61 protein-coding genes (2 of these 61 cut by a window edge) are annotated in these 57671 nt (G+C 42.7%); 37 read left to right on the forward strand and 24 right to left on the reverse strand.

Annotated features, from left to right (window positions below):
• From rplF to rplQ, 14 genes are all read left to right on the forward strand, one after another.
• Positions 1-278: the 3' portion of a 50S ribosomal protein L6 gene (gene rplF, locus HB679_RS07395; protein WP_214071326.1), read on the forward strand. It extends 280 nt beyond the left edge of the window; only the last 278 of its 558 coding nucleotides appear in the window; its start codon lies off the left edge, out of view; the stop codon is at positions 276-278.
• Between the two features lie 5 nt (positions 279-283).
• Positions 284-640 carry a 50S ribosomal protein L18 gene (gene rplR / locus HB679_RS07400; RefSeq protein WP_214071327.1) on the forward strand — a complete coding sequence of 119 codons (357 nt, stop codon included), beginning with the start codon at positions 284-286 and terminating at the stop codon, positions 638-640.
• Positions 641-652: 12 nt separating this feature from the next.
• Complete coding sequence (rpsE, locus tag HB679_RS07405) at positions 653-1171, forward strand: 30S ribosomal protein S5 (protein WP_214071328.1); 519 nt, start codon at positions 653-655, stop codon at positions 1169-1171.
• A gap of 4 nt (positions 1172-1175) precedes the next feature.
• A complete protein-coding gene (gene rpmD, locus HB679_RS07410; protein WP_214071329.1) occupies positions 1176-1355 on the forward strand; it encodes a 50S ribosomal protein L30 in 180 nt (59 codons plus the stop codon).
• Between the two features lie 4 nt (positions 1356-1359).
• Positions 1360-1806 carry a 50S ribosomal protein L15 gene (gene rplO, locus HB679_RS07415; protein ID WP_214071330.1) on the forward strand — a complete coding sequence of 149 codons (447 nt, stop codon included), beginning with the start codon at positions 1360-1362 and terminating at the stop codon, positions 1804-1806.
• Positions 1807-1827: 21 nt separating this feature from the next.
• Entirely contained in the window at positions 1828-3168 is a 1341-nt protein-coding gene (secY, locus tag HB679_RS07420; RefSeq protein ID WP_214071331.1) for a preprotein translocase subunit SecY, read from the forward strand.
• A gap of 6 nt (positions 3169-3174) precedes the next feature.
• The gene (map, locus tag HB679_RS07425; RefSeq protein WP_214071332.1) at positions 3175-3963 is read left to right on the forward strand and encodes a type I methionyl aminopeptidase; all 789 of its coding nucleotides are present in this window, start codon (positions 3175-3177) and stop codon (positions 3961-3963) included.
• A gap of 67 nt (positions 3964-4030) precedes the next feature.
• A complete protein-coding gene (gene infA / locus HB679_RS07430; RefSeq protein ID WP_090643449.1) occupies positions 4031-4249 on the forward strand; it encodes a translation initiation factor IF-1 in 219 nt (72 codons plus the stop codon).
• A gap of 11 nt (positions 4250-4260) precedes the next feature.
• Positions 4261-4377 (forward strand): 50S ribosomal protein L36, encoded by a 117-nt coding sequence (gene rpmJ / locus HB679_RS07435; protein WP_082855993.1) that lies wholly within the window; start codon positions 4261-4263, stop codon positions 4375-4377.
• 72 nt (positions 4378-4449) lie between these two features.
• Positions 4450-4827 carry a 30S ribosomal protein S13 gene (rpsM, locus tag HB679_RS07440; protein ID WP_214071333.1) on the forward strand — a complete coding sequence of 126 codons (378 nt, stop codon included), beginning with the start codon at positions 4450-4452 and terminating at the stop codon, positions 4825-4827.
• A 135-nt stretch (positions 4828-4962) separates the two neighbouring features.
• Entirely contained in the window at positions 4963-5352 is a 390-nt protein-coding gene (rpsK, locus tag HB679_RS07445; RefSeq protein WP_214071334.1) for a 30S ribosomal protein S11, read from the forward strand.
• Between the two features lie 73 nt (positions 5353-5425).
• On the forward strand, positions 5426-6034 hold the full coding sequence (rpsD, locus tag HB679_RS07450; protein ID WP_214071335.1) for a 30S ribosomal protein S4: 609 nt from the start codon (positions 5426-5428) through the stop codon (positions 6032-6034).
• A 97-nt stretch (positions 6035-6131) separates the two neighbouring features.
• A complete protein-coding gene (locus HB679_RS07455; RefSeq protein ID WP_214071336.1) occupies positions 6132-7124 on the forward strand; it encodes a DNA-directed RNA polymerase subunit alpha in 993 nt (330 codons plus the stop codon).
• Between the two features lie 194 nt (positions 7125-7318).
• Positions 7319-7945 carry a 50S ribosomal protein L17 gene (gene rplQ / locus HB679_RS07460; RefSeq protein ID WP_214071337.1) on the forward strand — a complete coding sequence of 209 codons (627 nt, stop codon included), beginning with the start codon at positions 7319-7321 and terminating at the stop codon, positions 7943-7945.
• A 158-nt stretch (positions 7946-8103) separates the two neighbouring features.
• Here the strand turns inward: rplQ and HB679_RS07465 are convergent, their stop codons facing one another.
• A complete protein-coding gene (locus tag HB679_RS07465) occupies positions 8104-8655 on the reverse strand; it encodes a transposase (protein WP_214071338.1) in 552 nt (183 codons plus the stop codon).
• Positions 8656-8879: 224 nt separating this feature from the next.
• Here HB679_RS07465 and dnaK point away from each other — a divergent pair, with 224 nt between their 5' ends.
• Complete coding sequence (dnaK, locus tag HB679_RS07470) at positions 8880-10793, forward strand: molecular chaperone DnaK (RefSeq protein ID WP_214071339.1); 1914 nt, start codon at positions 8880-8882, stop codon at positions 10791-10793.
• A 96-nt stretch (positions 10794-10889) separates the two neighbouring features.
• Here dnaK and HB679_RS07475 read toward each other — a convergent pair whose 3' ends face one another.
• The 3 genes from HB679_RS07475 to HB679_RS07485 are packed head-to-tail and all read right to left on the reverse strand — an operon-like array spanning position 10890 to position 13596.
• Positions 10890-11087 carry a type II toxin-antitoxin system HicA family toxin gene (locus HB679_RS07475; protein WP_214071340.1) on the reverse strand — a complete coding sequence of 66 codons (198 nt, stop codon included), beginning with the start codon at positions 11085-11087 and terminating at the stop codon, positions 10890-10892.
• Entirely contained in the window at positions 11084-11314 is a 231-nt protein-coding gene (locus HB679_RS07480; protein WP_214071341.1) for a type II toxin-antitoxin system HicB family antitoxin, read from the reverse strand. Before HB679_RS07480 ends, HB679_RS07475 begins: the two co-directional genes overlap by 4 nt.
• A 23-nt stretch (positions 11315-11337) precedes the next feature.
• On the reverse strand, positions 11338-13596 hold the full coding sequence (locus HB679_RS07485) for a glycoside hydrolase family 31 protein (protein ID WP_214071342.1): 2259 nt from the start codon (positions 13594-13596) through the stop codon (positions 11338-11340).
• A gap of 89 nt (positions 13597-13685) precedes the next feature.
• On the opposite strand from HB679_RS07485, the gene nhaA reads away from it, so the two are divergent.
• On the forward strand, positions 13686-14864 hold the full coding sequence (gene nhaA / locus HB679_RS07490) for a Na+/H+ antiporter NhaA (RefSeq protein WP_214071343.1): 1179 nt from the start codon (positions 13686-13688) through the stop codon (positions 14862-14864).
• Between the two features lie 90 nt (positions 14865-14954).
• On the opposite strand, the gene HB679_RS07495 is transcribed toward nhaA, so the two are convergent.
• The 5 genes from HB679_RS07495 to HB679_RS07515 all read right to left on the reverse strand — a co-directional run bounded on the left by HB679_RS07495 (position 14955) and on the right by HB679_RS07515 (position 19797).
• Complete coding sequence (locus HB679_RS07495; RefSeq protein ID WP_214071344.1) at positions 14955-15461, reverse strand: hypothetical protein; 507 nt, start codon at positions 15459-15461, stop codon at positions 14955-14957.
• Positions 15462-15582: 121 nt separating this feature from the next.
• A complete protein-coding gene (locus HB679_RS07500) occupies positions 15583-16485 on the reverse strand; it encodes a sugar phosphate nucleotidyltransferase (protein WP_214071345.1) in 903 nt (300 codons plus the stop codon).
• 55 nt (positions 16486-16540) lie between these two features.
• Positions 16541-17659 carry a M42 family metallopeptidase gene (locus tag HB679_RS07505; protein ID WP_214071346.1) on the reverse strand — a complete coding sequence of 373 codons (1119 nt, stop codon included), beginning with the start codon at positions 17657-17659 and terminating at the stop codon, positions 16541-16543.
• A 93-nt stretch (positions 17660-17752) separates the two neighbouring features.
• A complete protein-coding gene (locus HB679_RS07510; RefSeq protein WP_214071347.1) occupies positions 17753-18166 on the reverse strand; it encodes a GNAT family N-acetyltransferase in 414 nt (137 codons plus the stop codon).
• 89 nt (positions 18167-18255) lie between these two features.
• Entirely contained in the window at positions 18256-19797 is a 1542-nt protein-coding gene (locus HB679_RS07515; protein ID WP_214071348.1) for an acyl-CoA carboxylase subunit beta, read from the reverse strand.
• Between the two features lie 104 nt (positions 19798-19901).
• Between HB679_RS07515 and HB679_RS07520 the strand changes: the two genes are divergently transcribed.
• Positions 19902-20639 carry a YoaK family protein gene (locus HB679_RS07520; RefSeq protein ID WP_214071349.1) on the forward strand — a complete coding sequence of 246 codons (738 nt, stop codon included), beginning with the start codon at positions 19902-19904 and terminating at the stop codon, positions 20637-20639.
• A 30-nt stretch (positions 20640-20669) separates the two neighbouring features.
• Positions 20670-21332 (forward strand): carbonate dehydratase, encoded by a 663-nt coding sequence (gene can, locus HB679_RS07525; RefSeq protein ID WP_214071350.1) that lies wholly within the window; start codon positions 20670-20672, stop codon positions 21330-21332.
• 128 nt (positions 21333-21460) lie between these two features.
• Here can and pruA read toward each other — a convergent pair whose 3' ends face one another.
• The 7 genes from pruA to HB679_RS07560 all read right to left on the reverse strand — a co-directional run bounded on the left by pruA (position 21461) and on the right by HB679_RS07560 (position 28234).
• Complete coding sequence (gene pruA / locus HB679_RS07530; protein ID WP_214071351.1) at positions 21461-23101, reverse strand: L-glutamate gamma-semialdehyde dehydrogenase; 1641 nt, start codon at positions 23099-23101, stop codon at positions 21461-21463.
• A 604-nt stretch (positions 23102-23705) separates the two neighbouring features.
• A complete protein-coding gene (locus HB679_RS07535; RefSeq protein WP_214071352.1) occupies positions 23706-24125 on the reverse strand; it encodes a hypothetical protein in 420 nt (139 codons plus the stop codon).
• Between the two features lie 90 nt (positions 24126-24215).
• Positions 24216-24437, reverse strand: coding sequence for a YdeI/OmpD-associated family protein (locus HB679_RS07540; RefSeq protein ID WP_214071353.1), 222 nt, complete (start codon positions 24435-24437; stop codon positions 24216-24218).
• Positions 24438-24454: 17 nt separating this feature from the next.
• Positions 24455-24928, reverse strand: a complete 474-nt coding sequence (locus tag HB679_RS07545) for a hypothetical protein (RefSeq protein WP_214071354.1) — start codon at positions 24926-24928, stop codon at positions 24455-24457.
• Between the two features lie 18 nt (positions 24929-24946).
• The gene (locus HB679_RS07550; protein WP_214071355.1) at positions 24947-25426 is read right to left on the reverse strand and encodes a hypothetical protein; all 480 of its coding nucleotides are present in this window, start codon (positions 25424-25426) and stop codon (positions 24947-24949) included.
• Positions 25427-25453: 27 nt separating this feature from the next.
• A complete protein-coding gene (locus HB679_RS07555; protein WP_214071356.1) occupies positions 25454-26377 on the reverse strand; it encodes a DUF5996 family protein in 924 nt (307 codons plus the stop codon).
• 105 nt (positions 26378-26482) lie between these two features.
• Positions 26483-28234, reverse strand: coding sequence for a DUF885 domain-containing protein (locus HB679_RS07560; RefSeq protein ID WP_214071357.1), 1752 nt, complete (start codon positions 28232-28234; stop codon positions 26483-26485).
• 78 nt (positions 28235-28312) lie between these two features.
• Here HB679_RS07560 and HB679_RS07565 point away from each other — a divergent pair, with 78 nt between their 5' ends.
• A complete protein-coding gene (locus HB679_RS07565; RefSeq protein ID WP_255547559.1) occupies positions 28313-28795 on the forward strand; it encodes a DinB family protein in 483 nt (160 codons plus the stop codon).
• 1 nt (position 28796) lies between these two features.
• Here the strand turns inward: HB679_RS07565 and HB679_RS07570 are convergent, their stop codons facing one another.
• Positions 28797-29777 (reverse strand): alpha/beta hydrolase, encoded by a 981-nt coding sequence (locus tag HB679_RS07570; protein ID WP_214071358.1) that lies wholly within the window; start codon positions 29775-29777, stop codon positions 28797-28799.
• Between the two features lie 255 nt (positions 29778-30032).
• On the opposite strand from HB679_RS07570, the gene HB679_RS07575 reads away from it, so the two are divergent.
• On the forward strand, positions 30033-32414 hold the full coding sequence (locus tag HB679_RS07575) for an outer membrane beta-barrel protein (RefSeq protein ID WP_214071359.1): 2382 nt from the start codon (positions 30033-30035) through the stop codon (positions 32412-32414).
• Here HB679_RS07575 and HB679_RS07580 read toward each other — a convergent pair.
• The 4 genes from HB679_RS07580 to HB679_RS07595 form a co-directional block, all read right to left on the reverse strand.
• Positions 32411-32788 carry a DUF1634 domain-containing protein gene (locus tag HB679_RS07580; RefSeq protein ID WP_214071360.1) on the reverse strand — a complete coding sequence of 126 codons (378 nt, stop codon included), beginning with the start codon at positions 32786-32788 and terminating at the stop codon, positions 32411-32413. The two genes, HB679_RS07575 and HB679_RS07580, sit on opposite strands and share 4 nt — an antisense overlap.
• Positions 32788-33624, reverse strand: coding sequence for a sulfite exporter TauE/SafE family protein (locus tag HB679_RS07585; protein ID WP_214071361.1), 837 nt, complete (start codon positions 33622-33624; stop codon positions 32788-32790). Before HB679_RS07585 ends, HB679_RS07580 begins: the two co-directional genes overlap by 1 nt.
• Before the next feature lie 97 nt (positions 33625-33721).
• Complete coding sequence (locus HB679_RS07590) at positions 33722-34060, reverse strand: HepT-like ribonuclease domain-containing protein (protein WP_214071362.1); 339 nt, start codon at positions 34058-34060, stop codon at positions 33722-33724.
• The gene (locus HB679_RS07595) at positions 34029-34352 is read right to left on the reverse strand and encodes a nucleotidyltransferase domain-containing protein (RefSeq protein ID WP_214071363.1); all 324 of its coding nucleotides are present in this window, start codon (positions 34350-34352) and stop codon (positions 34029-34031) included. Before HB679_RS07595 ends, HB679_RS07590 begins: the two co-directional genes overlap by 32 nt.
• Before the next feature lie 231 nt (positions 34353-34583).
• Between HB679_RS07595 and HB679_RS07600 the strand changes: the two genes are divergently transcribed.
• Entirely contained in the window at positions 34584-36413 is a 1830-nt protein-coding gene (locus tag HB679_RS07600; RefSeq protein ID WP_214071364.1) for a UbiD family decarboxylase, read from the forward strand.
• A 102-nt stretch (positions 36414-36515) separates the two neighbouring features.
• Here the strand turns inward: HB679_RS07600 and HB679_RS07605 are convergent, their stop codons facing one another.
• Complete coding sequence (locus HB679_RS07605) at positions 36516-37151, reverse strand: hypothetical protein (protein ID WP_214071365.1); 636 nt, start codon at positions 37149-37151, stop codon at positions 36516-36518.
• Positions 37152-37396: 245 nt separating this feature from the next.
• Here HB679_RS07605 and mraZ point away from each other — a divergent pair, with 245 nt between their 5' ends.
• The 16 genes from mraZ (at position 37397) to HB679_RS07685 (ending at position 55944) form a co-directional block, all read left to right on the forward strand.
• Positions 37397-37861, forward strand: coding sequence for a division/cell wall cluster transcriptional repressor MraZ (mraZ, locus tag HB679_RS07610; RefSeq protein WP_214071366.1), 465 nt, complete (start codon positions 37397-37399; stop codon positions 37859-37861).
• On the forward strand, positions 37854-38756 hold the full coding sequence (gene rsmH / locus HB679_RS07615) for a 16S rRNA (cytosine(1402)-N(4))-methyltransferase RsmH (RefSeq protein WP_214071367.1): 903 nt from the start codon (positions 37854-37856) through the stop codon (positions 38754-38756). Before mraZ ends, rsmH begins: the two co-directional genes overlap by 8 nt.
• 3 nt (positions 38757-38759) lie before the next feature.
• Positions 38760-39164, forward strand: a complete 405-nt coding sequence (locus tag HB679_RS07620; protein ID WP_214071368.1) for an FtsL-like putative cell division protein — start codon at positions 38760-38762, stop codon at positions 39162-39164.
• The gene (locus HB679_RS07625) at positions 39165-41288 is read left to right on the forward strand and encodes a penicillin-binding protein (RefSeq protein ID WP_214071369.1); all 2124 of its coding nucleotides are present in this window, start codon (positions 39165-39167) and stop codon (positions 41286-41288) included.
• The gene (locus HB679_RS07630; protein WP_214071370.1) at positions 41285-42742 is read left to right on the forward strand and encodes a UDP-N-acetylmuramoyl-L-alanyl-D-glutamate--2,6-diaminopimelate ligase; all 1458 of its coding nucleotides are present in this window, start codon (positions 41285-41287) and stop codon (positions 42740-42742) included. Before HB679_RS07625 ends, HB679_RS07630 begins: the two co-directional genes overlap by 4 nt.
• 186 nt (positions 42743-42928) lie before the next feature.
• Positions 42929-44170, forward strand: a complete 1242-nt coding sequence (mraY, locus tag HB679_RS07635) for a phospho-N-acetylmuramoyl-pentapeptide-transferase (protein ID WP_214071371.1) — start codon at positions 42929-42931, stop codon at positions 44168-44170.
• 112 nt (positions 44171-44282) lie between these two features.
• Positions 44283-45626: a UDP-N-acetylmuramoyl-L-alanine--D-glutamate ligase gene (gene murD, locus HB679_RS07640; protein WP_214071372.1), complete on the forward strand. Its 1344-nt coding sequence runs from the start codon at positions 44283-44285 to the stop codon at positions 45624-45626.
• Positions 45627-45829: 203 nt separating this feature from the next.
• Positions 45830-46039: a four helix bundle protein gene (locus HB679_RS20595; protein ID WP_346345147.1), complete on the forward strand. Its 210-nt coding sequence runs from the start codon at positions 45830-45832 to the stop codon at positions 46037-46039.
• Between the two features lie 61 nt (positions 46040-46100).
• The gene (locus tag HB679_RS07650; protein WP_214071373.1) at positions 46101-47264 is read left to right on the forward strand and encodes an FtsW/RodA/SpoVE family cell cycle protein; all 1164 of its coding nucleotides are present in this window, start codon (positions 46101-46103) and stop codon (positions 47262-47264) included.
• 79 nt (positions 47265-47343) lie between these two features.
• The gene (murG, locus tag HB679_RS07655; RefSeq protein WP_214071374.1) at positions 47344-48459 is read left to right on the forward strand and encodes an undecaprenyldiphospho-muramoylpentapeptide beta-N-acetylglucosaminyltransferase; all 1116 of its coding nucleotides are present in this window, start codon (positions 47344-47346) and stop codon (positions 48457-48459) included.
• Positions 48460-48557: 98 nt separating this feature from the next.
• Entirely contained in the window at positions 48558-49913 is a 1356-nt protein-coding gene (gene murC / locus HB679_RS07660; protein ID WP_214071375.1) for a UDP-N-acetylmuramate--L-alanine ligase, read from the forward strand.
• Positions 49906-50760, forward strand: a complete 855-nt coding sequence (locus tag HB679_RS07665; RefSeq protein WP_214071376.1) for a cell division protein FtsQ — start codon at positions 49906-49908, stop codon at positions 50758-50760. Before murC ends, HB679_RS07665 begins: the two co-directional genes overlap by 8 nt.
• A 2-nt stretch (positions 50761-50762) precedes the next feature.
• A complete protein-coding gene (gene ftsA, locus HB679_RS07670) occupies positions 50763-52106 on the forward strand; it encodes a cell division protein FtsA (protein WP_214071377.1) in 1344 nt (447 codons plus the stop codon).
• 239 nt (positions 52107-52345) lie between these two features.
• Positions 52346-53977, forward strand: coding sequence for a cell division protein FtsZ (gene ftsZ / locus HB679_RS07675; RefSeq protein ID WP_214071378.1), 1632 nt, complete (start codon positions 52346-52348; stop codon positions 53975-53977).
• Between the two features lie 203 nt (positions 53978-54180).
• Entirely contained in the window at positions 54181-55422 is a 1242-nt protein-coding gene (locus HB679_RS07680; protein WP_214071379.1) for an aminotransferase class I/II-fold pyridoxal phosphate-dependent enzyme, read from the forward strand.
• 345 nt (positions 55423-55767) lie between these two features.
• Positions 55768-55944 (forward strand): histone H1, encoded by a 177-nt coding sequence (locus HB679_RS07685; protein ID WP_214071380.1) that lies wholly within the window; start codon positions 55768-55770, stop codon positions 55942-55944.
• A gap of 265 nt (positions 55945-56209) precedes the next feature.
• Here HB679_RS07685 and dapA read toward each other — a convergent pair whose 3' ends face one another.
• Positions 56210-57094, reverse strand: a complete 885-nt coding sequence (gene dapA / locus HB679_RS07690) for a 4-hydroxy-tetrahydrodipicolinate synthase (RefSeq protein ID WP_214071381.1) — start codon at positions 57092-57094, stop codon at positions 56210-56212.
• 279 nt (positions 57095-57373) lie between these two features.
• Positions 57374-57671, reverse strand: the final stretch of a protein-coding gene (locus HB679_RS07695) for a DUF5686 and carboxypeptidase regulatory-like domain-containing protein (protein WP_214071382.1). The gene runs 2147 nt beyond the window's last position; the window shows 298 of its 2445 coding nt (coding positions 2148-2445); its start codon lies off the right edge, out of view; the stop codon is at positions 57374-57376.

Genomic DNA, 57671 nt, shown 5'->3' on the forward strand with positions numbered 1-57671 from the left:
GTTACCGCGCAACTAACACAGGTAATACTTTAGATTTAGTGTTGGGTTTCTCTCACCATTATGTATTTGAGTTACCGCAAGAAATAAAAGTTACAACTACTGCTGAAAAGGGTAAAAACCCAACTATTATTCTGGAATCAAACGATAAGCAATTGATTGGTCAGGTAGCAGCGAAAATACGCTCGTTACGTGCACCAGAGCCTTACAAAGGTAAAGGTATCAAGTTTGTTGGCGAAGTATTGAGAAGAAAAGCAGGTAAATCAGCATCTAAAAAATAATCGTCATGGCAGCTAGAGCGAAATTATCAAGAAGAGAAAGAATAAAGATGGGAATCAGGAAGCGCCTTTCAGGCTCTGCAACCCGTCCTCGTTTGTCAGTGTACAGAAGCAATAAAGGTATTTATGCGCAGATCATTGACGATGTAACAGGCAAAACATTAGTATCAGCATCATCTTTATCAAAAGATTTCAGTGCAGATGGTACTAAGTCAGATCAATCAGTAGCAGTGGGCAAATTAGTTGCTCAAAAAGCTGTTGCAGCTGGCATCGTAGATGTGGTTTTTGACCGTAACGGATACTTGTATCACGGTCGTGTTAAATCACTGGCCGAAGGTGCACGTGAAGGTGGGTTAAACTTTTAATCGAAAAGAGAAATGTCAACAATCAACATAAAAAGAGTAAAAACCAGCGAGATCGAATTAAAAGATCGTTTGGTTAGCATACAACGTGTAGCCAAAGTAACCAAAGGTGGCCGTACATTTAGCTTCTCTGCCATTGTGGTAGTAGGTGATGAGCACGGTGTTGTAGGTTATGGTTTAGGTAAAGCGAAGGAGGTTACTGAAGCTATTGCAAAAGGTATTGATGATGCTAAAAAGAACTTGGTAAAAGTTCCGATTATCAACAACACTATACCTCATGAGCAAATAGGTAAATTTTCGGGCGGTTTTGTATTCTTGAAACCAGCAGCAAACGGTACAGGTGTAATAGCCGGTGGTGCAATGCGTGCGGTATTAGAGTCTGCAGGTGTACACAATGTACTTGCAAAATCAAAAGGATCATCAAACCCGCACAACGTGGTTAAAGCAACTGTATCGGCATTATCACAATTACGTGATGCACATACTGTAGCGCAACACCGCGGAGTTAGTTTAGGTAAAGTTTTTAACGGATAATATCATGGCGAAGATCAAAATTACCCAGATTAAGAGCGTGATCGATAGAACCGAGCGCCAAAAAAGAACAGTGCAGGCACTGGGCTTAAAGAAAATTAACCACAGTGTGGAAGTTGAGGCTAACGCAGCTATTATCGGAATGGTTAGAAAAGTTAATCACCTGGTAGCGGTAGAAAATATTTAATATCATGAATTTAAGTAATCTGAAACCTGCAGAAGGTTCAACTAAAAATAGAAAGAGAATTGGTCGTGGTACAGGTTCTGGCCGTGGTGGTACATCTACCCGCGGTCATAAAGGTGCCGGTTCACGTTCAGGTACAAGCAGAAAAATTGGTTTTGAAGGTGGCCAAATGCCGTTACAACGCCGTGTACCTAAAGTGGGCTTTAAAAACCCTAACCGCGTAGAGTACGTTGGTGTAAACCTTGACGTATTGCAAGAATTAACTGAAAAATATACACTTTCAACTATAGACTTTGCTACTTTAATATCGCATGGTTTAGTATCTAAAAACGGCTTGGTGAAAATCCTGGGTCGTGGCGAGTTGAAAGCCAAATTAGAAGTTACAGCACATGCATTTACTGCTACTGCTCAAAAAGCCATCGAAGCTGCTGGCGGTTCTATTGTTAAGCTTTAATATTAAGCTATAAAATTTCAAATGAAGAAGTTTTTCACCACAATATCCAATATCTGGAAAATTGAAGATCTAAGAGTGCGTATTACTAACACACTCTTATTTCTTTTAATATATCGTGTAGGATCTTTCATCCGTTTACCGGGAGTTAGCGACGCTGTTGCATCAAAAGGCAAGGCTGAAGGTCTGGTTGGTTTGTTAAATATGTTTGCAGGAGGTTCTTTTTCAAGGGTCTCTATTTTTGCGTTAGGTGTTATGCCTTATATCTCTGCCTCTATTGTGATGCAGTTATTGGGTATAGCGGTGCCTTACTTCGCTAAAATGCAGAAAGACGGCGAAAGCGGTCGTAATAAAATAAACCAATGGACACGTTATCTGACGATTATTATCACTGCGGCTCAAGCTGCTGCTTACCTGCGGTCGCAAGTATCTGCCGATGAGTTGCTGATAGCTAACCCATTGTTTACCATCATGAACACTTTCGTGTTAACTGCAGGTACTTTATTTGTAATGTGGTTAGGCGAGAAAATTACTGATAAAGGTATTGGTAACGGTATTTCATTAATCATCATGGTGGGTATCATAGCCCAGTTACCAGGTGCTTTTGTGGCCGAGTTTAACAATCGTACGACAGGTAGCGGTGGTTTAATCACATTTATTGTTGAGCTGGTAGCTTTATTAGGTGTGGTAATGTTTACTATCCTGATTGTGCAAGGTACCCGAAAGATTGCCGTGCAATACGCCAAGCGTATTGTTGGTGCAAAACAATATGGTGGCGTACGTCAGTACATCCCGTTAAAGGTAAATGCGGCAGGTGTAATGCCTATTATCTTTGCGCAGGCATTGATGTTCATCCCGGCTACATTAGCTTCGTTTTTCCCGACGGCTGCTTCAAACAGCATTTTGATCGCGTTGTCAAATTATAACTCGTGGTTACACAATTTGCTGTTCGCGTTGTTGATTATCGTGTTCACTTATTTCTATACAGCTATTACGGTTAACCCGAAACAAATGGCTGAGGATATGAAAAAGAACAACGGTTTTATACCGGGTGTTAAACCAGGTGAAGCAACTACAAATTATATTGACGATGTTATCTCAAAAATCACTTTGCCGGGATCTATATTCTTAGCTATTATTGCTATCATACCTGCATTGGCAAACTTAGTTGGTGTTAATACCTTGTTTGCAAGATTCTTTGGTGGTACCTCATTGATCATTCTTGTTGGTGTTGTTTTAGATACTTTACAGCAGATAGAAAGCCACTTGTTAATGCGTCATTACGATGGATTGATGAAAACCGGCAGAATAACTGGGCGTACTTCAATACCTGCTGCTACCGGAACGACGCCGACAGCAATTTAATACAGAATGTCGAAAATTCATTACAAGAGTGCCGAGGAGATAGAGCTGATTAGAGAGAGTTCTTTGCTGGTTGCAAAGACACATGGAGAGATAGCTAAAGTTATTCGTGCCGGCATACAGACTATAGAATTAGACAAACTAGCAGAAACTTTCATACGTGATAACGGCGGGATTCCCGCCTTTTTAAACTACGGAGGTTTTCCATACTCGCTTTGCATCTCATTAAACAACCAGGTGGTTCACGGTTTTCCGGGTAAGCATGTGTTGACAGATGGTGACCTGGTTTCGGTTGATTGCGGCGCAATATTAAACAATTACTATGGCGACTCTGCCTTTACTTTTGCCATTGGCGAGGTAAGCGATGAGGTTAAGAAACTAATGCGTGTAACGCGTGAGTGTTTGGACCTTGGGATTGAGAAAGCCGTTGTAGGTAACCGCATAGGCGATATTGGTTATGCTGTACAAGAGCATGCCGAGAAGCATGGCTTTGGTGTAGTGAAAGAGCTGGTAGGCCATGGGGTAGGTTTAAAACTGCATGAAAAACCAGAAGTACCTAATTACGGTAAACGCGGATCGGGCATCAAATTAGAGGAAGGAATGGTGATAGCCATCGAGCCGATGATTAATGCGGGCCGTGCCGGAGTTAAATTCTGGGATGATGGCTGGACAGTATCAACTGTTGATGGTAAAGCGTCTGCCCATTATGAGCACACAGTAGCTGTAAAAAAGGGTAAAGCAGACATCCTTTCGTCATTTAAATATGTTGACGAAGTTTTAAAAGAAAAAATAAATTAATTAATAATTTTTTATTAATTTTGCGTCCCGGTTTTGGGGCGGATAATCAAGTAATAATCAGTAAAATATGGCAAAACAATCTTCGATTGAGCAAGACGGTACAATTCGGGAAGCGTTATCTAACGCAATGTTCAGAGTTGAACTTGAAAATGGTCATGAGATTATTGCGCACATATCAGGTAAAATGCGGATGCATTATATCAAGATATTACCTGGTGACCGCGTAAAATTGGAGATGAGCCCTTACGATTTGAGTAAAGGCAGAATAACGTACAGATACAAATAACAAATATAGAGATGAAAGTTAGAGCATCCATCAAAAAACGTAGCGTTGATTGCAAGATCATTCGTCGCAACGGGAAACTTTATGTGATCAACAAAAAGAATCCTAAGTTCAAACAACGTCAGGGATAATTAGAAAAGGAATTGTAATGATCCGCACAACGGTGGCCCGCCGTTCGGTCTTACTTAAAACAACTTACAAATATGGCAAGGATTTCAGGTATTGATTTACCAAAGAATAAGAGAGGCGAGATAGGTTTAACCTACATTTACGGCGTTGGCCGTTCTAAAGCCCAGGAAATTTTAACAAAAGCCGGTATTGACTTTAACATTAAAGTTCAAGACTGGAATGACGATCAGCTGGCTGCTATCCGTAACATCATCAACGACGAAGTAAAAGTTGAAGGTGCTTTACGTTCAGAAGTTCAATTAAACATCAAACGTTTAATGGATATTGGTTGCTACCGTGGTACACGTCACCGTAAAGGTTTACCGTTACGTGGTCAACGTACTAAAAACAACTCTCGTACCCGTAAAGGTAAACGTAAGACAGTTGCTAACAAGAAAAAGGCTACTAAATAATAATTGATTAGTAATTAAGGAGCATAGCTTAGGCTGATGCTCTTTAGTTATTAGGAACAAATAAATTAAAAAGATTAATGGGTCCGGGTTATTCGATAACTGAGTAATTCATTAAATCAATAATTAAAACATAAAATGGCTAAAACTAAAAAAGTTACCAAAAAGCGTATTGTAGTTGTTGAACCAGTAGGCGAAGCACACATCAACGCAACTTTTAACAACATCATTATCACCCTAACCAACAAAAGTGGCCAGGCTATTTCATGGTCATCTGCTGGTAAAATGGGTTTTAAAGGTTCAAAAAAGAATACTCCTTACGCTGCAGGTCAAGCTGCCGGCGATTGTGGCAAAGTTGCTTACGATTTAGGTTTACGTAAAGTAGAGGTATTTGTAAAAGGCCCGGGTTCTGGTCGTGAGTCGGCTATCCGTACTTTGCAAACTACCGGTATTGAGGTAACAACCATTAAAGATATCACACCGCTTCCGCACAACGGATGTCGTCCTTCTAAAAGAAGAAGAGTTTAATTTTAATTCACAGATTTTTTAAAGCTAAGATTCAGCAGCTACAGGCTGCTTGATACTTTAAAACACACAAACAATGGCAAGATATACAGGCCCAAAATCAAAAATTGCACGCCGTTTCCGCGAACCAATCTTCGGTCCGGATAAAGCGTTAGACAGAAAAAACTACCCACCAGGACAGCATGGCGCTTCAAAAAGAAGAGGCAAGCAGTCTGAGTACGCGGTACAATTAATGGAGAAACAAAAAGTTAAATACACTTACGGTGTATTAGAGCGTCAGTTCGAGAACTTGTTTCACCGTGCTTCAGCTAAAGAAGGTATCACAGGCGAAAACTTATTGAAGTTTTTAGAGGCTCGTTTAGATAATGCTGTATACCGTTTAGGTATCGCTTCTACACGTTCTGCTGCCCGTCAATTAGTTGGTCACAAACATATCACTGTAAACGGTGAAGTAGTAAACATTGCTTCTTACCAGGTTAAAGCTGGCGACGTTATTGCAGTACGCGAAAAATCAAAAACTTTGGAAGCTATCACTACTTCAGTAGCGGGCCACAGAGTTAATAAATATAGCTGGTTAGAATGGGATGCTGCTACCTTATCAGGTAAGTTCCTTAACTATCCAAATCGTGATGAGATTCCTGAAAACATCAAGGAAAACCTGATCGTCGAGTTATACTCAAAATAATAAAGACATTATTACACAAATATGGTTGGCAGTTGCTGTCAATCATTTTTGTGGTTTAATTCAATCCAATTAAGTAAACAATAAATAAAGGATATAAATGGCAATATTAGCATTTCAGAAACCAGATAAGGTTATCATGCAAAAGTCAACAGACTTTGAGGGCACTTTCGAATTCCGTCCGTTAGAGCCTGGCTTTGGTATAACCATTGGTAATGCGCTACGTCGTATATTACTTTCATCGCTTGAAGGTTATGCAATTACATCTGTACGTTTCTCAGGTGTAAATCATGAGTTTTCAACTATAAAAGGAGTTGTTGAAGACGTTACCGAGATCATCTTGAACTTAAAACAAGTTAGGTTTAAAAAGACAGGTGAGTCTGGCGACAGCGAAAAAGTTTTCGTGATCATCAATGGTCAGGATGCTTTTAAAGCTGGTGATATCACTAAATTCTCAAATAACTTTACAGTATTAAATCCTGATTTGGTTATCTGCAATATGGATTCGTCTGTAACGCTTGAGATTGAGTTCACCATTAATAAAGGTCGTGGTTATGTAGCCAGCGAAGAAAACAAGAACCCTGACGCTAACGTTGGTGTTATTGCTATCGACTCGATCTACACCCCGATTAAAAACGTAAAATACACTATTGAGAACTATCGTGTAGAGCAAAAAACCGATTACGAGAAATTGGTATTGGATATTGCTACTGACGGTTCAATCCATCCTGAAGACGCGCTGAAAGAAGCTGCTAAGATCCTGATCCAGCACTTTATGTTATTTAGCGACGAGAACATGATGTTAGAAGCTCAGGCTAAAGAAGAAACTAAAGAAGTTGACGAGGAAATCCTGCATATGCGCAAGATCCTTAAAACTGAGTTGGTTGATCTTGACCTGTCTGTACGTGCGTTAAACTGCTTGAAAGCAGCTGATATCCGCAGCCTGGCTGATTTGGTATCGTACGACGTAGCTGATATGTTAAAATTCAGAAACTTTGGTAAAAAGTCATTGACTGAGATCCAGGATCTGGTTAAATCAAAAGGTTTATCTTTCGGCATGAACTTGTCGAAGTTTAAATTAGACGAAGAATAATAAACGAGAGTCAAGAATCAGGATACAAGATATCTTGATTCTTGGCTCTTAATTCTTGAATATAATAAAACGAGTATCATAGCGAGGCGATCTTGCTAACTCCAAACACAATTTTTAACGGAGTATTTGCATAATTCCGCGGGCTTGACTGAAAAGCCGCCCAACGGTATGCACGTGCCACAAACAACAAAACAATGAGACACGGTAAAAAACACAACCACTTAGGTCGTACCACCAGCCACCGCAAAGCAATGCTGAGCAACATGGCTACTTCGCTTATCTTACACAAGCGTATTTCTACAACATTGGCTAAAGCAAAAGCTTTACGCGTTTATGTAGAGCCTATCTTAACTAAAGGTAAAGACGATACTACACACTCACGTCGTACTGTATTTAGCTACCTGCAAGACAAAGAAGCAACAACTATCCTGTTCCGCGAAATTGCTGAAAAAATTGCAAATCGTCCGGGCGGTTACACTCGTATTATCAAATTAGAAAATCGTTTAGGCGATAACGCTGAAATGGCAATCATCGAGTTAGTAGATTATAACACTGTTTACGGCGCTGATGCAACACAAACTGCTAAGAAATCAACACGTCGTCGTGGTGGTGCTGGTGCAGCTAAAGCAAAAACTGAAGCACCTGCAGCAAGCGCAGCAGTAACTCCTGCTGATGAAGCAGCAGTTGCAGCACCTGTTGAAGATGCAGTAGTAGTTGAAGAAGCACCGGTAGCAGAAGCTCCAGTTGCTGAAGCACCTGCCGCTGAAGAAGCTCCTGAAGCACCAGCTGCTGACGAAGAAAACGCAGAAAAAGGAGAATAATTAATTCTTTCTTTTACAAATAGAAAAGCCCCGCTCAGTTTGAGTGGGGCTTTTTTGTTGATTTCTAATGTAGAGACGCAATGTTTTGCGTCTCTTGCGTATTGTATCGCAGCATTGCACGGTTTAACCTCTGGGGTAAGACGCAAAATATTGCGTCTCTACATCGACAAATCATCTGTGGCATCGCCGTTCAATAACCACTGTTCGGGATTATTAAAAATGTATTGCTTTGTATTTAGATATTCTTTTTCGCTTTGTATTACCCTGTCGTGATAGCGTGGTTGCCAATTAAATTCAATGTCGTGTTTGGTGGCGTATGTTTTTACCGATGCTTTATACCCGCGTATAACAGACGCCAGATTTTGACGCTGCGCACCGAATTTATTGATTTCCCCAAAATCTTTATCAGGCTTATTAATAAATAAAATACCGTGAATGTGATTCGGCATAATTACAAAATCGTCTAACTCTATAAACGAAAAATGATTCGGAATATCCAACCAATTTTTATAGGCGATATCTCCAATTTTTGTCGAATGTAGAGACGCAATATTTTGCGTCTCCGGATCGCGTTCAGAAATTATATCCCCAAAATAAGGAACGCGATCTTTAGTGCAAATTGTTATATAATACAACCCATGGGATCCATAGTCCCAATTAGATAACCGGGTAGAAGGGATGCGATATTTGTTTAGGTGTTTATCGTCCATAAATGAATTTAGACATTATGCATAAAGACGCAAAATATTGTGTCTCTACATTTAGTTTTTCTGCCACCCTGTCACCACAAATCGACATATTTCTGACGAAATAATACTATTCACCATTAACCTTTTGCCGTTCTGACTTAAAAAGCTGCCAAACCCGAATTGGCACAGGCATTGATAATATGTACCTGTAAACAAAACAATCAATAAAGAAATTCAATAATCATATGTCTAAAATAATCGGAATCGACTTAGGAACAACAAACTCTTGCGTAGCTGTAATGGAAGGTAACGAACCTGTAGTTATAGCAAACAGCGAGGGCAAACGTACTACGCCGTCAGTAGTGGCTTTTATCGACAACGGCGAGCGTAAGGTAGGTGATCCTGCAAAACGTCAGGCTATTACAAATCCTACAAAAACTATTTCTTCTATCAAACGCTTCATGGGTAACCAGTTTAACGAGGTTACTAAAGAAGCAGATCGTATGCCTTATACTGTGGTAAAAGGCGATAACAACACCCCGCGTGTTGAAATTGGCGATCGTAAATATACTCCTCAGGAGATCTCTGCCATGATTCTTCAAAAAATGAAGAAAACTGCCGAAGATTTCTTAGGTACTGAAGTTACTGAAGCGGTTATTACCGTTCCGGCTTACTTTAACGATGCACAGCGCCAGGCTACTAAAGAAGCCGGTGAAATTGCAGGTTTAAAAGTTCGTCGTATCATTAACGAGCCTACTGCTGCTGCCCTTGCTTACGGGCTGGACAAAGCACACAAAGACATGAAAATTGCCGTGTTTGACTGTGGTGGTGGTACGCACGACGTGTCAATCCTTGAGTTGGGTGATGGCGTGTTCGAAGTAAAATCAACCGATGGTGATACACACTTAGGTGGTGACGACTTTGACCAGGTAATTATTGACTGGATGGCAGACGAATTTAAAAGCGACGAAGGTGTTGATTTGCGTAAAGACCCAATGGCTTTACAACGTTTAAAAGAATCTGCAGAGAAAGCTAAAATTGAATTATCAAGCTCTACACAAACAGAGATCAACTTACCATATATTACTGCTGCTGATGGTATGCCTAAACACTTGGTTAAAACTTTAACCCGTGCAAAATTTGAGCAACTGGCAGACAGCTTGATCAAACGTACTATTGAGCCTTGTAAAACTGCCTTGAAAAATGCAGGTTACAGCGTAAGTGATATCGACGAGATCATTTTGGTAGGTGGTTCAACCCGTATCCCTGCTATTCAAGACGCGGTTCAAAAATTCTTTGGTAAAGCGCCTTCAAAAGGTGTTAACCCTGATGAGGTTGTGGCCATTGGTGCTGCTATACAAGGTGGTGTATTAACCGGCGAGGTTAAAGACGTGTTATTGTTAGACGTTACCCCACTTTCATTAGGTATTGAAACCATGGGTGGTGTAATGACTAAATTAATTGAGTCTAACACAACCATCCCAACAAAAAAATCTGAGACTTTCTCTACAGCGTCTGATAACCAGCCATCTGTTGAGATCCACATATTGCAAGGTGAGCGCCCTATGGCACAAGGTAACCGTACCATTGGTCGTTTCCACTTAGATGGCTTGCCACCTGCACCACGTGGTGTACCACAAGTAGAGGTAACTTTTGATATCGATGCTAACGGTATCTTAAACGTATCTGCAAAAGATAAAGCTACCGGTAAAGAGCAAAAAATCCGTATCGAAGCTTCATCTGGCTTAACTGATGCTGAGATCAAGAAAATGAAAGAGGAAGCTGAAGCTAACGCTGATGCTGACAAAGCGGCAAAAGAAGAGGTTGAAAAACTGAACAGTGCTGATGCTTTGATCTTTAGCACCGAAAAACAATTGAAAGAGTTTGGTGATAAATTACCGGCTGACAAAAAAGCACCTATTGAAGAAGGTTTAAACAAATTGAAAGCTGCTTACAGCGCTAAAAACCTTGCTGAAATAGAAACTGCACAAACCGAGCTAAACACTGCCTGGACTGCTGCTTCCGAAGAGATGTATAAAGCATCTGCCGAAGCAGGCCAACAACCGGGTGCTGACGCTGGTGCAGGTCAAGGTCCGCAAGACCACGGTGACACCGTAACTGACGTTGACTTTGAAGAAGTTAAAGACGACAGCAAATAATTGGTCAATATATATTAATGAAAAGCCCTGCTCCGGTTATTGGAGCAGGGCTTTTTTTGTTTTATGCTAATTTTACTGCAAGGTAATTGATACAGATTATTCTATTCCAGCTTGCTTTAAGATGCTTCTGGCTGTGCCAAAAGGTAAATCCTTTTTGGGATGAGGCACTACTGCTCGCTTTTTATTTATAGGATTAAAATAAATGTGATGACTGCCTTTTACACGATCTAATACAAAACCAGCGTTTTCAAGTAATTTGATTATTTCGCCAGAGCTATAACTTTTCTTGTTCATGGAGAAAGCTGCAGGCTATATTCAAGAACATCAATATCGGTAGGAATCTCTTCGCCATGTTCTTTTAAACTTTCAATATAAAGTTCGATAGCTTCTTGCGCATTAACTTTGGCCTCCTCTAAAGTTTCGCCATACGTTATACAACCGGGTAAGGCGGGCACATTAACAGTAAATCCACCCTCTGGTTCGGGCTTTAATAGCACTTTATAGGTTAATGATAATGACATAATTAAAGATACTTTGAAATATTTTAAAAACCAATATTTATCTGGGCGTTGACATTCTCCATCTCAACAACATTAGCACCTTCAAACCCATGCCAAATCACCCGCAACTTTAAATACTTAGATTGATGCGAACCCTCAACCGCGCCAAACACTATTTCTTTTTTCTGCGGATCGAAAGTTATGGTGCGTTTATAATAGGCCCCATCCTGGTAACTATAAGTGGTACCATCATCCTCATAATAAACAAATGAGTTGACCTCATTGCCATTCCAGATATGTACCTGTAAAATACCGTCGCCAATTTCGTTCGTGTTTTGGATGACATTTTGCATAGGCACAATTCCGCCGGCTTTTACAAACACAGGTAGGTCGGTTAACGGCGATGCTACATTGACAATCTGATTGCCTTTAAACTTTTCATCCGAACTTAAACGATACCAATCGCCGGCAGGTAAATAAACCTCAACAGTTTCGGCAGTGCTGACAACTGGTGCCACCAAAATCGAATCGCCAAACAAAAATTGGTTTTGAAACCGGGTGTCGTAAATGTTTTCGTCGGTTGTATAATCAATTGCCAGTGTGCGGGCCAACGGCAAACCTGTTTGAGTAGACTCATAAAAACCCGAATAAATATATGGCAGCAGTTTATAACGTTGCTCGATATCTTTTTTGATGATCTGCTCATAAGCCTCACCCCATTGCCATGGCTCGCGCATGCTCATACCCAATGCGGCATGATTACGAAACATTGGCACGTAAGGGCCTAATGAATTCCAGCGTACCATTAGTTCCGGCGTGGGGTTACCCATAAAACCGCCGATGTCAACGCCAATCATAGACATACCCGCCAACCCCAAACTATTCACCAATCGCTGGCCGAACAGCATGTGCTCATCGGTGGCTGCGTTATCTCCCGTCCAAACGGCCGAATAACGCTGCGTGCCGGCATATGCTGCGCGTGTGAGTATGAATGGTCGCTTGCCTTTTAAGATGCGTTTGGTGCCGTAGTAAGTGCCTCTTGCCATTTGCATGCCGTAGGCGTTGCGCACCTCCGGCATAAAGCGCTCGCCGAATTTTACCAGCCAGGGCATATTTTGTCCCCAGGCTGCAGGTTCGTTCATGTCGTTCCAAAAACCTTCCACTCCGGGATCGGCCAATGCTTCGAACGCGGCGCCCCACCACTCGCGCACTTCTTCATTAAAGAAATCCGGGAAATGACAGCGCCCCGGCCAAACTGAACCGGTATACAACTCGCCGTCGGGGTAGGTGGCAAAATAGCCGCGCTCTACACCTTCTTTATATTCTTTGTAATTCTCATCTATTTTAATCCCCGGATCGATGATCGTGACCAGCCTGAAGTTCATGTCCTTCAACTGATCGATCATGCCTTTTGGGTTAGTAAAAGTTTCTTTGTTCCAGGTAAAGATCTTGTACTCATCCATGTAATCAATGTCGCAATACATCACATCAGCCGGAATATTTCTCTCTCTGAATTTTCTGGCGATATCGAGCACTTCGTCAGCACTCATATAGCTCCAGCGGCATTGCTGGTAGCCAAGACTCCACAACGGTGGCATTTCCATGCGGCCGGTAAGCCAGGTATAATCTTCCAAAATGTTGCGTAAGCCCTGCGCACCGAAGAAATAATAATTCATATCGCCGCCGTCGGCACCAAACCAGCTCATTTGCTCGTCGGTAGTGGCGCCAAAATCGAAATAGCTTTTGTGGGTGTTATCGAAAAATAGACCGTATGTCAGCCCGCTATGCAGACCGATAAAAAAAGGAAAAGTTTTATAAAGCGGATCGGTAGTAATGGTATGCATGGCAGCATCGGTGTTCCAGTTGACATAATTGCAGCCGCGGCGGTTTAAGTCGCCGGCCTTTTCGCCCAGGCCCAGAAATTTCTCATCGGGATATAGTTTTCGGTAATTAATCACCCGCTCGGCCTGCCAGTTAACGCCAAAGCGGTTATCGTCCTCGCTTAAAGGTTGTCCATCTGCAGTAAGAAAATTAAACCTGAGCGGGTGCAGATCGATCACCAGTTTTAAAGCCGATGTAGTAACCTCGACGGTGTCATACAACTTTTCCCAGGTAAAATCTTCCAGCGACTTCTCAATTACCGCGAATGATTCATCAGGCTCTTTGCTGTTTTTTGTAACGCAGATCCTGATTATCGTCGGGCTAAAAACCCACACCCGGGCTTGGGCCTGCGCAGTTTTGATCAATAGTGAATTATCGTGCTCGGTAACGGAATCGGCATTGCCTAATATTTCTATCTGCATATATGGGCAACAGCTTTAACAGTTTTTTAGTTTGTGAAAGTTAAGATAAAAAACGAGCTTGTTTGTATATTTGATAACACCGCATCAAAATGATAAAACGCACTACCGAGGCTTTTTTAGAATTTATTAAATCAGAACAAGCTGGTGGGGTGACACTAATATTTTGTGTGATTGTTTCTTTAATCATAGCCAACACAAGCGCTAATGAAAACTTTGCCCGGTTGTTAGCCTCTACTTTTGGTTATGAGTCGGGCGCTCTCCATCTAAAGTATTCTTTACTTAACTGGATCAATGATGGATTGATGGCCATTTTCTTTTTCCTGATTGGCTTGGAGATCAAAAATGAAATAATAGACGGCCATTTATCCAGTTTTAAAATTGCTGCGGTACCCATATTTGCTGCTGTAGGTGGGGCCATAGTACCCGCTTTAATTTACTTTGCCTTTAATCATGGGCAAACTACCAACGCCGGTTGGGCAATACCAATGGCAACCGATATAGCTTTTGCCCTCGGTGTATTGTCGCTATTGGGCAAACTGGTGCCGGCTTCATTAAAAGTTTTGCTTTCAACCCTTGCAGTAGTCGACGATTTGTTGGCTATTGTTATTATCGCCATATTTTATTCAACAACATTACACTGGCTATATCTTGCTATAGCATTAGGGATATTTTTGCTGTTATTGCTGATGAATAAGCTTGGCGTAAAGCATCTGGCATTTTACCTGATCCCTGGCATTGTGTTATGGTACTTTATACATCATTCGGGTATTCACGCAACCATTGCCGGAGTATTAACCGCATTGGCTATACCCGTCAGCTCAAAAAAAGGACCGATACTTTCTAAATTGGCGCATCAGCTAAATACACCTGTTAATTTTATTATTATGCCTGTATTTGCATTGGCTAATACCAATATACATTTCGAGGCAGGTATGGTAAACGGTGTTTTTGGTATTTTGGGCCTGGGTATAATTTTAGGGTTACTGTTTGGCAAACCATTAGGTGTGATGTTTTTTGCCTGGTTAACGGTGAAGCTAAAAATAGGTTCATTGCCCGATCAGTTATCATGGAAACACATTGCAGGTATGGGTATGCTGGCAGGTATTGGCTTTACCATGTCTATATTCATTTCGCTGCTGTCATTCGGCAGCTCGGTTTATAATACCGAGGCTAAGTTTGCTATTTTAATAGCTTCAATAGCAGCGGGAGTATTGGGATTTGTGTATTTAAGAAGCGTTTTGATAGTAAACAAAAAATCCCGCCATTAAGCAGGGTTTTTAGATATGATTAGACTACGAGTTTTAAACTTCACAAATCTAATGTGTGCCGATTAAAGTTTGCACAATTGAAGGGTTGATTTAACTGTTGTCAATCGCTATTGAAATCTTAGTGATATAACCGCCATTATCATAGCTGATATTTACCTCGGCATCATAAATGGATTTTTTGTGCGAGATCATTATACAGATGAATTTGTCGTATTTGTCTCTGTTTTGATACGATAATGGAAACCGACTTTTTAGTTTGCTTATATTGTCGCCAATTTTGTATTCGTTGCCATTAAGGACGGCAATATATTTCCCCCCTGTTATGGTAGTGGCTTCCCAATCTCTCTCATTAAAGTAGGTTATAAAGCCGTTGTAGTTATAAATATAATTATAGCCGCCTAATTCATCATTACGCTCTTTTTTAACGGTTGCTTTGCCAAAAGCTTTTTGCAAATCGTTTGCTGGCCCTAAAGAGTAAGTTTTGTTGTAAGAATTTATAACATGTATGCTATTAATATCGACGTTATTTAATTGTTTCTGATAAATAGCAGGATTCGCGGTAAATAGAAATAAAAAAAGCACTAATAACGATTTCATAAGGATAAGGTATCTCTGAAGATACAATTTTAACGTTATAAACAAAAAATCCCGCCTCGCGGCAGGATTTGAAATATTGATTAGACTTACGAAGTTTCAAAAACTTCGTAAGTCTGTTGCATTAGTCCCAAAGATTAGCTGGGTAAACACCGTTGGCAATCAATTCTGAAATTGATTTTTGTACGATAGGCTTGTCTTCTTTATAAGTTACGCCAAACCATTTTGAGCCGGTTGGGATAACTTTAAATTTAGCAGTATTGGTCTTGATCAACTTATCGGCAACCAGTGGAATAAAGAATTCTGCTTTTGGATTATCCTGATTAGCCTCAACAAACTCGCGGAACATCGGCTCGCTTTGTGCAAAAACTGCCGGTGTGAAACCCCAGAAATTCATAGATACACGGGTATCTGTTGTTAACGGATGCTCGCCGGTTGTGTCTTTATAGGCTACGCTTCCGTCTTCTTTAAAGTAAACTTCAGTACGTTCATTAACTTCGGTCATATAACCACCGGCGTTGACCTCGCAAACACCGCGGGATACGGAACCGTGATCAGATAAAGTACGGTCGATCTGATAACCAATCAGCGAGTAGTTATCATCAGAAACCTCGGTAGTTAAAAACTTAACCATTTTCTCGAATGAATCGTAACCATAATAGTCATCAGCATTGATAACGCAAAATGGCTCGTTGATTTGGTTGCGTGCAGCTAACACCGCGTGAGCAGTGCCCCATGGTTTAGCGCGCTCAATTTCTTTATCAATACCAAATTGTTTCAAATCGAAGCTTTGATAAACGTAATCGGTTTCTATACGGCCTTTTAATTTCGGCTCAAAAATAGCTTTAAAAGGCTCGGCAAACTCTTCGCGGATGATAAAGCTAACTTTACCAAAACCGGCTTTGATGGCATCATAGATCGAATAATCAATGATGGTTTCATTGTTTGGTCCAAAGCCGTCAATTTGCTTCATGCTGCCGTAACGGCTGGCCATCCCTGCGGCCAATATTAATAATGTTGGTTTCATAATTTTTGTTGGGCTTTGAGGCCCGATATGTCAAACGTTAATAAGGTTATAATGTTTATTTGATGTATTTAAAGTCCTGTCCGTCTTTAATGTTTAATAACGATTCATAGATCAGGCGGATCACGTTGTCACAATCCTCTTTATGAACCATCTCGACAGTAGTGTGCATATAACGCAGACATAAAGATATTAATGCAGATGGCACACCGTCATTTGAATATGCAAACGCATCCGTATCTGTACCGGTAGAGCGTGATGATGCCTGGCGCTGGAACGGGATGCCTTCTTTTTCTGCAGTTTCGATCAATAGTTTGTTCAGGTTGTTTTGTACAGCAGGTGCATATGATACCACCGGACCGCGACCACAAGCCAAATCGCCCTGGGTTATCTTGCTGATCATCGGTGTTTGGGTATCGTGCGTAACGTCAGTAACAATGGCTACATTTGGTTTGATGCGATGTGCAATCATTTCGGCGCCACGCAGGCCAATTTCTTCCTGCACCGCATTTACGATATATAAGCCAAAAGGCAATTTCTTTTTATTTTCTTTAAGCAGACGCGCAACCTCGGCAATCATGAAACCGCCTACGCGGTTGTCTAAAGCACGACCAACGTAGTAGCGGTCGTTCAAGATCATGAACTCATCCTCGTAAGTAATTACGCAACCAACATGGATACCTAATTTCTCAACCTCGTCTTTTGAGGTCGCTCCGCAATCCAAAAAGATGTTTTTTAACGATGGCGCTTCTTCTTTTTCGCCACCTAAACGGGTGTGGATTGCCGGCCAGCCAAATACTGCTTTAACTACGCCGCCATTTTCGGTATGGATGTTAACGCGTTTTGATGGCGCTATCTGGTGATCAGAACCACCATTACGGATAACATAGATCAGGCCATCATTGGTAATGTAATTTACAAACCAGGAGATTTCGTCCGCGTGAGCTTCAATAACCACTTTATATTCGGCTTTTGGGTTGATGATAGCTACAGCAGTGCCATAGTTATCTACATAATGGTCATCAACATAAGGTTTAATATAATCCAGCCATAACTCCTGGCCTTTCCACTCAAAACCGGTAGGCGAGGCGTTGTTAATATATTTTTCGAGAAACTGAAGGGATTTGTCTGTTACTATTGCAACGTGCTCTTTTTTATCTGATTTTTTCTTAGACATAGCGTTGTTCCGGGCCTCTTAAAGCCACCGCTGCAAATATAACAAAGCGTTTGTAAGGTAAAAGAAAAAAGCAGAAAGCTAACCAGATAGCCTTTACATACGGATGATTTTCTCCATGATCTCGTAGCTCAAACCATTTTTGGAGAACAGTTTTCCGGTGCGTTCAAAACCAAACTGCAAATAAAACCCAATAGCCGGCACACGGGCATTGCACCAAATGCGCTGCGCACCCTCGGCAATAGCAAAATTCATGATATAATTAAGCAAAGCTGTACCTACACCGGTACCTTGCGCCTGAGCCACCACCGCAAATTTCCTGAATTGAAAATCAGTACCATCCTGGAATAAGGAGACTACACCCGCTAATTGATTATCCCTGAAAGCTCCAAAATGATAGCCGTCTTTATCCTCGTCCATCTCCATTTGGGATAGCTCAGAATTAGGATATAGTACCTCCCGGCGCAGGCGCCAGGTTAGTTCGGGGCGGATTTGTTCTATTTGAAGCATAAAGTGTAAAGCAAAAGGCAGAAAGCTAAAAGCAGTCTTGGTTTAATGAATTAATATTAGCTTTCAGCTTTGGTCTTTCAGCTTTAAGCTTACAACGGTATATTCCCATGTTTCTTCCTCGGATTATTCACCACTTTATTCTCCAGCATCTTAAAAGCATGGATCAGCTTTAATCGTGTCTCTGACGGTTCAATCACCTCATCAATAAAACCGCGCTCGGCAGCACGGTAAGGGTTGGCAAAAGTGTCAGAATATAATTGTTCCTTCTCTTTCCATTTAGCTTCCGGGTCTTCAGACTGGCTGATCTCTCTCTTAAAAATGATTTCTGCAGCGCCTTTGGCACCCATCACGGCAATCTCGGCAGATGGCCAGGCAAAGTTCATATCGGCGCCAATGTGTTTGGAGTTCATCACGTCATAAGCGCCACCGTAAGCTTTACGGGTAATCACCGTTATGCGCGGAACCGTAGCCTCGCAAAAAGCATAAAGCAGTTTAGCGCCATTGGTAATGATGGCGTTCCATTCCTGGTCGGTGCCCGGTAAAAAGCCCGGTACATCCTCAATAACCAGCAAGGGGATATTAAAACTATCACAAAAACGGACGAAACGTGCGGCTTTGGTTGATGCATGCCTGTCTAACACTCCCGCTAAAAATGCCGGTTGGTTAGCCACAATGCCAATGCTGCGACCGGCTAATCGGGCGAAGCCTACTACAATGTTCTCGGCGAAATCTTTATGTACCTCTAAGAAGGAGTCGGTATCTATTAAATGTGTAATTACCTCACGGGCATCATAGGGTTGCTGCGCACTTTGCGGCAAAATGTCATTTAGTTCGGGGCGCAGCTCGTCTGTAGGCTCATAAGGCAGGGCAGGGGCTTTATCCTCGCAATTCTGCGGCATATAGCTTAGTAGCTTTTTTACATGCTGGATGGCATCTATCTCATTGGCACAGGCAAAATGTGTCACGCCCGATTTACTGGCATGCGTATTGGCCCCGCCCAATTCTTCAGACGTTACTATTTCATGAGTAACGGTCTTCACTACGTTGGGGCCGGTTACAAACATATACGAGGTATGCTCCACCATCAAAATAAAATCGGTAATAGCCGGTGAGTACACTGCACCACCCGCGCAGGGGCCCATAATAGCCGAGATTTGCGGCACAACGCCTGATGCCATGGTGTTACGATAAAAGATATCGGCATAACCACCTAGTGATACTACACCCTCCTGGATGCGTGCACCTCCAGAATCATTCAAACCCACTACCGGCGCACCATTCTTCAGCGCCAGCTCCATGATCTTACAGATCTTTTCGGCATGGGTTTCAGACAATGATCCGCCAAAAATGGTAAAGTCCTGAGAGTAGACATACACCAACCGGCCGTTGATGGTGCCATAGCCGGTAACCACACCATCGCCCAGGTATTTCTCAGTCTGCATGCCAAAATCGGTCGACCGGTGAGTGACCATCATGCCTATTTCCTGGAAAGAGCCCTCATCCATCAAAAAGTGCAAACGCTCGCGCGCTGTCAATTTCCCTTTTTTATGCTGACTTTCAATCCGGGTTTCACCGCCGCCGGCCAAAGCCTTTTCGCGTTTATCTTTGAGCGTTTTTATTTTATTATCCACAGTCGTAGTTCTGGTGTAAGTGATAAAATTAACAAATAATTGCACAATCGGTGTTGCCTGCAGGCAGTCGATATTTTTATAACTTAGCTGCCGCAACAAAAGCTATGTTAAAACGCTCAAAAGCCGATCGCACCTTAAAGCAAAATCTCATGCTGGCTTCGTCAACCGCTATGGTGTCGGGCATGACCAATGTGGTAGGGTTGATGGCTTTCCTGGCTTTCAGTTCAAATATCACGGGTCATGTAGCCAATCTGTCTAAGCATATTGTCGAGCAGAATTTTAACCAGATACTATTGTTCCTGATATGGCTTTTCATGTTTTTCGCAGGGGCATTCCTGTCAAACTTTATCGTCAAATCTCTCGAGGATAAAAGTTATTACCGCGCGCATTCTATACCTGTTATCATTGAAATTGTAGTGTTGCTATTTGTGGCGATATACGGCAATAATTTCTATCGGGAAACCCAGCGCGAGCGCGAGGTGGTTATAGCGGTGTTGTTGTTCTCTATGGGTTTGCAGAACAGCCTGGTGTCTATAATATCCGGTGGATTGATCAAATCATCGCACCTTACCGGGTTGTTTACAGACCTGGGCGGCGAGGTTGCCGAATGGATCCATCCCAAAACAGAGAAAACCGAAGTTGTGCGTAATAAGATATTTATTCGCCTTACGGTGTTGAGTTTTTATATTTTGGGTGGGATTATTGGCGGATACTTCTTTAATTTGTACGAGTTTGCGATTTTCTATTGCGTACCGCTGATCTTATTGACTATACTTTACTACGATGTGTCTGAACTGGCCCTGCATAAGTTGACACGCCGGTTTGTAAGTGATAAAAATTGATCAACCATCTACACCAAAACTAAAATAATAATGCCTACAAAATCATTGCACGATACCCACCACATAACTTACGAGACGCTGTTAGCGGGTAATCAGAAATTTATCGAAAAGTCGCTTGCGCTTGATCCTGAATATTTTGAGAAACTGGCGAACGGCCAAAACCCGCCGGTTTTATGGATAGGCTGCGCGGATAGCCGCGTGCCGGCCAACCAGATCACCAACACTCAACCAGGCGAGATCTTTGTGCACCGTAACATAGCCAACATGGTTATCCATACAGATATGAATATGCTGTCGGTGTTGGATTATGCCGTTAATGTATTGCAGGTTAGGCATGTTATAGTGACTGGCCACTACGGTTGCGGGGGCGTAATTGCCGCCATGAGTAATAAAGAATATGGCCTGATTGATAACTGGCTGCGCCATATCAAAGATGTGTACCGTATCCACGCCGAAGAACTGACAGCTATTGAAGACGAACAAAAACGTGTTGACCGCCTTGTCGAGCTAAACGTGGTCGAGAACGTTTACAATCTTTGTAAAACCTCCATCGTGCAGAATGCCTGGGCCAAGGGGCAATCGCTTTCGGTACATGGCTGGGTATATAGTATTAAAACTGGTATCATCACTGATATGAAGGTAAGTACGCAGGATAACGAGAAGATGGAAAAGGTGTTTAGGTTCCAGCAATAGAGAGGCAGGAATCAAGAGCCAAGAATCAAGATTTTAATTGTTTAATATGAAGAAGCCAGCGATCAATTGATCGCTGGCTTCTTTGCTTTTAGTCTTGATTCTTGATTCTTGTCTCTTGATTCTACAATCTACAATTCCTTCTGCAAGAACGAATACCTGTAATCCTTCGGCGGATCAAAGGTTTCTTTGATGGTTCGTGGAGATACCCAACGCAACAGGTTGATCATTGAACCGGCCTTGTCATTAGTGCCAGATCCACGTGCGCCGCCAAATGGCTGCTGACCAACTACCGCCCCCGTAGGTTTGTCGTTGATGTAGAAGTTACCCGCGGCATTGCGCAGTTCTTTAGTTGCTTTGGCAATGATGTAACGATCCTGGGCAATGATGCTGCCGGTTAGGGCGTAGATCGAGGTATTGTCTACAATCTTCAAGATCTCATCAAACTGGTCGTCTTCATAAACATAAATGGTTAATACCGGGCCAAATAGCTCTGTACACATGGTTACGTAGTATGGGTCGTTTACTTTAATAACCGTTGGCTCAATGAACCAGCCTTTACTCTTATCGTAGTTGCCGCCGGCTACCAGCTCAACTTCTGAGTTAGCTTTCGCCTCGTCAATGTATTTAGCCAGTTTATCGAACGATGCTTCGGTGATTACCGCGTTTACAAAGTTCTCGAAGTCTTCGGTTGGTCCTATCTTAATGGTGCCCAGATCACGGATTACGTTCTCTTTTACCTTAGGCCATAACGAGGCCGGGATGTAAGCTCTTGAAGCAGCCGAACATTTCTGTCCCTGGTATTCAAAAGCGCCACGCACTAAAGCTGTGCTAACCACATCGGCATTCGCGCTGCTGTGAGCAAGTACAAAGTCTTTCCCGCCGGTTTCGCCAACTATGCGTGGGTATGTTTTATATTTATGAATGTTGGTGCCAATAGTTTGCCAGATGGTCTGGAACACCGGGGTTGAGCCGGTAAAGTGGATACCTGCAAAGTCAGGGTGGTTAAAGATCACGTCGCCGGCAACTGGTCCGTCAACATAGATCAGGTTGATCACACCCGGCGGCAAGCCTGCTTCCAGGAATACCTGCATCAATACGTTAGCGGCGTAAATTTGCGGGTAAGCCGGTTTCCAGACTACCACGTTACCCATCATAGCGGCCGATGCCGGCAGGTTGCCCGCAATAGCCGTAAAGTTAAACGGTGTAAGTGCGAACACGAAGCCTTCCAACGGGCGTTGCTCCACGCGGTTCCAAACACCTTTGGGGGTTGGTACAGGTGGCTGCTGCGCGTAGATCTCAGTCATGTAATGCACGTTAAAACGCAGGAAGTCTATCAGCTCACAAGCCGCGTCAATCTCGGCCTGGTAGGCATTCTTTGATTGGCCCAGCATGGTTGCTGCGTTGATCTTAGCACGGTACGGACCTGCAAACAAATCGGCAGCTTTTAAGAATATAGCAGCGCGTTGCTCCCATGGGGTGTTCTCCCATTCGGCTTTGGCAGCCAGGGCAGCGTCTATCGCTTCTTCAACGGTGCTTTTGTCACCCTCGAAGAAGTTAGCCAGTAAGTGTTTATGGTCATGCGGCGGGCGTATCTCCAACCGCTTACCGGCAAACACCTGCTTGTCGCCAATGTACATCGGTATATCAATTTTGTAAGCGCGGGCTTCTTCTAAAGCCTGTTTCAGCGCGGCACGCTCCAAACTGTGCGGGCCGTAGTTTAACACCGGCTCGTTCTGTGGTGCAGGGACGTTAAAAAATCCTTTTAGCATAATGGTATCAGTTATTTGTGTAAAGTTACAATTAATGTGCAAATGTGCAGATATGCGGACGTGCAAATGATGTTTTGATGACGGGAGGTGGAATGTGCAGATGTGCAAATATGCGGATGTGCAAATGATGCATCCTCAAAGTTCCCCTCTTGAGAGGGGGCGCGTAAGGCTATGCGCCGGGAGGGGGTGTGTAAAAGCGTCGACCAAGTGCGATTACCTTCTCACGGGAGGGGCAGAGAGGGGTTTAGCCAAGCGATAGGCCTAATCTCTAAACTCAAATCACTAATCTCTACAATGGCGTTGCCTGCGGCCCGGGCTTTCCGCTCATACTGCGCAGGCCTTAGCCACAGGGCCGGTATCCGCTTCACTCCCTAACGCGGTCTGCGCACTGTTTTGTTTCACGTGTGTATGCAACGGATGAAACAACTGAAACAGTACTTTTAATTAACTATTTGATAATTAGTTAATTGATAAAACAGGTGAAACAGAATGAAACACTATTTATGACTAATAGGTCTTTTTTTGTTTCATGATTCATAATGGGCACGAGTACACTACCGCTCAATCCTGCGCTGCATACTCGCGCCAGCGAGGGGAAAACATTTTAATCATTGCGATTAGACATTAATTCGCTCAGCAAAGCCTCCCACTGCTTAGGCTCTTCCAAATCTTTTTTATTTGCGATTCCCAATATATTACCTGTATCCTTACCTGTAATGATTGCTTGTCCTTCATTTATAGTAATATCGCAATCAGTCTCTTTTACAACTAACGCATCTTTATTCTTGGAAAAAAAAGAAAACCTTATCGCATTGTCCACAAACAAAAGTTCCTTGATTCGGGTTTTATTCCTACGATAAATGCGCCGGGAACAATAAAAATCAAAAGCTGAAACGAGAAATACGATTATATCGATAATCAAGCTATTAAAAATGAATAAGCAGAACATTGCTCCTATCGTCATCACTGAAAGTATCGGTATTATTACCTTTTCATTGTTCTTGGCGTCAAATTTATATGTCATTAGTTTGTGTCTGTGATTTTTTATTGTGGTTTGTGTTCTAGCCTCTGGCCGGTGTTATCACCCTAACAGTTGCACGTAGTAATTGATGCATCACGTCTTCAAAGTCTTCTGCTTATTCCTCAACATAATCATGGCCTTATCGGCTCTTACTTTGCGGGTTTCTTCCTGTTTGGCAGAGCCAACCCAATCGCAATAACCTTGTTTGTAAGATTTGGATAGGCTTTCAAAAAACGCTGTGGCTTCTGCGTCCTGGTCCAGCAGCACCTGTAATTCTACCGGAGTGCCTGCTATGTGTTCTCCTTTTTTAAGCATATTTTATGGTGTTTATGTCAAGCAGTCTTTTCGCGCATCTTTTTGATCTCTTCATCCAAAACATCCAGCTGTTCTCTGTTAAAACCGGTTTTTTCGTCGGCTATCAAGGTCACCCGGTTGTTGAAATAATCATTATAGATCATTAAGCGCATGGTAGAGGTGAAGTTTCTTTTTGCAAACTTTTCATAGGCGTACTCAGCAGTTTTTATCTGCACAGTCATTGTTTTCAATTGGCCAAAAAAGTTGAGATATTCATAGGTGAATATGCCATCGTCTTTGGTTAACATAACCCTTACCGCATTTTTAATACTGAGAACAATCACCGCATTTGACAGTAGGAGATATGCGTAAATAATAGCATTATCCGCATCTTTTACCTGCTTGAGCAACAACCACATTAATAAAGCTATGGTATTGAATAAAATAAGCAAACCCCAGGTAGATGACCGTTTGCCAATTGGTTTAAGCTCAAATGTGTCGACGGATTCCATTGCTGCTATTTTTCTTTGTTATTTCTCGCCCCGTATCTTTTTGATCTCCGACACCAAAGCATCTAACTGTCCTTCGGTAAACCCACGTTTATCCGTTGCCTTAATATCTATTTTATTTTTGAAGTAGTTGTTATACATCAATAAACGCATGGTGCGGCTTGACTTGCTGGTGTAAGTTTTATACTCGTAATAGGCTGTTGGCACATCAATGATCTTGGATTTTTCCTGGCCGAAAAAGTTGACGTAATCGTATTGTAGGGTACCGGTTGCTTTTATCAAAGTTATTTTGACAGCGCTGTCGGCAATGAAAACAAGCAGAACGGTAAATCCTAGCGTTATGATGGCAGTAGCCATCCAGGTAGCATGCCCACTATGACGCAGCGGGACGTAGTGTATTGCCGCTGACATCGCCCAGACAAATAGCATCAGCTTCAAGTTGTCATTCACGGACATAGGCTCGCCATTTGGCGTAATCTCTATAATATTATCAGTTGCCATTCAGGATAAGGTGTTGTGTTTATTCCATTATTTTTCCAACCACGAAAAGTCGCACTCCAAAGCATCCCGGTCCCATTTTCCGGTATTAGCAGCGGCTATGTACGTGCTTTCTAAAAACTCAGTTAATGTTTTCTCAGGGTCAGCCGCATTGTGCACATCTTCATATTTTAAAAAGAACTCGCCCATATCGGTGCTGTAAAACGCCTCGGTGGGTTTGACGGGCTGCTGGCCAAAGTCGGCAGGCGTAGGGTAGCAATAAGCATAAAACGCCGGGTGCGGAAACTGCTCGCTGCCGGGCCAGAAACCCGCGCTGCTTACCTCGTGCGAGTAAGCTTCCTGCATCACTGCGTCAGGCATATTGGGTGCCCCGCCGGGATGTAGCGGCGCTTTTCTGCCCGAAAAACGGGTAACCGCCAAATCAAACGCTCCCCAAAAAAAATGTACCGGGCTGCACTTGCCGCTAAACTTAGCTCTGAAATAGGTGAACACGCCATCAATATGCAGCAAAGCTTTATGGAACAGCTCTATTTGCTGCTTGTCGTAACTTTTATGTATCTCATCCTCTGCAAAAGGGATAGCCGGATCAAGCTCATTAGGTTTGGCGTAAATCTCCACCTCAATATCCAGCAGCGCCATTTTTTCAAACAGCTCTTTATAAAAGCTAGCCACCGTACGCGGATACAGATCAAGCGACTGACTGCCACCGCTGCTGCAAGTAATTAGCAATTGGTGAGCTATAAAATCAAAATCAAGCTGGAAACTCCGGTCGCCATAAGGGATGTTACGTGTGGTCAATCCCCGCGGCGAAACGTATAGCGTTACATGCCATGAATGATTCAACCAGGGCATCGTTTTTAAACGGATCTTGCCAACTATCTGCGTCCACAATTGCACGGTGGCAACGGTGTCTTTGAGTTGGGTATAATCAAGTTTCGGCCAGTTGTTTTTCATGATGTATCAAAAATTGTCATTGCGAGCGAAGCGCGGCAATCGCAAGGAGGACAGTAACGCGTGCGATTGCTTCGTCGTTCCTCCTCGCAATGACAGGGTTGTTATCTAATTCGTCTGTTTCCCCAACATGGCGGTCCTGATCAATCTAACCGGGGCGTTACCATAGCTCAGGAATTTCTCGTTAAATTCTTTCAGGCGGTATTTATCACCCATCTTAATTTTATAGGCATCGCGCAGGTCCATGATTTCTTTATAACCATCAAAATAACTATCCAACTGTACGCTGCTTACGCTCACTCTAACCCATTTGCCTTCGGCTTCTGCCTGTTGTTGGAAAGCTTCGTGCGTTAACAGTTTAATGGCCTGCTCTTTGGTCATGTTGTTAGCGTGCACATCATAATCCAAAAGGGTATTGCAAACCGAACGCAGGTGCCATTTATACCACATCAGCTTCATCTCTGGCGAATCTTCGTAGCCATTGTCCAGCATCATCTGTTCGCCGTAAACTGCCCAGCCTTCAACCATCGCACCGCTGCCAAAAATTGATTTAATTAAACTTGGTGATTTGTTAGCGTAGATCAACTGAACATAATGACCCGGGATAGCTTCATGGATGCACAGAATCTGCAGCGTGTAATTATTGTATTCGCGCAGGTAGCTTTCCGCTTTCTCTGGCGATAGACCTTTAAGGCTGATGATATTAAAATAAGAATTACCGTTTTTGTCATACGGTCCCGGCGGACTCATTGACGCTACTGCGGCATTGCCAAAATAAGCCGGTGATTTTCTAACCTCCAGCGGTTTACTCGGATCGAGTGTTAACAGATCCTTTGCTCTGACAAAGTTAGACAATATTGGTAATTGCTTTTCGATGGTCGATTGCAGATCGGCAGCGGTGGTGTGTTTGGCAGATAGTGTGTCCAACACGTCAGCAATCATATCCAATGAATCTGACGGTATCGCTTTTTTGCCAAAATATTTTGGCCACAGCTGGCGGCTCAGTTTAGCCATGTCGCGGTGGATCTGCTTTTTGCGCTCGTTGGCCATGTTAAACAGTTGCTGGGCACCGTAAACCGTTTGCATTTCGTATTTGAATTTATCTTCGTACAGTTGCTTGCCTAACCTGAAACTGCGTGGCTTGTCGTTTTTAATAGTTTGCAGAAAAGTAATATAAGTTCGTACGCTTTGCGCGGCTAGCTTTGCCCTGTCTGTCATTAATTTCTGTTCGGCAGCTGGGATATTGCTTTTCTTGAGCGAGTCGGCAAAGTCTTTTTCCAGGATGTTTGCACCACCTGTTTGCTGTTGTATGGCCAGCGTAACTAACTCGGGTACCGGGTTTTTAATCTGCTTTTGTGCTTCTTTATAATAAGCCGGTATGTTGGCCATTTTTTGGTAGAAATTACGCAGACGCTTTGGCAGCGGCGCATAATGCTCATTCAATATGGTAGCAAATGCCCCAAAAGGATTATAACGGGTTGGGTTCCACTGGTAATCTTTTAAAACAGAGAGCTGCCAATCTATATATTCCATTTGGTTTTGCATCAGCTGGTAGTCCATACGATTAAGGTCCGTCAGGTCACCTGCCTGATAGCGCGCCAGGGAATCCTTTTGCACCTTGGTAAAGTTTTCCATAGCGTCGCGGCTCTTATCATCAGGCACAACTAACAAGCTGTCGTATTTATGATAACCCACAGTTGTTGCCCAGTCGGGGTTCAGTTTCCAGAGTTCTTCCAGGAAATGATTTTCGTAAAGAGCAAAAGCATCATTGCCTTTGGTACGCATTGGCCCCTGTTGATCTTTTTGACATCCCAGGAAAAACAACGTAGCAAAAATTAAAAGCGATAAATAACGGTTCATTCAGAAAAATATTTGTTGGATAAACTTAGAACATTTAAGCCAAAAAAGCTATTATTTAACAATAAAACAAAGCGTAACATGATGAGTACCGAACATAAAATTATAGTTGATGAGTTAGTTAAACTGTTGCGCGGTGGCAGTGCGCATATTGGTTTAAAAGATGCATTGAAAGGTTTGCCTGCAGATGCACGTGGCGAGAAACCCGAAAAATTGCCTTATAGCATATGGCAACTGGTTGAGCATATACGTATTGCGCAGTGGGATATGGTGCAGTTTAGCTTGAGTGCCGATCATAAATCGCCTAAATGGCCGGATGATTATTGGGTAAAAGAGGCAGGGCCGGCTGACGATGCTACCTGGAAAAAATCATTAAAACAGATTGATGACGATCTGGCGCAATTTATTGAACTGCTTGAAAAAGCTGATATTTATAAAAAGCTACCATACGGCGATGGGCAAACCATTTTACGCGAGGCTTTGCAGATAGCAGACCATACATCGTACCATATCAGCGAGATTATTGTGCTGCGCCGATTACAGGGAAATTATAAATCGAGCTAAATTATTTAAGGCCCTTTACAAAGTCGACAATGGCAGTTACTAACTCCGGCTTCAACGGCAGTTCGGGTTGATTGTAAGTAGCCAGGTTCTTTTCTTTGTCGACAGGTGCATCTCTGAATACGTAGTTCATGCCGCGTAGTACGGTGTAAGTGGCGCTGGATTTAGATCTTTTTAATTTATCGCCGTCAATTACGGGGATCTGCAGATCTGATGTACCCTGGATAATTAAAATAGGTTTTTTGACGTTTCTGATCTCGTCTGTAGGGTCGAATCTTATCCAACTGATCAAATAGTTTTGGATGTTTGGCCTGATATATTGATATAAAGAAATATCAACTTTCTTTTGCACGCTGCCAACCCGTAACGAGTCCATGATTTTATTAAATCCGTCTGATATATAAGCCGCCTGCGATTTCATTTGCTCTTTCAAATATACGTCGGCATGGCGGCCAACGCCATCAATAGAAATGTAGGCGTTGCTGGCATCCTCCGTATCGGCAGCAGCTAGCATACCCACCAGCGCACCTTCAGCATGCCCTAAAACAATAATTTTTGAAAAGCGCTTGTCTTCTTTCAATGAGTTTATTACACCGATGGCGTCATCAACATAATCGTCAAAACGCAGGTTGTCTTCCTTATCGCCACCGGCATGGCTCTGGCCAACCATACGTTTGTCATAACGAAAAGATGCTATTCCCCCTTTTGCCAAATCCCCTGCCAGTAACTTATAAGCATTACTACTGATTCTTAATTTTTCGCTGTTACCGTTGCGGTCAATAGGGCCGGTGCCTGATATTATTAATACAACCGGCACCTTCCCGCTAACACCATCGGGGATTGTCAAAGTACCCGATAAAGAGGCCGACAAAGTTTTTACAGCAAATGGCGTTTCAGTAGATGACGGATTTGCCTGGCCTTGTGCTTGCGCAAAAAGTCCCGAAATAAGAAAAACAGCTAATACAAAACAACAAATCCTGTTCATTTTATGGGGTATGAATGGTAGAAACATTAACGGCGAAAATTAATAAAAATTGGCCGAATAAAAGTCTTATAAACATATAGCCAATAAGTAATAACAACTTTTATCAAAAATATGCGTAAAAAACTCCTGTAATTAGGCTATTAATGAGCATATTTATGGTCTGTTTATTAACTGATATTTTTTACTGATTCTATTTTAATGAGGTTTTTAAAAGGGTGCTTACTACTAGCGTTCTTATTAGGTGCGTATAACCCTATGTATGCACAAAATAATACGTCGGGCATTCACGGCAAGGTTTTTGGCGATAAGCACCTTGCCGCTGAAGCTGCTAACGTAATTTTGCTTGCCGCCGACTCAGCCATCATTAAATCAGCTCCCTGTGATGCCGCCGGCGAATTTAGTTTTAACACCAAACCCGGTAAATATCTGTTACTGATAACCAAAATTGGTTATGATCAATCGCTTACCGGCCCTTACCAGGTAATACAGGGCCAGAACCTGCAAATTGATGATCTTACCCTGACCCTTCATATCCCCGTACTTAAAGAAGTATCTATTACTGCACAACGATCGTACATAGAAGTAAAACCCGATAGGGTTACGTTGAACGTGCAAAATAGCATTATAGCCGATGGCAACTCTGTTTTTGAGATCTTGTCGCAATCGCCCGGTGTACATGCCGATAGCAAGGGTTCCATTAGCCTGATAGGCCACAGCAACGCTTTGGTGATGCTTAATGGGAAACCGATACACTTAACCGGCCAGGATTTGGTTGACTACCTTTCAAGCCTGCCCGGCAATACTGTAAAACAAATCGAATTAATTACCAGCCCATCGGCTAAATATGATGCGGCTGGCGCCGGAGTTATTAATATTATCTCCAGAAAAGGAACCGCCACCGGAACCAATTTCTCTGTATCAGGCAATGCGGGTTATGGTAAGTTTGGCAAAGCGGGCGGCAGTGTTGCATTTAACAGCCAGCACGACAAGTTGAATATTTTTGGTAACTACAGTTACATTTATAACAAAACCGACCACGTTTTTTCAGTCGATCGTATGATCGATTTTAACAACGTAAAGAGCGACTATGACGTAAATTATAATACCAATTACCAGGGCCCCAGGCAGACGTATACACTGGGCGCAGATTTTGCTATCTCAAAGAGACATACTATAGGCGTGTTTTTAAGTGGTACCCTGACAGATAATGAATATACTAAAAACAATCATCTTGCAATAAGTAATAACGGCGTACTTGACTCTACCATCTTAACCAAATCTAATTTGAGTCGTGGAATTCATAATTATGGTTATGATCTGAACTACACCGGCAAGCTCGACACTACCGGTAAGGTATTAACAGCCGATGTAGCATTCGGTAATGTTGGCAGACACTCGTCAGAATATATTAATAATTATTTCTATAACTCGGCTAACGGGGTTTATCGCCCTGATCTTAAATTACAAAACCTGTCGCCTTCAACCGCCAATATTTGGTCGGCAAAGGTTGATTATGTAAATCCGCTATCAAAAACAGCTCGTTTAGAGGCAGGTGCAAAGTACAGCATGGTGCAAACTAATAACCAACTGATTTTTGGCCCGCAAGAAGATGGCATTTATACAAGTGATCCTAATTTTAGCAGCTCTTTTAAATATCGCGAGAATGTGAATTCAGGCTATATAAACTATATTGGGAAAGCCGGCGACTTTGGTATCACCGCAGGTTTGCGTGTTGAACAAACCAACACCATGGGCAATGGTAATTCAATCACTATGGTGAGCAATGTAGCCAAACACTACCTGGATTGGTTTCCGCAGATAGAGCTAAGTTATCGCATTGATCAAAAACAAAGTCTTGATCTGAGCTTTAACAGGGGTGTTGACAGGCCGTCGTTCCAGGCAGTTAATCCGTTCTTATACTACACAGATCTTTATGATTACAACAAAGGTAACCCCATGCTGCTGCCGCAATATAACAATCGTGCAGCGCTGTCATACACTTACGATAAGTATATCACCACGTTGTATACCAGCGTAACTACCAACTTTTTCAACTTTGTAGATTATATCCAGAATGATAGCTCGAAAGTAAGCCAGTCAATCACACAGAATTTTGGTAAGTATTCTGTCTATGGTTTAAAGTTTAATGTCCCGGCGACATTTACCAACTGGTGGGATGCCAATTTTAACCTGGATGCTTCTTATCAGCGCATTCAGGCTTATCCAAAACACGGAACGCTGGACAAAGGCACGCAACTTTTTAGTTTTTTCAGTACCCAGCACTTTAAATTGTCGGAGACTTTATCGGCAGAAGTTGCCGGCGATTATGAATCGCCTACATTTTATGGCATCGGCATGTTTAAATCCGACTATTGGGTTAGGGCCGGAATTGCTAAACGGGTGCTAAATAATAACGGAAGAATAAGCCTGGATGTGTCGGATATATTTGATACCCATCGCGATCAGAGCGTCGTAAATTATCAAAATCTTGACATGAACATTTATAATAAAAGCGAAACCCGCGTATTCAGATTAAGCTTTACTTATCGTTTTGGAAACGTTTCTTTAAAAACTGCCGCCAGGCGCAAAACAGGTAACGAAGATGAGCAAAGGCGCGTCACAAACTCGGGCGACTAACCCCCGTGGCCGCTTAGCATGCTGAAGAAAATAATAGCCAGCACCAGCAGGGTAATGCCGGTGTATAAATAATCGCCCTCGGCCGCAAAGCCAATTGCCGAACACACTACTCTGATAATTGGCGTAGCAATTAATAATATAATACCACACTGAATTATAGCTCGCCCCCGTAACGCTATCACGCTTTTTAGGATCTCGCTTAAGTGGACGAAGGCAGGCACCCCATTAAAATCATGGTAGTTGGCAACGTCATGGCCATGACGGAATAGGTAGATAACTGCACCAAAAATACAAATGCCCACAGACAAGAAAACGCCTGTGCGCAACACCCAGCCAATGGTAGTCTGTATATCGGTATCTTTTAGCTTACTCATTATATTTTGTGCAATATCCCGTTATAGATCATTTGTATAGCTACTATGCTGACGATGACAGCAAAAGTCACCCGCATCCAGTTAGACGAGTTGCTGCCTACCAATATTTTTGACCCGGTAAGTGCGCCGAACAATACACCAATAACCACCGGCATAGATAACCCGGGGTCAATGTATCCGCGCTGTAAATAAACCACGGCGCTTGCTGCCGCCGTAACACCAATCATGAAGTTGCTGGTAGCAGTAGATACCTTAAAAGGGATACGCATAATACCATCCATAGCAACAACTTTTAACGCGCCCGAGCCTATACCCAGCAAGCCGGATATCACGCCGGCAAACAGCATCATGCCAAAACCGCCCGCTACGTTGGTAACGCCATATTCGACCGGGCCATTGGCTGTGGGATAATTGCTGTAGAGTTTCAGCCTTGCAGCCAGGTAACTTTTATGCTGGATGATGACTTCGCTTTTTTTTACGATAGACATTAAAGCCGACGAAATCAATATCACTCCAAATAATATAGCAATATAATGAGTAGGGATATAGATAGCTAGTATTGCACCGAGCATAGCCCCGGCGGTAGTAGCTATCTCCAAAAACATACCCAGGCGCATGTTGGTAATGCCCTCTTTTACATAAGCCGCCGCCGCGCCCGATGAGGTTGCAATAACCGATACCAGCGATGCGCCAATAGCATAATGGATATCAATATGAAGAATGAGTGTAAAAAGAGGAATGATAATAAAGCCGCCGCCCAAACCGGTGAGCGAGCCGAGTAAGCCCGCCAAATACGACCCGATTAATATAATAATAGTAAGCTCAATAACCGACATGCTGCGCTCCGAACGTTTGGCGGCTAAATGTAATAATAACTTCTTTTAAGCCGCTACTTTAATGTTTATCTATGGGCTTGGTGGGGATTGTGAAACACTAATGATCGTTAAGCTTTGATGAAACCTCATCCTTTAAAGGCTGTAGATGCTTTTTAATTATAGCCCAAACCATTTCATCATTAATGCTATCGTAAGAATGTACTAATATATTTCTGAATCCTATTATGCTTGAATGATAACTTATGAGTTCGTTCCCATCTATTTCTTTGATTTTTTTAATTGCCTCGCCAATTATTGCAAGCTGCCTTTCTACGGCGCTTTTAGTTTTGCGGTCAACCTGGTATTGAGAGAATAGATTTATGTCGCCAAGAAATTCATCAATTAGTGAAATTGCAAAGATAATGTCATCGTAATACTTCTTCTTTCGATCCATCATAAAGTAATCGCTTAGTATTATTTATACTCTCTAAAAGATAAGGATTTCTTAAAGAAGAAGATGTCAATAGATCTACTTTTCTATTGCTGTAGAGCTCTAATTCATTCCATAGAGAAAGTAATAGTTCACCCCTAATCAATGGGTCCGGTTCGTTTATTTCAACCAAAACATCCAAATCACTTTTATCTGTAAAATTTCCGTTTACAGCCGAGCCAAAAATGTACAGTTCTTTAACTTTATGCGATTTGCATATCGCAATAAAGTTTTTTGAATATAGATCTGCACGGTTCATTATATTATAAAGTTAGTTAAAATAAATATTTTACAAGCCCTTTCAATTCATTATTGTAAAATATCATACTCAGGCAAATACACTTTTTCTATTTGTACATTTGCTGACGTTTACAACACTTGTCATTTCGACGAGGAACGAGGAGAAATCTATACACTATATAAGTCTGCTAATTTGCACATGTATAGATTTCTCACTACGTTCGAAATGACATAACTAGTCTAATAGTCTATGGGTTACCCAAATTTACAAGCCTGCATTACCGACCTTGAAAAGCACGGTCATTTAATCCGCATAAAGCAAGAAGTTAATCCGAACCTGGAAATGGCAGCCATACACCTGCGTGTTTTTGAGGCTGGCGGACCGGCAATTTTATTCGAAAATGTAAAGGGCAGTAAATTTCCCGCGGTATCCAATCTATTTGGTACGCTTGAACGGTCAAAATTTATTTTCCGGGATTCATTAGAACAGGTAAATACGCTGGTTGATGTCAAAAACAACCCGATCCAAGCCCTCAAACATCCGTTTAAATATGCCAATGTGGCGTTGACTGCGTTGTCGGCATTGCCCATGAAAGTAGGGCGCAGGCAATTTGAAAAATGCGATATCAGTGATTTGCCACAGATTGTGAACTGGCCCAAAGATGGTGGTCCGTTTGTAACCATGCCACAGGTTTATACCGAAGATAGTGACAAGCCCGGTGTGATGAATGCCAACCTGGGCATGTACCGCATCCAATTGGCAGGTAATGATTATATATTAAATAAAGAGATAGGCCTGCATTATCAATTGCACCGCGGCATTGGTGTGCATCAAACCAAAGCTAATGCCAAGGGCCAGCCTTTAAAAGTGAGTATTTTTGTTGGTGGTCCGCCATCGCACCCGGTGGCGGCTGTGATGCCCTTGCCCGAAGGGTTGTCAGAGATGACTTTTGCAGGCGCGCTGGGTAACCGCCGTTTCCGTTATTTTTATGATGAGGAAGGTTTTTGTATTTCTGCGGATGCCGATTTTATCATCACCGGAACCGTAGAGCCACACGAAAATAAACCCGAAGGTCCATTTGGCGATCACCTGGGTTATTATAGTTTAACGCATCCTTTCCCGCTGTTAAAAGTGCATAATGTTTATCATCGTAAAGATGCTATCTGGTCGTTCACAGTAGTGGGCAGGCCACCGCAGGAGGATACCAGTTTCGGCGCTTTGATCCATGAGATAGCCGGCTCTGCATTACAGGAGGAAATACCGGGATTACATGAGGTTAATGCGGTCGACGCGGCGGGTGTGCACCCGTTATTATTTGCTATCGGTAGCGAGCGCTATACACCTTATATTAAAGAACGCAAACCGCAGGAAATATTGACCATCGCCAACCATATCCTCGGTAAAAACCAATTGAGCCTGGCCAAATACCTGTTCATTGCCGCTGCTGAGGACGATCCGAAATTGGATGTAAACAACATCGGCCAATTCCTGACACATATCCTGCAGCGTATTGACCCAACCCGCGATCTGCATTTTTATACCCGCACCACCATTGACACGCTCGACTACAGCGGCAGCGGACTAAACTCGGGCAGTAAAGTAGCCATCACTGTCGCGGGCGACATTAAAAGAGAACTTTGGGCCGATGTGCCTGCCAATTTTAGTCTGCCTAAGCCATTGGTCAATTACCAGATGGTAATACCGGGCATACTGGCGATCGAGATCCCCAAAAATATCCGCGCCAGCGATATGCCGATGATCATTGAATTTTTACAGGAGCATTTCGCCGAAGCTGATCTGGCCGGTATCCCCTTGTTTGTTTTATGCGATGATGCTGCTTTTACGGCCCAAAACCTCAATAACTTTGTGTGGGTAACCTTTACCCGCAGTAATCCATCGCACGATATTTATGGTATTAATGAGTTTACCGAGCACAAGCATTGGGGCTGTGACGGTCCGCTGATAATTGATGCACGGATAAAACCGCATCATGCGCCAGTGTTGGAGAAAGATCAGGAAGTGGAGAAGCGGGTGAATGTTATGGGTGAGAAAGGTGGGGAGTTGTGTGGGGTTATATAGGGCTGCTACTTTTGTTTGACCGAATTAACTAACCCGACGCGTCATTGTGAGATACGAAGCAATGACGTGTGGATAGGAGAGATTGCGTTTTTAGTGATTCAACTAATAACCAAACTTCTCATGTATCATCAAAACAGCCTGATGCTTATCATCCCGCGCCAAATCCAATGTGGCCCTGATCAAACGCTCTATTTGTGGGTGCGGATCTTTTGATATTGCGTTGGCCCAGATCTCCTTAGTATCCCTCGCGGTAGTTATTGTACACCTTATAAAGTCCACGTCCATAGTCCCCTTGGGGTTTACTGTTTCAAGTTCTTCTTTGCTGGTTTTGGAAATTAGCGTTAACAAGTTATTATACCTTTTATGCTGCTTTGTATTGATCAAAACCGAATCGCCTGGCAATGTCCTGGAACGTTCTATTATCTTCATCAGCATAGCAGACAGTTTGGTTTTATTGCTGTCTATACTTTTATAAGTATCGTATTTAGCCTTTAACCTTACATAAGCAGTATCTGCTTGTAGCGCACGAAAACTAACGGTGTCTTTGACCTGGTAAACTACTTTAATGACGCCGGCTTTTCTCTGAATGTCTAACTCAAATGAGCCGGTATCCCATACGGTACCTTCTAAAAGATGGACGGTGACATCAGTTTCCTTATTGTCAGTGTTTTGAGCAGATAATGGCAATGCAATCAGTAATGGAATCGCAATAAATAAAAGCCTTTTTAGGTTACTCATAGGGTAATAGGTTTATGCCAATTTCGCAATTATCTCCTCGCAAAACAAATTGATTAACATTCTCGCAGCCGGCTTTCTCCTTAAATCTGGTAATCAATAACTTAAAAACCCCGCATCGCCCAAACTAACCCAAAGTGGGAGCAAAAATCATTTTTCAGATGTTGAAAACTTTTTGGTGGTAAAAAGTGTAATAAAGTGGTAAAAGTGATTTACTTTTACACTACCAAAATTGTCGAAGTGTAACTATGTCAAATTTTTTAGGTGAATTTGATTGCAAACTGGATGCTAAAGGGCGTATGATGATACCCGTTGGCCTCAAAAAACAGCTTCCAGAAGCTGTAAGTGAGGGGCTTGTCATCAATCGTGGCTTTGAGAAGCATTTGGTTATTTACACCCGGAAAGAATGGGATAAGATCGTTGAGGACCTAAGTAAACTTAACTCGTACGAAAAAAAGACCCGCGAATTCATCCGCTATTTCACCCGTGGCGCGTCAGAATTGCCGCTGGATAGTGCAGGCAGGGTGCTTTTACCGAAGTCGCTTTTAGAATATGCAGGTATAGGCGCCGATGTAGTGCTGTCTTGCCAGTTTAATAAAATAGAGGTTTGGGCCAAAGAGGCTTATGATTCTCAATTGGATGATGAGCCTGAAAACTTTGCAAACCTGGCCGAAGAGGTAATGGGTAACGCAGGAAGGAGGAGTGATGACTGATTATCATAACCCCGTAATGCTTCAGGAATGTATTGAAGGCCTGGATATTCGCGAGGATGGTACTTATGTGGACGTAACCTTTGGTGGTGGCGGCCATTCAAGAGAGATCTTAAAACACCTGGGCGAAGATGGTCGTTTGCTGGCTTTTGATCAGGACGCCGATGCGCAGCGTAATATGATTGAAGATGATCGCTTTGAATTTATCGATCAGAATTTCAGGTACCTAAAAAACTTTTGCCGTTTGCATGGGGCTATCCCGGTTAGTGGCATATTGGCAGATCTGGGTGTATCATCGCATCAGTTTGACGAGGCCGATCGCGGTTTTTCTATCCGGTTTGATGCCGAGTTGGATATGCGTATGAACCAGGCATCTGATCTGACTGCTAAAGCGGTAGTAAATACTTATAGCGAGGCTGATCTGCACCGCATATTCGGTATTTATGGCGAGATCCAAAATGCCAAATCATTGGCGCATACGATTGTGACCGCGCGATTGAATGGTTCGATTAATACCGTGGCCGATCTGAAAAATGCGATAGCTGATCGGATTCCACGCGGAAAAGAAAATAAATACCTGGCGCAGGTTTTCCAGGCGCTGCGTATTGAGGTTAACCAGGAGTTGGAGGCGTTGAAAGAGTTTTTAGCTCAAACCGCCGAAGTTTTGGAACCCGGTGGTCGCCTGGTAGTGATGTCGTATCATTCGCTGGAAGACAGGCTGGTTAAAAACTTCATCGCCAAAGGAAAATTTAGCGGCGAGGTGGAAAAGGATTTTTTTGGTAACGACCAGAAACCTTTCGATGCGATAACTCGTGGCGCTGTAACGGCATCTGAGGAAGAAATAACGATAAATAACAGGGCGCGCAGTGCCAAATTAAGAATTGCCATTAAAAAGTAGTGTATGACCAATCGTTTACGTACCGAGATTGAGAAAGAAGAGTTGGAGAGCGAATTGATCGTGGAGGAAAAACCTGTCAAGGAAATTCCGGAAAACTTTTTGACCAAATTTTTAACGAAAGGCTTTATTACTACCGACGAGGCTACACGGGCGCTGCCATTTGTATTGTTTTTGACTTTGTTGGGGATGGTGTACATAGCTAACCGCCACCTGGCCGAGAAGAATATTCGTGATATAGATAAACTAACCAAAGAAGTTCATGAACTGAACTGGGAATATAAAGTAACTCAAGCAGATCTGGCCTATAAAAGCACTTTATCTGAAGTGGCAAAAAGGGTAGATACGCTGGGTATTAAAGAGTCGATACAACCGGCGCAAAAAATTACACTAACAGAGGGTGCTAACTAAATGAGTATCAGAACCAACATATTGCTGCGTGTATATCTGGCCTTTGGCCTGATATTGCTGTTTGCCTTAGCGGTGGTGATACAGGTTTATCGCGTGCAATTTATACAGGGTGCTAAGTGGAAGGCAATGGCCAGCAAGTTGTCAACCCGTTATGAAAATGTGGAGGCTACGCGTGGTAACATTCTTTCGGTTGATGGCGCTTTGTTGGCTACCTCGGTACCTGAGTATGAGCTGCACATGGATATGTTTGCCGGCGGTATTTTTGAAGATAAGGCATTCTATTCTAAGGTGGATTCGCTGGCTGCTAAACTGGCTGCTTTGTATCCTGAAAAATCAGAAAAATATTATTCGCGTATGCTGCGCGATGCCCGTAAAGACAGCGTGCGTTACCAGTTGATCAGGCGTAAAGTTACTTTCCAGGAGTTGAAGCAAATTCGCAAGTTCCCGATTTTTAGTTTAGGTAAATATAAAGGCGGACTGATTGTGTTACAGCAAAACAGGCGGATTCTGCCGTTCCGTTCGTTGGCTGCCCGTACCATAGGTTACAAAAACGAGAATGTTAAAAACGCGGTTGGTTTAGAGGGTGCGTACGCCAGCTACATTAATGGCGAAAATGGTAAGCGCCTGATGCAGCGCATTGCGGGCGGCGTGTATGTGCCGGTAAACGATGATGAAGACGAAGTAGCCGCTAAAGATGGTGCCGACATTATATCAACCATTAATGTAAATTTTCAGGATGTTGCCCAAAAAGCCTTAAAAAAACAACTGGACAGTATTCAGGCTGATTTTGGTACCGTTGTGCTGATGGAAGTGGCTACCGGAGAGGTACGTGCCATTGCCAACTTTACCCGCACTAAAGAAGGTGATTATCAGGAGAAATTTAATTATGCTATAGGTGCCGAGGCAGAGCCGGGTTCTACTTTCAAACTGGCTACTTATATGACCTTGTTGGATCAGCATAAAATTGATACCAGCACTAAGGTTGATATCCAGCATGGCCGTTATGATATGGTCAACCCTAAAAACGGTAAAGTTTTCCTGCATATTAAAGATGCGGAAGATGGCGGCGGCGTTATAAGTGCTAAACGTGCTTTTGAAGAATCGTCAAACGTAGGTGCGGTAAAACTGGCCTATCCGCATTATGTCAATAATCCAAGTGAGTTTACCGACGCATTGTATCGGTATCATTTGAATGAAAAAAATCAACTGCAGATACCGGGCGAGGGCCAGCCGCTGATCAAAAATCCATCATCAAGAAGCTGGAATAAATTGCAAAGTATTGCGCAGATGGCTTATGGTTATGAGTCAAAACTGTCGCCGTTGCAAATGCTTACTTTCTACAATTCTGTAGCCAATAATGGCAAAGAAATAGCGCCAATTTTTGTTAAAGAAATTCGCAGCATGGGTAACACCGTCGAGCGTTTTCAGGCTCGTGTTATCAATGAAAAAGTATGTTCTGACGAGACTTTAGCAAAGATTAAAGGTTTGTTAGAGGGAGTAGTATTAGAGGGCACCGGTAAACTGGTTATCAAAAATAAATTATACAGCGTAGCCGGCAAAACAGGCACGGCACAGATAGCCAACGGCGCTTTAGGTTACGGCGCTAAGGACGCTCACCAGGCATCTTTTTGCGGTTATTTCCCGGCCGATCATCCTAAGTATTCCATGATCGTGGTTATCAGTAACCCGCGCGTAGGTTCGCACCTGGCAGCGCATGTTGCTGGTCCGGTATTCAGGCTTATTGCCGACCGTGTGTTTGCAAGCGATCTGGAGCTGAACCATGCTGCGCCAGTGCATTTGGTAGGCAACACAACCATGCCAAAAACAAAACAAGGCAATTTGGCGGCAATCAAAAAGGTATACAGCAAATTGGGTGTTAAGCCATTGTATGCTTCGGCCAATGCCGGTTTGGATACTACAGAAGGTGTTCCGTTTGATGAAGTAAAATATAAACCGGGCACTGTACCAACAGTAACCGGTATGAGTTTGAGCGATGCCCTTTATGTATTGGGTAACGCAGGCTATAAAGTAGGTGTTAAAGGAAGTGGAGTAGTAACTACCCAGTCGGTGACAGCGGGAAGCGTTGCGCCTAAAGGGGCAAAAATATTTATAGAGTTGCAATGAGATACCTGAGCGACATATTAACCGGATTGCCATTCACCGAGCTTCAAGGAGCGCCGGACGTGGAGATTACTGCCATTGTGTTTGATTCGCGCAAGGTGGTGCCCGGTTGTTTGTTTGTGGCTGTTAAAGGCACGCAGGTTGACGGTCATGATTATATTGACAAAGCAATAAAAGACGGTGCGGTAGCCGTGATCTGCGAAGAGCTGCCTGGCCATACCGCCGGCGAGGTTGACTTTCTGATGGTGAAAGATTCGGCGGTTGCTTTGGGCATTGTATCGGCTAATTTCTATGATAATCCATCAAAAAAATTAAAGCTGGTTGGCGTAACCGGTACCAATGGTAAAACTACTATCGCTACGTTGTTGTATCAACTATTCCGCGATTTGGGTTATAAATGCGGTTTACTGTCGACTGTCGAAAATCAGATCAACGGCAAAGTTATTCCATCAACCCATACCACGCCTGATCAGGTTGAGCTAAATCGTTTGTTAGACGAAATGGTTAACCTGGGCTGCGATTATTGCTTCATGGAAGTAAGCTCGCACGCTGTGGCGCAACACCGTATTGAAGGATTGAGCTTTACCGGCGCGATCTTCTCTAACCTGACACATGATCATTTAGATTACCATAAGACATTTGACAACTATCTGAAAGCTAAAAAGGCATTCTTTGATGGCTTGAATAAAAATGCGTTTGCGCTTACTAATGTCGACGATAAGAACGGCAATGTGATGCTGCAAAATACCAAAGCGCATAAAAAAACCTATGGCCTAAAAAACATGGCCGACTTTAAAGCCAAGATCCTTGAAAATCAGTTCGGCGGTTTATTGCTGCTGATTGATAACGAAGAAGTATGGTTTAAAATGGTGGGTAGCTTTAATGCTTATAATCTGCTGGCTGTTTATGCTGCCGCGATGTTGTTAGATCAGGATCGCGCTAAAGTATTAACCAGTCTGAGCAAATTATCAGGTGCAGAGGGCCGGTTTGATTACGTGATATCGCCAAATAAAATTATTGGCATTGTTGATTACGCGCATACGCCGGATGCCGTGCAGAATGTGTTGAGCACCATTCATAATATCCGTAAGGGAAATGAACAGGTAATAACCGTGATAGGCTGCGGCGGCGACCGTGATAAAACCAAGCGCCCGATAATGGCCAAAGTGGCCTGCGAATGGAGCGACAAGGTTATTTTGACTTCGGATAATCCTCGGTCAGAAGATCCTGTCCATATTATCAGAGATATGGAAGAGGGAGTGCCGGTGATGTCTAAGTTTAATGTAGCAAGCATTACAGACAGGCATGAGGCCATAAAAACTGCTTGCCAGTTAGCAAAGCCGGGAGATATTATACTACTGGCCGGAAAAGGCCACGAAAAATACCAGGACATCAAAGGAGTGAAAAATCATTTTGACGACAAGGAGGAATTGTTGAAATACTTCGGGGGAACGTGAAATTATTAATATGTCATTGCGAGCGATAGCGTGGCAATCGCAAGTAAGCAAAGTTCGCGATTGCTTCGTTCCTCGCAATGACAACAAAGATGACAGGACATTAGGCGATATAATATCATCAACACATTAAAAAATTAAAAAACTGCACATCTGCACATTTGCATATCTGCACATCAAATAGATAGTATGTTATATTACTTATTTACCTACTTGTACAAAAACTATAGCATTCCGGGTGCGGGTGTATTTCAATACATCACGTTCAGAATGGCTATGGCGGTTATTACGTCATTAATTATAACTACGGTTTACGGCCGCAGGCTGATTGACTATCTGCGTTACAAACAGGTAGGCGAAAGTGTGCGTAACCTGGGTTTAGAAGGCCAGATGCAAAAAGCAGGAACACCAACTATGGGTGGGTTAATCATTATTGCAGGTATTTTAATCCCGACTTTATTGTTTGCCAAGTTAGATAACGTCTACATTATCCTGATGATCGTCACCACGGTTTGGTTAGGTGCCATTGGCTTTCTTGACGATTATATTAAAGTATTTAAAAAGAATAAAGAAGGTTTAGCAGGTAGATTCAAAATAGTGGGCCAGGTAGGTTTAGCATTGATCATCGGCTTTGTAATGTATAGCAATAAAGGCATCACCATTCGCCAGGAGGTTAAGCCGCCTGTACAGTACGATGCCAAGATCGATTTCCATATGCGTGGTACAAAGCCCATCCTTACACAGGATGTGATATCGCATAAAACCACCATGCCTTTTTATAAGAACAACGAGTTTGATTACAGCAAGGTGTTAAAATTTATTGGTCCGGGCTATGAGAATTATACCCTGGTGGTGTTCTTGTTCTTTGTGATCATCATTATTACGGCTATATCAAACGGCGCAAATATTACTGACGGTATAGATGGCCTGGCAACAGGAACTTCGGCTATCATCGGTATTACACTAGCTATACTGGCTTATGTGTCGGGTAACTACATTATATCAGATTACCTCAATATCATGTACATCCCTAATTCGGGCGAGCTGGTGATTTTTGCGGGCGCTTTTGTGGGTGCCTGCGTGGGTTTTCTGTGGTACAATTCATATCCGGCACAGGTATTTATGGGCGATACCGGGAGTTTAGCCATAGGCGGTATCATCGCGGTATTTGCGATTTTGATCCGTAAAGAATTGTTGTTGCCACTATTGTGCGGCATCTTCCTGATTGAAAATATATCGGTAATGATGCAGGTGGGCTGGTTTAAATACACTAAAAAGAAATATGGCGAGGGCCGCAGGATCTTCCTGATGTCGCCGCTGCATCACCATTATCAGAAAAAAGGTTTCCACGAAGCTAAGATTGTAACCCGCTTCTGGATCATCGGCATTATGCTGGCCATTTTAACGGTGGTGACTTTGAAATTGAGATAAGCGCTTGCGCGCAGTCCATGGTCCATAGTCGATGGTCCATGGCAGATATAAAGTAATAACAAACAAAGAAAAAGACTATGGACTATCGACCATGGTCTATGGACTAAAAAGAATGAACACAAATAAAAACATAGTAGTACTTGGTGCCGGCGAGAGTGGTGTGGGTGCGGCATACCTTGCCCAACAGCAGGGGTATGATGTTTTTGTGTCAGACTTTGGCGCCATAGCGCCGCATTATAAAGATCAGTTGATTGGGTGGAACATCAGCTTTGAGGAAAGTCAGCATACCGAAGATGAAATATTAATTGCTGCTGAAGTAATTAAAAGCCCGGGCATTCCGGACAAAGCGCCGATCATTAAAAAGATCAAAGAAAAAGGTATCCCGGTGATATCGGAAATTGAGTTTGCGGGGAGATATACAAACGCCAAGATTATCGGCATTACAGGCTCAAACGGTAAGACTACCACTACCAGTCTGACGCATTTTATACTGAAAAACGCGGGATTAAATGTGGGTTTGGCCGGTAATATAGGCCGCAGCTTTGCTTACCAGGTGGCTACCGAGAAGTTTGATAGTTATGTATTGGAGCTAAGCAGTTTTATGCTGGATGATATGTACCAATTCAAGGTTGACATAGCGGTGCTGCTAAACATCACCCCCGATCATTTGGACAGGTACGAATACAAAATGGAAAACTATGCTGCATCAAAATTCCGCATAACGCAAAATCAGACAGCCGATGATGTATTCATCTATTGTGCTGATGATGCGGAAACCATAAAAGGAATGGAGGGCAGAAGTTTCGCAGCTAAGCAATATCCATTCTCTATAGAAAAAAAGATTGCAACGGGAGCAGATCTCGAAAACGACAATATTGTCATCACCATACCACAAGAACATTTTAAAATGTCAATTACAGAACTAGCCCTGCAAGGCAAGCACAACATCTACAACTCTATGGCATCTGGCATAGTGGCAAAAGTGCTCGAATTACGTAGCGATACGCTGAGGGAAAGCCTTGCAACTTTCAAGAACATTGAGCATAGATTGGAGTCGGTAGGAAAGATCTCTGGTATCAGTTTTATCAATGATTCAAAAGCTACCAATGTAAACTCAACCTGGTATGCGCTGGAAAGTATGACCAGCGATGTGGTGTTAATACTAGGCGGTGTAGACAAAGGTAACGACTATTCGATGTTGAAAGATCTGGTTAAGCAAAAGGTAAAAGCCATTGTTTGCCTGGGTAAAGATAATCAGCGCATTCATGAAGCTTTTGAAGATGATGTTGATATTATCGTTAACACCTCATCGGCAGCAGAAGCGGCGCAGACTGCCTACCATCTGGCAACCAAAGGCGATACGGTTTTACTGTCACCAGCCTGCGCAAGTTTTGACCTGTTTAAAAATTACGAAGATCGCGGCAATCAGTTTAAAGCTGCGGTGAAGGAATTGTAGATGTGCAGATATGCAAATGTGCGGATGTGCAGATGATTGATGTTTAATTATTAGATGATTGGATAATTATAAATGAGTGATAAACCCAATTTGATTGTTGATTTGACATTTAGTTTTTCATTAAAAGTTATACGATTTACTGAAGAACTGGAATCAAAAAAAAATTCAACGTAGCTAATCAACTATTTAGAAGCGGCACATCAATAGGAGCAAATGTACGTGAGGCCCAAGGAGCAGAGAGTAAAGTAGACTTTAGACATAAATGTAAGATAGCTTATAAGGAAGCAGAAGAAACAGAATATTGGTTGTCATTATGTAAGCATGCGGAGAATTACCCTTATGACGAAGCAATGTACAACGACATACAATCTATAATAAAAGTATTGGGGAAGATAATATCATCAACACATTAAAAAATTATGTGCACATCTGCACATCTGCATATCTGCACATAACTAAAAAGGACGCAAATAAATGAACCAAATATTAGGTAACATCAAAGGAGACCGCTGGATATGGCTTATCGTCATATTGCTGTCGTTGATATCGCTGTTGTCGGTATATAGCGCTATTGGTACGCTGGCTTACAAGCGTGGTGTAGGGGTGGAGTCTATTTTGATGAAGCACCTGGCTATGATTGTCGGCGGTATTGCGCTGATGTATATCTCGCACAAGTTAGATTACCGCTATTACTCAGGTATCTCCAAATTGCTGATGTACATTACTATCCCGTTGTTGTTTTACACGCTGATATTTGGTAGCCATGTTAATGATGCAAGTCGTTGGATCGCTATCCCGGGCACTGGTCTAAGCTTCCAGACATCCGATTTGGCTAAGCTGGCACTGATTACCTTTTTAGCCCGATCACTGTCGCGTAAGCAAGAAAATATTAAAGATGTTAAGCAATCCTTCATCCCTATAATGGGTGCAGTTTGTTTGGTATTTATATTAATCGCGTTAGCTAACCTTTCAACTGCATTGATGTTGTTTGGTGTAAGTGTGCTGCTGTTAATCATTGGTCGTATTAGTATTAAACAGATTGCCGTAACCTGTTTGGCAGGGGCAATACTGTTAACCGGGGTTATCTTTTTGGGGCCGCGTCGTAAAACTTATGTGTCGCGTATCCATACGTTCATGCATCCTGAGGCAGCAAATCCTGATAAATCATTCCAGGCAGATCATGCTAAAATAGCTATAGCCAGCGGCGGCATATTTGGCAAAGGCCCGGGTAAAAGCAGCGAGGTTAATTATTTACCCGAGGCATATTCTGATGAGATCTATGCCATCATCATAGAAGAGTATGGCATGATAGGCGGTATTGTGTTAATAGGGATTTACCTGTTCCTGCTGTATCGATGCATCAAAATAGTAACTAAGGCGCCAAAAGCGTTTGGCGCTTTATTAGCAGCGGGGCTGAGCTTCAGTTTGACCATACAAGCATTTGCCAACATGGCTGTTGCGGTGGGATTGGGGCCGGTAACAGGTGTGCCGCTACCATTTGTGAGTATGGGCGGTACGTCTATGTTATTTACCAGCGTGGCCTTCGGCATTATATTATCGGTGAGCAGGGATATAGAGGACCCGAAGAAAGTAATAGTAGGCGAGATTAAAGAGGTGGGAAATTTAACAATGGCATAAGTTGATGTGCAGATGTGTGAATATGCAGATGTGCAGATGAATAAATAAAAGATAATCAGTGTAATCAAAATATAAAGCGGTGAAATCAAGCAAACCAAAAAGAATAATCATTAGCGGCGGCGGTACCGGAGGACATATCTTCCCGGCTATTGCTATTGCCAATGCTTTGAAGAAGCTTGATCCGGCTACTGAAATTCTTTTCGTGGGCGCCAATGGCCGTATGGAAATGGAGAAAGTACCTGCCGCCGGTTATAAAATTATTGGGTTGAACATTCAGGGTATCCAGCGTAAATCTGTTTGGAAAAACCTGATGTTCCCGGTTAAACTGTTTAATAGCGTGAACAAAGCGCTGCAAATTATTAAAGATTTTAAGCCCGACGCCGCGGTTGGTGTAGGTGGTTATGCTTCTGGTCCGCTATTGTATGCGGCATCGCTGAAACATATTCCTTATTTGATACAGGAGCAAAACTCATACGCAGGCATTACCAATAAATGGTTAGGCAAAAAAGCCGAAAAGATCTGTGTAGCTTTTGATGGTATGGGGCAATTTTTTCCTGCCGATAAAATTATCAAAACCGGCAACCCTATCCGGACAGAATCTGTAGATATAGCCGGTAAGAAAATGCAGGCGCTGGAAATCTACAGTTTGTCGAACGATAAAAAGACGATTATGGTTACCGGTGGTAGTTTGGGTGCGCGTACTTTAAATAACAGCATCCTGGCGCACCTGGATCAAATCATTGCTGCCGATGTGCAGCTGATCTGGCAAACTGGTAAGTTCTATTACAAAAGTATCATCGGGCAGTTGGGCGAAAACTATCATCCAAACGTGCGCATCATGGAATTTGTAAACAGGATGGACCTGGCTTATGCCGCTGCTGATGTGATTATATCAAGAGCGGGCGCAGGCACTATTGCTGAGTTGTGCGTGGTGAAAAAACCGGTAATACTGGTGCCATCACCAAACGTGGCCGAGGATCATCAAACTAAAAATGCACTGGCGTTGGTTCATGACCAGGCAGCAATTTTTGTGGCCGATCGTGATGCCGAAGAGAAACTAGTAGACAAAGCCCTGGAGCTTTTAAAAGATAAAAGTTTACAAAAGAAATTAAGCGACAACATTAGCAAAATGGCCCTGCCTGATGCCGATCAAGTGATCGCGAAAGAGGTTATACAAATAACAATTAACAATTAAATCCTAGCTCCGCCTTCGGCAACCGGGGGTGGAGCTTTTTAGTTTAGTGATTAGAGATTGGTGATTAGTTAATTAGTAAAAAAGAGAAAAGAAATAGGATGGAATTACGCAACATACAACGGGTTTACCTGGTAGGCATAGGCGGCATAGGCATGAGCGGCCTGGCACGTTATTTTGCTCATTTGGGTTGTATTGTGTGCGGTTATGATAAAACAGCTACCGATCTAACCGATGATCTGCATCATGAAGGTATTCAGATAACCTTTGAAGACAACTGCGAAAATATTCCGAAAAGCTTCCGTGATGTAGATGACAGCACGTTAGTAATCTATACCCCGGCTATTCCTAAAGATTCGGCAATATTGAATTTCTTCCAGCAAAAAGGTTTTGTGTTATGGAAACGTTCGCAAGTTTTAGGGTTGATCAGTAAAGGTAAATTTACTATCGGCGTAGCCGGTACGCATGGCAAAACCACTACCTCATGTATGGTGGCGCATATCCTGAAAGATTCGGGTAAAGATTGCTCGGCTTTTTTGGGCGGCATTGCGTCTAACTACCAAACCAATGTGTTGTTTGGCCATAACGATATTGTAGTTGTTGAGGCTGATGAGTATGATCGTTCATTCCTGACTTTGTATCCCGACATCGCTATCGTGACTTCAATGGATGCAGATCACCTGGATATTTATGGCGATCATTCGCAACTGACCGAGTCATTCAAATTATACGCGTCTCAGATAAAAGCAGGGGGTACCTTAATTCACCGCAAAGGCTTGCCTTTGGACGGTGGCTTTACCTATAGCATTAATGATGATGCCGATGCGATGGCACAAAACATCCGCGTAGAGAATGGTGATTTTTACTTCGATTTTGTAAGTGCCGAGGTTATCATAAGCAATATCAAACTGGGTATTGCCGGTTTGCATAATATTGAAAACGCGGTCGCCGCAACCAAAGTTGGTTTGCTGTTAGGAATTTCTGCGGATGCTATTAAAAGCGCCTTAAATTCATTTAAAGGCGTGAAAAGACGGTTTGAGTATATTGTAAAAACACCGGCTCATATTTATATTGACGACTATGCGCATCACCCGGAAGAATTAAGGGCGGCCATTACATCCATCAAGCGCTTGTATCCAAATAAAAAACTCACAACAATTTTTCAGCCTCACCTATACACCCGTACCCGCGATTTCGTGGACGGTTTTGCCGAGGTTTTGGATATGAGCGACGAATTACTGCTGCTGGATATTTACCCGGCCCGCGAGCTGCCGATAGAAGGTGTAACCTCGGCTATAATATTGGATAGAATGAAACTGCAAAATCGCCAGATCATCGGCAAAGAAGCAGCGATAAATAAAATAAAGTCAGAACAACCTGAGCTATTACTAACCGTTGGCGCAGGCGATATTGATCAGTTGGTACAACCACTAAAAAGTGCTTTACAAAATGTTTAAGAAACCAATATGGCGCATTATACTACTAAGCTTTGTCTGGCTGATAAGCCTGGGTGGGCTGGTTGTGCTCATGAGTTTCATTGAAGTAAAGAAAGACGAAGTGGTTTGCAAGGACGTGAAAATTTACATCCCCGGCAGCCAGTATTTTATCGACAAAAAAGAAGTAGAGAATATTTTACAACTGAGCAGCTTCACGCTGGTTGGCCGTAAGATAGATAGAATAAACATGCACCAGTTGGAAAACAGGCTTAAAGCAAACCCTTTTGTAGAGTATGCTAAAGTTTATGCCGATATGGATGGTATCATCATGATTGAAATTGAGCAGCGAGAGCCTATTATGCGCGTAATGAATCAAAGCAATCAGGATTTTTATATAGATAAGAATGGTCTGAAGATTCCTTTATCACCAAACTTTACCGCAAGGGTACTGGCCGCTAATGGATTTATAGACGAACCTTTTGGCGAAAAAGTAGATACCCTGCACACCGCTCTGGCGCGCGACTTGTTTAAAACAGTTTCGTACATCCGTGCCGACTCTTTATGGGACGCGCAGATAGGGCAGATCTACGTAAACCAGGGGCATGAAATTGAACTGATACCGCGCGTAGGCAGCCAGCGCATTTTGCTGGGTAATGCCGATTCGCTGGATTTGAAGTTTAGAAACCTGATGGCATTTTACAAACAGGCATTACCGCAGGTTGGCTGGGATGCTTACAAGATCATCAACATAAAATACGCCAATCAGATAGTCGGGGTTAAAAATTCAAAGGCCGATTCGCTAAGAATGAAAGCAGCTGCCGACTCAACAAAATTAATTAAGAAAGACACATCTCTAATAAAACAGTAAATATGGATAAGAGTTCAACACAAGAAAAAAGTTCGCCAATAGTAGTGGGACTGGATATCGGTACCACTAAAATTTGCGCAATTGTTGGCCGCCGTAGCAAAAACGGTAAGATCGAAGTCCTGGGCATTGGCAAAGCCGAATCTGCGGGTGTAACCCGTGGTGTAGTATCAAATATTGACAAAACCGTTCAGGGCATCACTACGGCTGTCGAGATAGCCGGCACGCAATCCAACGTCGAGATCCGCGTGGTAAACGTAGGTATCGCTGGTCAGCATATCAAGAGTTTGCAGCATCGTGGTTTAATTACCCGTCGCGATTTGCAGTCAGAAATCAGCCGTAAGGACATTGATAAACTGATCGAGGATATGTACAACCTGGTAATGCCTCCGGGCGAGGAGATTATTCACGTGCTGCCGCAGGAATTTACTGTGGATAGCGAGCCAGGTATTAAAGACCCTATCGGTATGGCAGGTGTGCGTTTGGAAGCAAACTTCCATATCATAAGCGGCCAGGTAACTGCCATTAAAAATATTGTGAAATGTGTTAACAAAGCGCACCTGGAAAGCCAGGAGCTGATACTGGAGCCATTGGCATCGTCTGAGTCGGTTTTAAGCGACGAGGAAAAAGAAGCCGGTGTGGTTTTGGTTGATATTGGTGGTGGTACAACGGATGTGGCTATATTCCACGAAGGTATCATTCGTCATACAGCGGTTATCCCTTTCGGTGGTAACAGCGTGACTGAGGATATCCGCGAAGGCTGCTCGGTAATGCGCAACATCGCAGAGCAACTTAAAGTAAGATTTGGATCAGCTTTAGCCGAAGAAAATAAAGAGAATGAGATTGTGTGTGTTCCGGGCTTACGTGGCCGCGAACCAAAAGAGATATCAATAAAAAACCTGGCTTATGTTATCCAGGCCCGTATGGAAGAGATTGTAGAGCATGTGTATTATGAGATCAAATCGTCGGGTTATGAGAAAAAACTGATTGCCGGTGTAGTAATAACAGGTGGTGGTGCACAATTGAAACATTTGCCGCAAATGGTTGAGTTTGTTACCGGTTTAGATTGCCGCGTAGGTTACCCTAACGAGCATTTGGCTAAAAACGAACATCTGCCAAAAAACATTTACGAAGAGCTGCAAAGTCCAACATTTGCAACGGGTATTGGCCTGTTAATAAAAGGTATCCAAAAGATGGAATACATTGGCGAAGTACAGCAGCCAACCGAAGTTAAGGTAGATAAAACCAAGTATACCGAAGACAAAAAATTTGGCCTGTTTGGTAAAATACTGGAGAGCGGAAAGAAATTTATTAAGGACGATATTAAGGATGAGGACTTTCTGAAATAGGTTAGAAACCGACAGCCCCCTCTAAATCTCCCCCGGTAGGGGAGACTTTAAAATGGGTTGTCAAAAGCCCTCCCTACCGGGGAGGGTTTGGGAGGGGCTGAAGGATTTGTTTACTTTTCAACATCCTTTAACTTTTCCACATTATAGACATTTGTGGAAAACCTTTGTTGAAAAAGTGCTAATATTACAATGGTGAAATCTAAAATTCGTCGAATTATACATAGCTGAAAACTAGGATTATGCAATTTGAGATGTTAAAAGAAAAATCGTCAATCATCAAAGTTATTGGTGTTGGCGGTGGCGGTGGTAATGCAGTAAACCACATGTACAAGGCAGGTATTACGGGTGTCGACTTTATAATTTGTAATACCGATGCGCAGGCATTGGAGTTAAGCCCAATACCTAATAAAGTGCAATTAGGAGCAAGTTTAACAGAAGGTATGGGCGCTGGCTCGATACCCGAGGTTGGTAAAAATTCGGCTATTGAAAATATAGATGATATTAAACAGATGTTGGGTGTAAATACCAAGATGTTGTTTATTACCGCAGGTATGGGTGGCGGTACCGGTACCGGTGCAAGCCCGATTATAGCCAAAGCTGCCCGCGAAATGGATATCCTGACCGTTGGTATTATCACTACTCCGTTCTCTTTTGAAGGCAAGCGTCGTAAAATGCAGGCCGAAGAGGGTATGGAAGAATTGAAAAAATATGTTGATTCATTCCTGGTGATCTCCAACGATCGCCTGCGTCAGATCTTTGGTAACTTAACCTTAGGTTCGGCATTTGCACAGGCAGATGATATTTTGACCACTGCTGCCAAAGGCATTGCTGAGATCATCACCTTACCGGGTTATATAAACGTCGACTTTAAAGATGTGCGCACGGTGATGAAAGACAGTGGTGTATCTATCATGGGTAGCTGTGCTGCCGAAGGCGAGAATCGTGCTTTACGCGCGGTTGAAGGCGCCTTGTCATCACCACTATTAAAAGATAACGAAATTGAGGGTGCGCGCTACATCCTGTTAAATATCAGCTCTGGCGAAAAAGAGGTGACTATGGATGAAGTAAGCATAATCACCGATTATATCCAGGAAGAAGCCGGCTTAGCTGCCGACCTGATCTGGGGTAACTGCCGCGACGAGAATTTGGGCGATAAATTGTCGGTAACTATTATTGCTACCGGTTTCCAAACCAAAGACGAGCGCGAAAAAGAATACAGCAGCAAGAAAATTGTAAACATGCTGGTTCCAGATGCGCCATTGGTTAGACCGGTTAATGAATTTATTAACCCGGTTGCAGAAGGTACTGCAGCCGAGCCATATATGAAGGGCCAGTCACAACAGCCAAAAGAAGAACAAAAACAACAAACCGGTTTATTTGACCTCTTCGCAGCTACCCGCCCTGAAGAGCAGGAAGCTGAACCGGTGGTTAAATATAATTTCCAGGAACTGGATGAGCAGCCGATTGCCGAAAACGAAACCGAGCTGCCTGAATTTACCTTTAAACTGTCGGAGCCGGAAACAGAAACCATCATTAACTTTGAAGCAGAAGTTGTTGCCGAGCCGGTTGCTACTTTAGAACCTGAGCCGGTTGTTAATGCTGATGATAACAAAACTGATGAGTCGATAGAAGAGCAACTGCGTAAATCTCGTGAGCGCATTATGCGCTTGAAAGATCTGAGCATGAAGCTGCGCACCGGTAATATCCAGGAGCTAGAAAACGTTCCGGCTTATAAACGTAAAGAAGTGGCTTTGCAGGATACCCCTGCATCAAGCGAGAGCCAGGTATCGCGCTTTACTTTATTGCCTGACAGCGATGGCAAGATTGAAATTCGTGATAGTAACTCATTTTTGCACGACAACGTAGATTAGTCGAGTAGAGTCAAGAATCAAGGGCCAGGAATCAAGATGTATTAATTCTTGGTTCTTGGCTTTTTTTATGATGGATGTTTGATAAAATTTGCGACAGTAGATACCGTCTTGATTCTTGTCTCTTGGTTCTTGACTCTCAATCTTGTCTCTTGACTCTCAAAAGCGTATATTTGCATATTTGACAACGATAAATAGGGATTGATTTGGATTTATTTGATAAAATTACCAGCAGTATGGGAGGCCCTTTGGGGCAACATCAAAAATGGTCGCATGGGTATTATTCGTATCCAAAATTAGAAGGTGAGATTGGTCCGCACATGCAATTTAATGGTAAAGAGCATTTAGTTTGGAGCTTGAATAACTATTTAGGATTAGCCAATCATCCCGAAGTAAGAACTGCCGATGCGCAAGCCGCCGCCGACTACGGTATGGCCTATCCTATGGGTGCCCGTATGATGTCTGGCAACTCCATCCATCACGAAGAATTAGAGAACGGCCTGGCCGAGTTTGTAGGCAAAGAAGCCGCTTATTTACTAAATTATGGTTACCAGGGCATGGTGTCAATCATCGACTCGCTGGTTAGCCGTAATGATGTTATTGTATATGATGCTGAGTCGCACGCCTGTATAATTGACGGTTTACGGATGCACATGGGTAAACGTTTTGTTTACCAGCATAACGACTTGGAGAGCTGCGAAAAGCAATTAGAAAGGGCTACCCGTTTAACAGAGCAGTCTGGCGGTGGTATTTTGCTGATCACCGAAGGTGTTTTCGGTATGTCCGGTGCGCAAGGTAAATTGAAAGAGATCATCGAGCTAAAAAAGAAATTCGATTTCAGAATTTTAGTGGATGACGCGCATGGCTTTGGTACCATGGGCCCAACAGGTGCCGGTACACACGAAGCGCAAGACTGTATTGATGGTGTGGATGTTTACTTCGGTACCTTCGCTAAATCTATGGCAGGCATTGGCGGTTTTGTAGCTGCTGACAAACCAATTATTGATTACTTGCGTTACGACATGCGTTCGCAGATCTTTGCTAAGGCTTTACCAATGCCAATGGTTATTGGTTTAAAGAAACGTTTCGAAATGCTGAAGGCGCAACCTGAATTACGCGAGAAATTGTGGGTGATAGCTAACGCGCTGCAATCCGGCTTAAAAGAACGGGGTTTTGATATCGGCATTACCAATACCATGGTAACCCCGGTATACTTGAAAGGCGATTTATCTGAAGCTACTGCCTTAACCCGCGACTTGCGCGAAAACTTCGGCATCTTCTGCTCGATTGTGATCTATCCGGTTATCCCTAAGGGACTAATTTTGTTAAGGCTTATACCAACTGCCGTACATACTTTAGAAGACGTACAGCGCACGCTGGATGCCTATAGCGTTATGGGCGAGAAATTAAAAGCAGGCCACTACCGCGAAAAAGTTGCGGAGGTTTAAACAAAGCTACCTATCATAATAAGATCCCCGGCAAAACCTGCCGGGGATCTTATTTTTATGAGGTTTTTTAATACCAGGTATAAATACTTGGTATAATGCTGATTTTTAGGCTGTTTTGATGCCGGAACGGTCTTTTATTATTTAGAAAGAAAAAAATATTATAATACTGAAAAATAATAGTTTGAAACGCTAAAAAAGCGATTGGTTACATAGCTAAAATCGGCGGCAAATGTGGAAAAAAACCGTATTGAAAGCCCTTTTAAGTATTTTTTTTTCAATAAAAACATTTTAGCTTAGCTTTTATAAAACAAACAACCTCAAAGTATTTTAAAAAGGAGTTAACTGATGAAAAAATTTACTGAAGTAAAGAACCTTATCGCGTCGCTGGAAGCTGATGCCGACAAGTTTTACAACAAGGGTAACAGCGCAGCCGGTACCCGCGTTCGCAAAGGGATGCAGGATTTGAAAAACCTTGCACAAGCTATCCGCCTGGAAGTTCAGGACACAAAAAACAAAGAGTAAGATACGGCTAGTATCTGTGCTAACGGAGCCCGCTGTATGCAGCAGGTTTTTTTATGAAAAGAAAAAGGCGAACGCTAATTCGCCTTTTTCTTTTTATATTAAATGCTAACCTGATTGAATTAAAGAAAAAATAAAATTTGTCATTTCGACCGAGGTACGAGGGAGAAATCTATACATGATAGGTTGGCGTACTACCGTGTATAGATATCTCACTATCGTTCGAGATGAAAAAATCTTTAATATGATTATCCTTAATCTATCAAGATTAGTTTTTGCTGAATCTTTGGATCTCGGCAATGATCTCTGCTTTTATACCTTCGCTTACCTGTACTAATGGCAAACGTACGCCATCACCGCAAATACCTCGTTGTTTCAATGCGGTTTTAACACCTGCCGGGCTGCCTTCGATGAAACACAGGCGGGTAAAGTTCAACAAGTCATAATGACCTTGCTGGGCACCTTTAAAATCGTAATTCAAGCATTTGCGAATCATGTCAGAAGTTTGACGCGGTAAAGCGTTGCCTATAACCGATATCACACCCACAGCACCCAAAGCAATCATCGGGAAGCTGATAGGATCGTCACCGGAAATTACCAGGAAATCTTTAGGCTTGTCGCGCATGATCTGGTTAATCTGGTCGAAATTACCCGATGCTTCTTTAATCCCTACGATATTTTTAAAATCATTAGCCAAACGCACGGTTGTTGCTGCGCTTACATTGCTGCCGGTACGGCTTGGTACGTTATACAGCAAGACAGGCAGTTTTGCATTTTCTGCTATCGCTTTATAATGCTGATAAATACCTTCCTGAGTAGGTTTGTTATATTGCGGACTAGCCGAAAGTATAGCATCATACCCTGTTGCATCAAAACCTTTCACCTGCTCCACAACTTCGGCAGTGTTGTTACCTGCTATACCGGCAACCAGGTTAATACGGCCATTTACAGCTTCGGCAGTAAAAGCAAAGATCTTCTTCTTCTCTTCGGCAGTCAATGTGGCGCTCTCGCCGGTTGTACCTAACGACACGATGTATTCCACACCGCCATCAACCAAATAGTCAATGAGTTTTTTTAGACCGTCATAATCCACTTGCCCGTCTGCAAGAAAAGGAGTAACTATCGCTATCCCCGTTCCGTAAAATTTGTTCATGGTATGTATAAAATGGCTGCTAAGATAATAATTTATTGCATAGGCTTGGCAATTACCAAGGCAGATGTCTATAAAATTGCCGTTTAAAACTTAATCGGTAATTTTGGCTAAAGCCCCCTTTTATGTATTTAACAACCGTTGGCTTAAGCCAACGGTAATGAATAAAACCTGATGATATAAATTTATTGCCGTCCCATTTATGGGACGGACTTTAAGTAATAGCAATGACGGCTTTAGCCAAACCCTAAGGAGATAGTAATGGAAGCTGATAACTACACCTTAAAAATTCAAACTCACCCGCAACGCAGAATGCACGTTTGCCGCACTGTTATGCGACTCGCCATAAAGCACCGTCAAGTTTAGATATTTAATACCTGCGCCCAGTTCATAATAGTCTTTCAACTCGGGCGATGTAAGGTAATTTGCATGAATGATCTCCTGGAGTTTCAGTTTTCTCAGGCCTGGTATCTTATTTAGGATGAAGCCAGAGAAATTATGTTCGAGGTGTGCTTCGATATATTCTGTACGGTTACTGTAAGTATAATAATTAAGCAATAAAAAACTGTTAGGCTCCGAT

The sequence above is a fragment of the Mucilaginibacter sp. dw_454 genome (assembly GCF_018449775.1).
Lineage (GTDB): Bacteria > Bacteroidota > Bacteroidia > Sphingobacteriales > Sphingobacteriaceae > Mucilaginibacter.

Excerpts from the sequence above, each read along its gene's own strand:
- ftsZ (WP_214071378.1), top strand. The coding sequence starts at position 52,346 with ATGCAATTTGAGATGTTAAAAGAAAAATCGTCAATCATCAAAGTTATT.
- murC (WP_214071375.1), top strand. The coding sequence starts at position 48,558 with ATGGAATTACGCAACATACAACGGGTTTACCTGGTAGGCATAGGCGGC.
- rpsE (WP_214071328.1), top strand. The coding sequence starts at position 653 with ATGTCAACAATCAACATAAAAAGAGTAAAAACCAGCGAGATCGAATTA.
- HB679_RS07650 (WP_214071373.1), top strand. The coding sequence starts at position 46,101 with ATGAACCAAATATTAGGTAACATCAAAGGAGACCGCTGGATATGGCTT.
- HB679_RS07550 (WP_214071355.1), bottom strand. The coding sequence starts at position 25,426 with ATGGCAACTGATAATATTATAGAGATTACGCCAAATGGCGAGCCTATG.
- dnaK (WP_214071339.1), top strand. The coding sequence starts at position 8,880 with ATGTCTAAAATAATCGGAATCGACTTAGGAACAACAAACTCTTGCGTA.
- can (WP_214071350.1), top strand. The coding sequence starts at position 20,670 with ATGCCTACAAAATCATTGCACGATACCCACCACATAACTTACGAGACG.
- rsmH (WP_214071367.1), top strand. The coding sequence starts at position 37,854 with ATGACTGATTATCATAACCCCGTAATGCTTCAGGAATGTATTGAAGGC.
- pruA (WP_214071351.1), bottom strand. The coding sequence starts at position 23,101 with ATGCTAAAAGGATTTTTTAACGTCCCTGCACCACAGAACGAGCCGGTG.
- rplO (WP_214071330.1), top strand. The coding sequence starts at position 1,360 with ATGAATTTAAGTAATCTGAAACCTGCAGAAGGTTCAACTAAAAATAGA.
- HB679_RS07585 (WP_214071361.1), bottom strand. The coding sequence starts at position 33,624 with ATGTCGGTTATTGAGCTTACTATTATTATATTAATCGGGTCGTATTTG.
- rpmD (WP_214071329.1), top strand. The coding sequence starts at position 1,176 with ATGGCGAAGATCAAAATTACCCAGATTAAGAGCGTGATCGATAGAACC.
- HB679_RS07625 (WP_214071369.1), top strand. The coding sequence starts at position 39,165 with ATGAGTATCAGAACCAACATATTGCTGCGTGTATATCTGGCCTTTGGC.
- mraY (WP_214071371.1), top strand. The coding sequence starts at position 42,929 with ATGTTATATTACTTATTTACCTACTTGTACAAAAACTATAGCATTCCG.
- HB679_RS07590 (WP_214071362.1), bottom strand. The coding sequence starts at position 34,060 with ATGATGGATCGAAAGAAGAAGTATTACGATGACATTATCTTTGCAATT.
- HB679_RS07600 (WP_214071364.1), top strand. The coding sequence starts at position 34,584 with ATGGGTTACCCAAATTTACAAGCCTGCATTACCGACCTTGAAAAGCAC.
- HB679_RS07500 (WP_214071345.1), bottom strand. The coding sequence starts at position 16,485 with ATGAAACCAACATTATTAATATTGGCCGCAGGGATGGCCAGCCGTTAC.
- HB679_RS07505 (WP_214071346.1), bottom strand. The coding sequence starts at position 17,659 with ATGTCTAAGAAAAAATCAGATAAAAAAGAGCACGTTGCAATAGTAACA.
- HB679_RS07465 (WP_214071338.1), bottom strand. The coding sequence starts at position 8,655 with ATGGACGATAAACACCTAAACAAATATCGCATCCCTTCTACCCGGTTA.
- HB679_RS07575 (WP_214071359.1), top strand. The coding sequence starts at position 30,033 with ATGTATGCACAAAATAATACGTCGGGCATTCACGGCAAGGTTTTTGGC.
- HB679_RS07570 (WP_214071358.1), bottom strand. The coding sequence starts at position 29,777 with ATGAACAGGATTTGTTGTTTTGTATTAGCTGTTTTTCTTATTTCGGGA.
- murD (WP_214071372.1), top strand. The coding sequence starts at position 44,283 with ATGAACACAAATAAAAACATAGTAGTACTTGGTGCCGGCGAGAGTGGT.
- rpsM (WP_214071333.1), top strand. The coding sequence starts at position 4,450 with ATGGCAAGGATTTCAGGTATTGATTTACCAAAGAATAAGAGAGGCGAG.
- dapA (WP_214071381.1), bottom strand. The coding sequence starts at position 57,094 with ATGAACAAATTTTACGGAACGGGGATAGCGATAGTTACTCCTTTTCTT.
- nhaA (WP_214071343.1), top strand. The coding sequence starts at position 13,686 with ATGATAAAACGCACTACCGAGGCTTTTTTAGAATTTATTAAATCAGAA.
- HB679_RS07480 (WP_214071341.1), bottom strand. The coding sequence starts at position 11,314 with ATGTCATTATCATTAACCTATAAAGTGCTATTAAAGCCCGAACCAGAG.
- HB679_RS07580 (WP_214071360.1), bottom strand. The coding sequence starts at position 32,788 with ATGAGTAAGCTAAAAGATACCGATATACAGACTACCATTGGCTGGGTG.
- infA (WP_090643449.1), top strand. The coding sequence starts at position 4,031 with ATGGCAAAACAATCTTCGATTGAGCAAGACGGTACAATTCGGGAAGCG.
- rpsK (WP_214071334.1), top strand. The coding sequence starts at position 4,963 with ATGGCTAAAACTAAAAAAGTTACCAAAAAGCGTATTGTAGTTGTTGAA.
- rpsD (WP_214071335.1), top strand. The coding sequence starts at position 5,426 with ATGGCAAGATATACAGGCCCAAAATCAAAAATTGCACGCCGTTTCCGC.
- HB679_RS07565 (WP_255547559.1), top strand. The coding sequence starts at position 28,313 with ATGATGAGTACCGAACATAAAATTATAGTTGATGAGTTAGTTAAACTG.
- HB679_RS07510 (WP_214071347.1), bottom strand. The coding sequence starts at position 18,166 with ATGCTTCAAATAGAACAAATCCGCCCCGAACTAACCTGGCGCCTGCGC.
- HB679_RS07520 (WP_214071349.1), top strand. The coding sequence starts at position 19,902 with ATGTTAAAACGCTCAAAAGCCGATCGCACCTTAAAGCAAAATCTCATG.
- secY (WP_214071331.1), top strand. The coding sequence starts at position 1,828 with ATGAAGAAGTTTTTCACCACAATATCCAATATCTGGAAAATTGAAGAT.
- HB679_RS07620 (WP_214071368.1), top strand. The coding sequence starts at position 38,760 with ATGACCAATCGTTTACGTACCGAGATTGAGAAAGAAGAGTTGGAGAGC.
- HB679_RS07545 (WP_214071354.1), bottom strand. The coding sequence starts at position 24,928 with ATGGAATCCGTCGACACATTTGAGCTTAAACCAATTGGCAAACGGTCA.
- HB679_RS07495 (WP_214071344.1), bottom strand. The coding sequence starts at position 15,461 with ATGAAATCGTTATTAGTGCTTTTTTTATTTCTATTTACCGCGAATCCT.
- HB679_RS07685 (WP_214071380.1), top strand. The coding sequence starts at position 55,768 with ATGAAAAAATTTACTGAAGTAAAGAACCTTATCGCGTCGCTGGAAGCT.
- HB679_RS07630 (WP_214071370.1), top strand. The coding sequence starts at position 41,285 with ATGAGATACCTGAGCGACATATTAACCGGATTGCCATTCACCGAGCTT.
- ftsA (WP_214071377.1), top strand. The coding sequence starts at position 50,763 with ATGGATAAGAGTTCAACACAAGAAAAAAGTTCGCCAATAGTAGTGGGA.
- mraZ (WP_214071366.1), top strand. The coding sequence starts at position 37,397 with ATGTCAAATTTTTTAGGTGAATTTGATTGCAAACTGGATGCTAAAGGG.
- HB679_RS07595 (WP_214071363.1), bottom strand. The coding sequence starts at position 34,352 with ATGAACCGTGCAGATCTATATTCAAAAAACTTTATTGCGATATGCAAA.
- rplQ (WP_214071337.1), top strand. The coding sequence starts at position 7,319 with ATGAGACACGGTAAAAAACACAACCACTTAGGTCGTACCACCAGCCAC.
- HB679_RS07605 (WP_214071365.1), bottom strand. The coding sequence starts at position 37,151 with ATGAGTAACCTAAAAAGGCTTTTATTTATTGCGATTCCATTACTGATT.
- rplR (WP_214071327.1), top strand. The coding sequence starts at position 284 with ATGGCAGCTAGAGCGAAATTATCAAGAAGAGAAAGAATAAAGATGGGA.
- rpmJ (WP_082855993.1), top strand. The coding sequence starts at position 4,261 with ATGAAAGTTAGAGCATCCATCAAAAAACGTAGCGTTGATTGCAAGATC.
- map (WP_214071332.1), top strand. The coding sequence starts at position 3,175 with ATGTCGAAAATTCATTACAAGAGTGCCGAGGAGATAGAGCTGATTAGA.
- HB679_RS07540 (WP_214071353.1), bottom strand. The coding sequence starts at position 24,437 with ATGCTTAAAAAAGGAGAACACATAGCAGGCACTCCGGTAGAATTACAG.
- HB679_RS07485 (WP_214071342.1), bottom strand. The coding sequence starts at position 13,596 with ATGCAGATAGAAATATTAGGCAATGCCGATTCCGTTACCGAGCACGAT.
- HB679_RS07555 (WP_214071356.1), bottom strand. The coding sequence starts at position 26,377 with ATGAAAAACAACTGGCCGAAACTTGATTATACCCAACTCAAAGACACC.
- HB679_RS07475 (WP_214071340.1), bottom strand. The coding sequence starts at position 11,087 with ATGAACAAGAAAAGTTATAGCTCTGGCGAAATAATCAAATTACTTGAA.
- HB679_RS07665 (WP_214071376.1), top strand. The coding sequence starts at position 49,906 with ATGTTTAAGAAACCAATATGGCGCATTATACTACTAAGCTTTGTCTGG.
- HB679_RS07455 (WP_214071336.1), top strand. The coding sequence starts at position 6,132 with ATGGCAATATTAGCATTTCAGAAACCAGATAAGGTTATCATGCAAAAG.
- HB679_RS07560 (WP_214071357.1), bottom strand. The coding sequence starts at position 28,234 with ATGAACCGTTATTTATCGCTTTTAATTTTTGCTACGTTGTTTTTCCTG.
- HB679_RS07535 (WP_214071352.1), bottom strand. The coding sequence starts at position 24,125 with ATGACATATAAATTTGACGCCAAGAACAATGAAAAGGTAATAATACCG.